The sequence below is a fragment of the Streptomyces sp. NPDC004435 genome (assembly GCF_042873895.1).
Classification (GTDB): domain Bacteria; phylum Actinomycetota; class Actinomycetes; order Streptomycetales; family Streptomycetaceae; genus Streptomyces.
In genome coordinates this window covers 109,080-166,750 of the sequence record NZ_JBIAMB010000009.1, presented here as the reverse complement: position 1 = coordinate 166,750, position 57,671 = coordinate 109,080, and the positions used below count along the sequence as shown (strand labels likewise).

Genomic DNA, 57,671 nt, shown 5'->3' with positions numbered 1-57,671 from the left:
CGTCACCGCCTTCGACCGCGCCCGCCGCCGGGTGACGCTCCGTGCCGCCTCGTCCGACGGGTCGGCGCACCACGCGGCGCCCTGACCGTCGGGGGCGACGCCCGTCGGTGGGTCACGGCGTCTTCGCCGCTCCGCTGGACGCGCGGACGCGGAGTTCGGGGCGGAGCAGGAGTTCGGCCAGGGGGGCGGTCGGGTCGGCGAGGCGGCGGCGCAGGAGTTCGACCGCCCAGGCTCCGACGGCCCGCTTGGGGGGTGCCACGGCGGTCAGGGGTACGTCGCTGAGCTCGGCGACCTCGTCGTCGTACGTCACGACGGCGAGGTCCTCGGGGACGCGCAGCCCGCGGGTCTGGAGGAGGCCGACGAGGGTGACGGCGTCGAGGTCGTTGTGGACCAGGGCGGCGCCCACCTCGCGCCGCTCGACCGCCTGGACCAGTTCGTCGAACCAGCCCGTGGCCGTCGGCCCCTCGGCGGTCTCGACGCGGTACTCGGGGCCCGTCGGCAGCCCCAGGTCACGGCAGGCGGCCGCGTAACCCTCCTGGATCAGCACGGTGTTGGGGCTCTCCGCGCGGGCGATGAGGGCGATCCGGCCGTGTCCGAGTCCGGCAAGGTGACGGACGGCGAGCCCGGCGCCGTGGGCGTGGTCGGACGCCACCTGCTCCAGCCGCCCGGCGTGTCCGGGGGTCCGCCGGTCGACGAGGACGGCGGGGGTGTCGAGGCCGGACAGCCAGCGCTCGACCTCCTCCGCGGGTTCGATCCCGGCCCTCGGCATCAGGAGCAGCCCCTCGGCGCCTGCCGCGACGAGCCGCCGCGTCTGTTCCCGGATCTCGTCCAGGGTGTCGCCGGAGACGGCCAGCACGACGCGGACGCCCTGGGCACGGGCGGCCTCCTGCACGCCCCGGACGATCTCGGGGTAGTAGTAGTCGCCCGGCGGGACGACGAGACCGAAGGAGGGCCCCTGACGGGCCGTCGACCCGGTCGCGCCGGGCCCCGGCGCGGCGGCCTGACCGGCGGCGGCCGGGGACATCGCCCCGCCGTGCACGCGGACGACGAGCCCGCGGCCCGCCAGGTCGCGGACGTCCTGCCGGACGGTGACGGCGGAGACGCCCATCTCCGCCGCGGCCTCCTTCACCGTGATCGATCCCTGGCGCTCCACCATGCGCAGGATCGCCTCGCGCCGTTCCTCGGTCAGCACGCCGCCGTCCCCTCTCCCCGTGAGTGAAGCCAGATGCTTTCACTCGACGAAGTGAAAGGTAGCAACGGCAGGGCGGAGGCGACAGCGATCACCGCGGCGGAGGTGCTCCGGTGCCGCCGCGGGTGAGGTGGTGGAGGCGGAGCGCCAGGTGGATCTCCAGGGCGCTCGCCGGTGTGTTCCAGTCGGGGCCGAGGAGCTGGGCGACCCGGTCGAGGCGCTGCACGACGGTGTTGACGTGGACGTGGAGGGCGTCCTTGGCGCGGGAGAGGCTGGAGCCCTGGTCGTAGTAGGCGTGCAGGGTGCGGACGAGTTCGGTGCCGCGTTCGGTGTCGTACGCGAGGACGGGGCCGAGGACCCGTTCGACGTACGGGCCGATGTCGGCCCGGTCGCCGAGGAGGACGCCGATGAAGCCGAGGTCGGCGATGTCGGCGCCCTCGCCGGTACGGCCGAGGGCGTGGAGCGCGGTGAGGCAGCGCAGGGCCTCCGCGTGGCGGGCGGCGTGCTGGTCGGGGCCGGTGCCGGGGCCGGCAGCGCCCACGGTGACGGGGGCGCCGACGACCCGGGTGAGGTCGGTGGCGAGGCCGTGGGCGAGGGGGCCGGGCCGGTCGCAGGGGGCGAGCAGGACGGTGTGGCCGTGGCGGGTGCCGGCCAGGCCGCCGAGTCTGCGGGCGGTGCGGGCGTTCTCGGCGGCGAGCCGGGAGCGCAGGGCGGGTTCGCAGTCGAGGACCGCGACGGCGTGCGGCCGGGAGAGGTCGAGGCCGAGCCTGCGGGCCCGGAGGGTGAGGCTGCCGCCGTCCCAGTGCGCGGAGGAGGCGGGGCCCGCGAGCAGGTCGTCGAGGAGTTCGCCGCGTACCCGGTCCTCGGTCTCGGCGACCGAGCGGCGGACGAGCAGGAGCATCGCCGTGACGAGCGCCGACCGTTCGAAGAGGCGGCGGTCGGCCTCCGGCAGGTCACCGCGGCCGGTGAGCACGATGCTGCCCAGCGGTTCCGCGCCGGCGAGGACGGCGCAGGTCCAGACGCCGTCGGCGCGGACCGCGCGGCCCTCGGTGCGGGAGGCGGCCAGGCTGGCCGTGGAGGGGGTGACGGGCCCGGTGCCGACCCGGGCGAGTTCGCTGCCGTCGGTGTCGTGCACGGCCACTCCCCCGCCGAGCAGGGCCGCGATCTCGGCGGCGACCTCGTCGGTGCCGGCGCCGCGCAGTACCAGCTTCGAGAGCCGGTCGTGGGCGTCGGACGCCTGGTGCAGGGCCTCGCTGTGGGCGCGGGCGGTGGCGCTGGCGGCTTCGAGCCGGGTCAGCGCGGAACCGGTGGCCTCCAGGCGGCGGGCGCTGTCGATGGCGACGGCGGCGTGGTCGGCGAGCGAGGCGAGGAGGGCGATCGCGTCGGGGGTGAACTCGCGCGGGGTGCGGTCCGCCGCGAAGAGGACGCCGATGACTTCCTCTCCGAGGCGCAGGGGGACGCCGAGGATGCCGCGGAGTCCTTCCTCGGCCACGCCGTCGTCGATGGTTCCGGTGTGCCGGTAGCGGTGGTCGCCGTGGTAGTCGGTGCTGGCGTACGGGCGGGCGGTCTGCGCGACGAGGCCGCCCAGGCCCTCGCCCATGCCGAGCCGCAGCTGCTGGAAGGCGGCGGAGACGGAGCCCTCGGTGACCCGCATGAACGTGTCCCGCGCGACGGGGTCGTTGAGGGTGAGGTAGGCGACGTCGGAGCCGAGGAGCGTCCTGGCCCGCCGGACGATGGCGCGGAGCACGGCGTCGAGGTCCCGCAGCCGCGCGAGGTCGCCGGCCGTGTCGAACAGCGCCACGAGTTCGGCCTCGCGCCGGCGGTACTGGTCGAGGACGCGCCGCACCGACAGGGCGACCTGGGTGGTCTCCTCGATCCACGCGAGCTCCGCGGGGCCGGCGCCGTCGGCCCGGGAGCGGGCGGGCTGGGCGGCGACCTCCTCGGCGGGAGCGTCGGCGGCGAGCAGGTCCAGGATGCGGCGGGCCGCCTCGGCGGACGCGGACGTCCGGGTGTCGGTGCGGCGGCCGGTGGTCATGGGACCTCCTCGCGGTGGTGCGCGGTGTGCGGGTGGGGGCGGACGGCCCGGTCCGTCGTCCTCCTCGGGGACGCCGGGCCGGGCCTGTGGTGTCGAGGGGTCAGGCGCGGTCGCCCGCGGTGACGACGGGCTGTGTCTCGGCCGGCTGCTCGTCCCGGCTCCGGGCCAGGTCACGGCCGCGGGTCTCGCGGGTGACGGCGACGGTGACGGTGGTGACCACGGCGGCCAAACAGAGGTAGACGGCGATGGGGGTGGAGGAGTCGTACTCCTTCAGCAGCTCGACCGCGATGATCGGGGCGAGGGCTCCGGCGACGATCGAGGCCAGCTGGGAGCCCATCGAGGCGCCGGAGTAGCGGACCTTGGTGTCGAACATCTCTGAGATGAAGGCGGCCTGGGGGCCGTACATCGCACCGTGCAGCAGCAGGCCGGCGGTGACGGCCAGGGTGATCACGGCGAACGACTTCGAGTCGACCAGGCCGAAGAAGGCGAACGCCCACACCGCCATGCCGACGGAGCCGATCAGCGTGACCGGGCGGCGGCCGATCCGGTCGGAGAGCGCGCCCCACAGCGGGATGGTGACGAAGTGGATCGCGGAGCCGATGAGAACGGCGTTCAGCGCGGCGCTCTTGGGGAGTTCCAGGTGGAGGGTGACGTACACGAGGAGGAAGGAGGTGAGGATGTAGTACGAGATGTTCTCGCCGAAGCGGGTGCCGATGGCCGACAGGACCTCGCGCCAGCTGCGCCGGAAGACCTCGACGACCGGGGCCTCCTCCTTGACGCCGGCGGCGGCCGCGGCCTCGGCCTTCGCCTGGGCCTCCAGGAAGACCGGGGACTCGGAGACGGAGACGCGGATCCACAGGCCGATGACGACGAGCAGGCCGGACAGCAGGAACGGGATGCGCCAGCCCCACGCCTGGAAGTCGGACTCGGACTGGACGGCGGCCAGCAGGGCCAGGACGCCGGTGGCGAGCAGATTGCCGCCGGGGGCGCCGGCCTGCGGCCAGGACGCCCAGAAGCCGCGGTGCTTGTCGCCGCCGTGCTCGGAGACGATGAGGACGGCGCCGCCCCACTCGCCGCCCAGCGCGAAGCCCTGGACGAGGCGCAGCACGGTCAGCAGGATCGGCGCGCCGATGCCGATCGTCTCGTACGTGGGCAGCAGGCCCATCGCGAAGGTGGCGCCGCCCATCATCAGGAGGCTGATGACGAGCAGCTTCTTGCGTCCGATCTTGTCCCCGTAGTGCCCGAAGACGATGCCGCCGAGCGGGCGGGCGGCGAACCCGATGGCGTACGTGACGAAGGCGATCAGGGTGCCCACGAGCGGGTCGGCGCTGGGGAAGAACAGCGTGTTGAAGACGAGCGCGGCGGCCGATCCGTACAGGAAGAAGTCGTACCACTCGATGGTGGTGCCGATCAGGCTGGCGGCGACGATGCGCTTGATGGATCCGGGGGACGTGGCAGTGGGTCTTGCGGCGGCCATGTGCACCACTTCCGAGCAGGCGATGGGGACGATTCCGTGTCGCCACACCGTAGAAACCCGCTGGTCACGCGTGTATGTGGTTGCACACCATAGTTCACCGCCCCAGCATGCGGGCGGCCACCATGCCTGCGCCGCCGGGGCTCCCCTCCGGCGCCGGCGCGCCGCTCCGAGGCCGGTGCCGAGTATGCGTACCGCGCTCTGTACTTCGCGGCTGCCGGCTGAGGCGTCGGACGCGAGACGGATCGCCTTCGTCGCTCGTCCGCTTGTTATGTTTCCGTCCATGGGGAACGACAAGGTGGGGGGCGCTCTACAGCGCCTCGGGGTCGGGGACGACGCGGCGCTTGTGTACCAGGCCCTTCTGCGGCTGGCCCCCGCGTCGCTCGCGGCGGTCGCCGAGGCGGTAGGGCTGGCGGACGGCCGGGTGGCGTCGGCCTACGAGGAGCTGACCGACGCGGGACTCGTGGGCCCTTCCTACGGGGAGCCGGAGGCCGTGGCTCCCGTCCCGCCCGTGGCGGGGCTCAAAATCCTCGGACGGCAGCGCGCGGCGGAGCTCGACGCCTCGCACGTCGCGATCGTGGGCGCCTTCGAGTCGTTCCGCCGCCAGCGGCTGGGCACGGACGCGACCGGTGTGGTGGAGGCGGTCACGGGTCCGGACATCGGGCCCCGGGTCCGCCAGGCCTGGGCCAGCGCGCGGAAGCAGATCCGCCAGTTCGACACTCCCCCGTACTTCCCGCACCCGGACGGGAGGGGCGAGTCGCTGACCACCCTGCGGCGCGGCGTCGCCCAACGGGTGATCTACTGCCGGGCGTCGCTGGAGCACCCGGGAAACCTCGCCGCGAACATCGAGCCCTGCATCGCGGCGGGCGAGACGGCGAGGGTCCTGCCGACCCTCCCGGTCAAACTCCTCATCATCGACGACGCTTATGCGCTGGTCTCGCTCTCGCTGCACGATTCCGAGGTGTACGGAACGATGCTGATCGTGCAGCCGAGCGCGCTCTTCTCCGCTCTCGTGGCCCTGTTCGAGCAGACGTGGGAGCAGGCGCTGCCCTTCCAGGGTTCCGATCCGCGCCCCCATCGGCTGCTGCCTGCCGACCGGCGGCTCCTCGGGCTGCTCTCGGCGGGGGTGGCCGAGGAGGACATCGCGCATCAGCTCGGGATCAGTCGGCGCACCCTGTCCCGCCGGCTGGAGGCCCTGATGGCCCGGCTCGGGGCGACGACGCGGTTCCAGCTCGGTGCGCACGCCGAGCGACGGGGGTGGTTGTAGGCGGGCCGACGGACCCCGAGGGGCCGGAGCGCCGCGGCGGGCACCGGCCCCTCGGGGTGGCGGTCGAACGCATGCCGCCGGGCGCCCGTCAGGCGCAGGTGATCTTCAGATCGGCCCAGTCCGCGTGGTCGTTCGCAGCGCCGTCGCCGCCGTCGGTGACCACCAGTCGGACGGTCTCGGCATCGCTGACGTCCGCGGTGAGCGGCTGGGCGGGGTCGGCGTTGGTCAGCTTCGGGGTGGCGGCCTCCAGGCGGTGATCGGCCCAGATCTCGAAGGTGACCGTGCCGCGCGTGCCCGCCTCGTCGTCGAGGCCGACGCTCGCGGTGACCCGGGAACACTGCCCTGCGGTGTAGTACTCGACCGTGCTGGGCGAGTTGACGCCGAGTCCCTTGGCGAAGACCGTGCCGTTGATGGTGATCGGACCGCCGTCACCGGCACCGGACTCGCCGTTGCTGCGGTCCCTCTCCACCGGACCCCAGCCGTTCGTGGCGGTGAGAGGCGTAAGGTCACCGAGGTGGGATTCGCCGGCCGGTGGGCGGACCGCGCCGACGAGCAGGGAGACCGGGGCGACGCGGGTGAAGGACAGGCCGTCGCGGGAGCGGTACTTGGTGGTGAGGGTCAGCTCGTGCCGGCCCGTCGCCTCGGCCGGTACGGTGACGTCCCACTCCGTCCGCAGTGTGGCGCCGGCCTTCAGCCGGTTCGTGGACGCCGCCGTCACCGGCTCGACGCTCCAGCCGTTCGCGCCGGTGAGCGTCACGCTCACCGTGCCGGTCGCGGCGCCGCCGTGGTTCGTGGCCGCCGAGACGATCCGCTGGGTGGTGCCGGGCTTGGCCACCGGGTCTCCGGAGGTGGTGATGTCGAGCAGGGGCGGGAGCTGTGCCCACGACCGGTCGGCGGACACCTTGAGGAGCACGGTGCCGTGGGCGGGGACCGTCGCCGCGATCGCCCCGGACGTGCCCTTCTCCTGTCCGGTCCACAGGTCGCGTGCCCTGTAGCCGCTCGCGGGCGGCAGGCCCACCCCGCCGGCCGTGGTCGCGATGTGCTGGGAGCGGTTGGTCTCGTTGAACAGGGCGATCGCGCGACCGCCGTCGGCGAGGGGCTTGGAGATCACCCAGCGGCCTGCCGCGGAGGCGACGACCTCGCCCTGCCTGCCCGCCGGGTCCTGATCGACGGCGATCACCTCGCGGTTGGTCAGGATCTCGGCCGACACCGCGTCCAGCTTGCGCAGGTCGGAGCCGACGACCAGCGGGGCCGCCATGACGGACCACAGCGAGAACTGGCTCCGGTACTGGGTCTCGCTCATGCCGTAGCCGCCGACGCGCAGGACGCCCGGGTCGTTCCAGTGGCCCGGCCCGGCGTGCGGGGCGAGGAAAAGGTTCTTCTTGAGGGCGGTCAGGACGCTGCCCCAGCTGTCGGTGCCTTCGGCGGTGGTCCGCCGGACCTGGGCGGTGTCTCCGTCCCACTCCCAGGAGCGGTTCGCGCCCTGGTCCGCGACGGTGAGCACCACGGGACGTCCGGTGGCCCGGAGCGCTGCGCTCATCGTGGCGTACCGCTGCTCGGCGTCGGTGCCTCCTCCGCAGTCCGCGTACGTGAGGTGGTCGACGCCCCAGTCCGCGAACTGCCGTGCGTCGCCGGGCTCGTGGCCGAGGGAGCCGGGGAAGCCGGCGGGGTCGCAGGTACGGGTTCCCGCTCCGGCGAGAAGGCCGAACTTCAGCCCCTTGGCGTGGACGTGGTCGGCCAGGGCCTTGATGCCGTTCGGGAAGCGGACCGGGTCGGGGACCAGCCTGCCCTGGGCGTCCCGCTCGGGCTTCGCCCAGCAGTCGTCGAGGTTGACATAGGTGTAGCCGGCGTCCTTCAGGCCCTTGGTGACGAGGAGGTCGGCGATCCGCTTGACGTAGGCCTCGTCGAACTCTGTGCGGCAGCGCGTGGAGTCACGGTTCAGGAAGCCCATGGGAGGCGCGGGGGCGAGTGCGGCGGGGGTGTCGGCGGTCTTCGCCGCGGGGGCCGCCGACGCGGCGGTCGGGACTGTGAGGGGTGCGGCGGCGATCAGCGCCGCGGCCACCGCGCCGAGCGCTCTGCGGCCTGGGGCGCGGGGCGCGGACAGGGGAAGGTGACGCATCGTTGCTCTCTCCTTGGCTCATGCCGGTGCGGGTCGTGCCAGGGGGGCGGGGCCGGGCTCGGGACCCGGTCACCCGCGTCCGCCGGGGAGGCACGGACGCGGGGCGCGTTCCGGGGTCAGCGGTAGTCGATGGTGTTGTAGTAGAGGGCGTCGAGGGCCGCGGGGCCGACGTCGTACCCGCCCGCGGCACGCTGGTTCCAGAACTCGCGCAGGCTGGAGGAGCGGTGGTCGAGGAAAGTGGTCCACAGCGGACCACGCGGGTCCTCCGCGAACTTGTCGCCGGACTCGTGGGTGCTGGCGTCGGAGAGGTCGTGGAGCGCGGCGGCCACCCGGCCCTCGACCGTGTCACCGTTCTCCCAGACCCTGCCCGGTTCGACGGTGCCCCAGGTGGCGTTCTCGTAGTCGAGGACGCGGCCGTCGCCCCAGCGGAAGATCGGGTCGCGGAGAACCGTTCCCGCGTAGTAGGTGGCCCATCCCTCGGTCCAAGCGCAGCCGCCCGAGCTCACCTTGTGCAGGGTGTGGGGGGAGCAGTTCGGGGTGGAGGGCCACCAGTCGTCGTAGATGTCGTCCATGAGCGAGTGGCCGAACTCGTGGAGGGTGACGACGGGCGTGTCGGGCGTGCTGCCGCCGATGTAGGAGGCGTTCTCCTCGAGGTTGGCGTAGCAGCAGGTGGTGGAGTCGGGCTCCCAGTTGATCGCGCCCTGGCGGCAGGTGGAGTCCCGGTCGTCCCAGCAGTCACCGGGCGTGAAGTTCCAGGCCGTGTTCACGGTGTCGAAGGCCTGGACGGCGCGCATCAGCTCGGGCGCGGCCGGCTGCGCGGCGCCGAGGTCGACGGTCTGCTTGTTCCTGACGTTCTGCCGGATCTCGGTGTCGAATCGGTAGGCCGCCTTGGTGCGGTTCGCCTGGATCTTCCACTGGGTGTTCTCGGTGGCGAGTCGTACGAAGACGTCCTGGGTACGGTCGCCGGGATCCTTGTTGTCGAAGCAGAGCCGGTAGCGGCCCTGCTCGTCGGTGACTCCGGTGGCGAGCAGCTCGTCCTCGCCGTTGGGGTCGACGTCGTAGACGCTGACACCCGCGTTGGCCGAGACCCGGGTGTAGCCGGTGTTCTCGACGTAGTTCCAGCTGCCCTTGACGCAGGCCTGGTTCCTGGTGGGTTCGGCCGGGGCCGGCTGGGCGGCGACGGGCTTGTGCTTCCAGGCCAGGCTGGAGCGGGTCGCCGGGGAGTCGGTCGCGGCCACGGCGTTGACGGTCCGGACCGTGATGCCCTCGGTGGTGCGGGCGCCGTCCACGGTCAGGAACCGGCTGCCCGACGCGGTGTCGGCGGCTCCGTCCGCCGTCGCCGTGGCCCGGATCTCCGCCGGCCCCTCGGCGACGGCGCGCACCCGGCCGGTGAGGGTCAGCGGGGTGTCGGCGCCGATGGTGCGGCGCCCGTGGGCGCGGTGGACCTCGCCCCCGTCCACGGGGACCGAGGAGGTCGTCGTGGACACCGTGAACCCTTCCGGCGCGCGGACCCAGGCGAGATGGGCGGGAAGGAGCAGGTCGAGGTCGAGGCCGTCCTGGGCCGCGGTGGTGCGGACCTCGACGGTGACGTCGGTCTCGCCCCCGACCTCCGGAAGGTCGGCGAGCGCGACGTCGACCGCGAGGCAGCTGTCGTCGGCGTGCTCGTCGGCGGGCGCCGAAGGGGATATGGGGGCGCAGTCCCGAGCGTCGGGGCCGGAGGGCGTGGCTGTGCCGGGTGCGGCGAATCCCGGTGTGGCCGGGCCGAGCAACAGACCGGCCACGGCGGTGCTCAGCGCGAGGCGGCGGAAGCGCATGCGCCTGCCTTTCTTCACTGGTGAGGGGGCGGGGCGACGGGTCAGCCGTCGCGGAGGTTCCGTGGGTGCGGTCCGCCGGGCGGGTGGGTGTGGTCCCGCCCGGCGGGCAGCTCGGGGGTGGAGCGGTCGCGGGTGGTGCCCGCGGACGTCCCGACCTCCCGTGCGCGTCCTCGTGCCGGCCGCATCACCTCGCCGCACGCGGGATCACCAGGGGACGGCCTCACTCGGGACCGTCGTCGGTCGTGCGGATGCAGCAAACAGTGGTGAACAGATTGGGACGGGAACGAACACGCGGCCTGGATGTTTCCGCCCTGTCATTCCGTCGTCAAGAACACCCGCGCACATCCGCGCCTATCCTCGCCACTGGCCGCTACTGGACACCCGGCTTCGCCTCTCTGCGGTAGCACTGAGCCGCGAACTGCCCGCTTCCGCCTCGCGAGGAGATCCGTGAGTCACCAGCCCCCTGCCACCCCGACCGTGCTCCATCTACGCTCATCCGGGTGTTCGTTCCTGTTGGAATCGACTCCGGGGCGTCTGCCGATCGTCCGGCACTGGGGCGCGGATCTGGGCTCCCTGGAGCCGCGCGCCGCGCACGCCGCCTGCCGGGCCGGCTCCGCCGGCGGCCGTCTCCCCGGCGAGCTGGACGTCGGACCCGCGGCCCTGGTGCCCGAGACGTGGACCGGGTGGATGGGGCGCCCTGGTCTGGTGGGTTCACGCGGGGGGCGTGACTGGTCCCCCGCCTTCACCACGGTCTCCGTCCGTCTCGACGGGGCCGAGGTGGACGGCTACGCGGGGACCGGGCCCGCGACCGCCGAGTTCACCGCCGTCGACGCCGAGGCCCGTCTCCGGCTCGTCCTCACCGTCGAGATGCTGGAGTCCGGACTGGTCCGGGTCCGCGGCCGCGTCGAGAACGAGGGCTCCGCCTTCGATCTCTCGGAGCTCTCGCTCTACCTGCCGGTGCCGAGCCGCGCGACGGAGCTGCTCGACTTCTCCGGCCGCTGGGGCATGGAACGGCAGGTCCAGCGCCAGGCCTTCGGCGTCGGCTCCCACGTACGGGAGAACCGGCGCGGACGTACGGGTCTGGACTCCGCCTACGTCCTGCACGCCACCGAGCCCGGCAGCGGCTTCACCCACGGCGGGACGTGGGCGGTCCACGTGGGGTGGAGCGGCAATCACCGCCACGTCGCCGAGCGGGACAGCAGCGGGGTCGCCCTGCTCGGCGGCGGGGAACTCCTGCTGCCGGGCGAGCTCCGTCTGGAGGCCGGCGACTCGTACACGGGGCCGTGGATCTACGCCGCGTACGGCGAGGGCCTGGACCGCGTGTCGCATCGCTTCCACGACCATCTCCGTGCCCGTTCCGGGCACGTCCCCTCCCCCCGCCCGGTCACCCTGAACACTTGGGAGGCCGTCTACTTCGAGCACGACCACGAGCGGCTCCTGGAACTGGTGCGCCTGGCCGGCGAGATCGGCGTCGAGCGCTTCGTCCTGGACGACGGCTGGTTCGGCGCCCGGCGTGACTCCCGTGCCGGACTCGGCGACTGGACGGTCTCCAAGGACGTGTGGCCCGACGGCCTGCACCCGCTCGTGGACGCCGTCCACACCCATGGCATGGAGTTCGGTCTCTGGGTGGAGCCGGAGATGGTCAACCTCGACTCCGAGCTGGCACGCGCCCATCCCGAGTGGATCATGGCAGCCCGCTCCGAACTCCCCGTGGAGCAACGCTCCCAGCACGTGCTGAACCTGTCCGTCCCCGAGTGCTACGACGCCGTGCTCGGCCAGCTCCTCGCGCTCCTGGACGAGTACGACATCGGCTACCTCAAGTGGGACCACAACCGGGACCACGTGGAGGCGGGCCTGCGCCCTCGGGGCGGCGTCCCGTCCGAGCACGCGCAGACGGCGGCCGTCTACCGGCTGCTCGCCGAGGTGAGGGCCGCCCGTCCCGGGCTGGAGATCGAGAGCTGCGCCGCCGGTGGCGGCCGGATCGACCTCGGCATCCTGGAGTTCACCGACCGGGTGTGGGTGTCGGACGTCAGCGACCCCCTGGAGCGCCAGCGGCTGATGCGGTGGACCGGTCAGCTGCTCCCACCGGAGCTGATGGGGTCCCACGTCGCCTCCCCCCGTTCGCACACGACGAGCCGCCACCACGACCTCTCGTTCCGCGCCGCGAGCGCCTTCTTCGGCCACTTCGGCGTCGAATGGGACCTCACCGCGACCACCGCCGAGGAACGCACCAGACTCGCCGCGTGGATCGCCCTCCACCGGGCCCATCGCCGGCTCCTGCACACCGGACGGGTGTGGCGCGGCCCCGATCCGGCCGACGGCATCTGGAGCCACGGCGTCGTCGCCCAGGACCGCTCGGAGGCGATCTACTCCTTCACCTCCCTGACGTGGTGCGCCACCGGCGCGCCTCCGCACGCCCGGCTGACGGGACTCGACCCGGAAGCCCGCTACCGGGTCCGTCCGCTGACCGCCGGCGGGCCGCCGGCCGGATTCGTCGCCCCGGCGTGGTGGGGCGAGGAGGGCTTCGAAGCGCCCGGCTCCGTGCTCACCCGTATCGGACTCCAGGTACCGACGCTCCACCCGGAGCAGTCCGTCCTCGTCCATGTCGAGCGCCTCGTCTGAACGACGCTCCGGGTTCTGCCCGCCGACCGGCGCCCGAACCGCCTTCCCGTGCCGCCGCGGCCTCACCGCCGGGGCGGCACACGTCCGTCCGGGGCTCTTCCTCGGACGGACGGCGACCGACGGTACGTCGCGGGGCCGGCCACCGCTCTCGGTGGCAGGCCCCGCGACGTACGACGGTCAGCCCGTGCCCGCTCTGAAGTGGCAGCGGGCCGTCCCCGGCCTCGTCCCGATCTCCAGCAGACCGGGCTCGGTGCCGCACACCTCCTTGGCCATCCAGCACCGGGGACGGAAGCGGCAGCCCTCCGGCGGGTCGATCGGCGACGGCGGGTCGCCGGGCAGCAGGATGCGCTCCTGCTTCCGCCCCTCCGCCCGCAGCTCCGGGGCCGCGGAGAGCAGGGCCTTCGTGTACGGGTGGGCCGGTGCCTCGTAGACGTCGGAGACGTCACCGTCCTCCACGACCCGTCCCAGGTACATGGTGACGACCCGGTCGGACATGTGCCGCACGATCTGGAGGTCGTGGGCGATGAACACGTACGAGAGTCCCAGCTCGTCCTGGAGGTCGAGCAGGAGGTTGACCACCTGGGCCCGTACCGAGACGTCCAGGGCGGACACCGGTTCGTCGCAGACCAGCAGCTTCGGGTTGAGGGCGATCCCGCGCGCGATGCCGATGCGCTGGCGCTGCCCTCCGGAGAACTCGTGCGGGTAGCGGTCGATGTGGTTCGGGTTGAGGCCGACCAGTTCCAGGAGCTCCTGGACGCGGGCGCGTCGGCGCCCGCGCGGCACGAGGTCGTCGTGGATGACGAAGGGCTCCCCGACGAGCTGTTCCACCGTCCTGCGGGGGTCGAGGGAGCTGTACGGGTCCTGGAAGACGAGCTGGACGTTGCGCCGCCACTCGCGGCGCTCGTCGCCGCGGAGCGCGGCGACGTCCTGTCCCTGGAAGAGGACCTGGCCCTCGGTGGGCCGCTCCAGGCCGACGATCACCCGGGCCAGGGTCGACTTGCCGCAGCCGGACTCGCCCACCACGCCGAGGGACTCTCCCTCCCTCACCGTCAGGTCGACGCCGTCCACGGCGTGCACGGTGCCCCGCCCGCCCCGGGTGAAGCGCCGGCCCGTGCGGTAGTGGCGGGTGACGCCGCGCAGTTCGAGGAGGGCGGTGGTCGATGCGGGGGCGCCGCCCGTGAGGGTGTCGGTCACGGTCATCGGGGGACGCCTTCCGTGAGGAAATGACAGGCCGAGAGCCGGCTGCCGCCCGGGTCGGGGAGCCGGAGCAGTTCGGGCCTCCGCTCGTCGCAGACGTCCCGCGCCCGGGAGCAGCGGGGGCGGAAGGAGCAGCCCTGCGGCAGGGCCAGCAGGTCCGGCGGCTGGCCGGGGATCGCGGGCAGCCTGCGTCCCTTGAGGTCTCCGGTGGCGACGGAGTCGGCGAGTCCCCGGCTGTAGGGGTGGGCCGGCCGTTCGAGGACGTCCCTGGTCCTGCCGGTCTCCACCAGGGCCCCGGCGTACATGACGGCGATCCGGTCGGTGACCTCGGCGGCCACGGCCAGGTCGTGGGTGATCAGGACCAGGCCCATGTCGCGCTCGGTCTGCTGGCGCTTGAGCAGGTCGAGCACCTGGGCCTGGACGGTGACGTCCAGGGCGGTGGTCGGCTCGTCGGCGATCAGCACGTCCGGATCGAGCGCCAGCGCGAGCGCGATCATGATGCGCTGCCGCATGCCTCCGGAGAACTGGTGCGGGTGGTCGGAGGCGCGGCGCTCCGCGTCGGGGATGTTGACGAGCCGCATCATCTCGACGGCCCGGTCCCAGGACTCGCGGCGGGACAGGCCCCGGTGGACCCGGTAGAGCTCGCCGATCTGGCGCCCCACGGGGTGGACGGGATTGAGCGCGGTCAGGGCGTCCTGGAACACCATGGCGATCTTGCTGCCCATGAGGACGCGGCGTTCCTTCGCCGGCATGTTCAGCAGGTCCTCGCCGCCTAGGAGCACCCGTCCCGAGGTGACTCGGGCCGGCGGCGACTCCAGGATGCCCATGACGGCTCCGACGGTGACGGACTTCCCGGAGCCGGATTCGCCGAGGATGCCGAGGGCCTCGCCCCGTGCGAGGCGGAAGGAGACGTCGCGGACGGCGGTCACCGTCCCGCGGGAGGTGCGGAACTCCACTGTGAGGTTCTCGACCTCCAGGACCGGTGGGGTGGATCGGTCGGTCATGTTCACCTCGTCTTCGGGTCGAGGGCGTCCCTGACCGCCTCGCCGAAGAGGACGAAGGCGAGCACGGTGACGCTGAGGAAGATGCTCGGGAAGACGAGCAGATGGGGGTGGGTGCTGATCTCCAGCTTGGCCGCGGCGAGTTGGAGCCCCCAGGAGACGGAGGGAGGGGTGAGTCCCGCGCCGATGAAGGTCAGGGACGCCTCGGCGGCGATGACGCCGCCGAGGCCGATGGTCTTGAGCACGATGAGCGGGGTGAGGGAGTTGGGGATGACGTGACTGCGGACGACGAAGAGGTTCGAGCCTCCGAGGACCCGCGCCGCCTGCACGTACTCCCGGGACCGCACACCCATGACCGCGGAGCGCATGTACCGCACGCCGCTCGGCCAGTAGAAGAGGGTCAGGGCCAGGCAGACCGTGGCGACCGACCGCCCGTCGAAGAGCTGGAGCACCACGATGGCGCCCAGGATGAAGGGGAGGCCGAACATCACGTCGCAGAGGCGGGAGACGACGGCGTCCACCCAGCCGCCGAGGTAGCCGACCAGGGCTCCGATCACCATGGAGATCAGGAAGGTGGCGCCGGTGACGACCAGACCGATGGTGACCGAGGCGCGGGCGCCGTGGACGACCTGCGCGTAGTAGTCGCAGCCGAGGGCGTCGGTGCCGAACCAGTGGACGGCGCTGGGCAGGGCCAGCGCGTCGCGGAGCTCGCAGAGGGCGGGGTTGTGCGCGTCGACGCGGGTGAAGAGAGAGGGGAAGGCCGCGAGCAGCAGCACGAGCAGGACCAACGCGCCGCAGACGAGCAGCCGGGGCCGGCGCCCCAGGGCGCGCAGCCGGTGGCGACCGGGTCGGGCCGGGGCCGGGGCGGCGGCTTCGGGCAGAGCACGCGGCTCGAGGAGTTCAGTCATTGCGCATCCTCGGGTCGATCAGGCCGTAGCTGAGGTCGACCAGCAGGTTGAAGAGCAGGTAGACGAGGACGAGGACGGTCGCGACGCCGACGACGACGGTGCCTTCCTGGAGGGCGAGGGAGTTGACCATCAGCCCGCCGATGCCGGGGAGGTTGAAGATGTACTCGATGACGACGGCGCCGCCCATCATCGAGGCGAGGCTGAGGCCGAGGTAGGTGACGACGGGGATGATCGCGTTGCGCAGGGCGTGGCCCCAGATGACCCGGCCCGGGGAGAGTCCCTTCGCCCGCGCGGTGCGCAGGTACTCGGACCGCAGGACCTCGACCAGGCTGGTCCTGGTGAGCCGGGACAGGCCGGCCGAGCTCTCCAGCCCCATGACGAGGGCCGGGAGCAGGAAGGCCATGGGCCAGCCCGCCTCGATGCCGACGACCGGCACGAGGCGCAGCTGGAAGCCGAAGAGCCACTGGGCGCCCATCGCCACGACGAAGCCGGGGACGGCCAGGAAGACGACGGTGAAGCCGAGGGCGAAGTGGTCGGCCGCGCGGCCGTGCCGGAGCCCGGACCAGAAGCCCAGCCCCACACCGATGACGATCTTCATGAGCCATGCGGTGAGGGCGAGTTGGAGGGTGACGGGCCAGCGTGCGGCCAGCAGGTCGGCGACGGGGCGGTCGTGGAAGTCGACGCCGAAGTTCCCTCGCGCGAGATCGGTGACGTAGTACCAGTACTGCGTGATGAGGGGGTCGTTGAGATGGTAGCGCTCCCGGATGGCGTTGACGAGACTCGGCGGCAGGGGCCGGTCGGGGCTGAGGCTCGCGATCGGGTCGCCCGGGAGGGCGAAGACGAGCGCGAAGATGAGGAAGGTGGTCCCCAGCAGGATGGGGATCATCTGGAGCAGTCGTCGCACGGCGTAGCCGAGCATGGTTCCTCCCAGAGGGCGCGCCGGTGGGGCGGGGTGGGCACGGGTCCGCTCCCCGCCCCGGCGGCGATCGGTCAGCCGCGGAGCCGGGCCCGGTAGATCTCGACGTCGCCGCCGGGTGCCACCGCTTCGGCGTGGGGCCCCTGGAGGGCGTGGTTCCTGGGCAGGTACAGGGGGGCGATGGGCAGGTCCTTGAGAACCAGGTCCTCGACCTGCTGGTACAGCTTCGTCCGCTGCGCGGGGTCGAGGGCGGCGAGCGCCTGCGCTTCCAGGGCGTCGACGCGGGGGTTGCCGTAGGCGTTGGCGTTGTTGCCGTCGCCACCGGTGACGTACTGCCCGAGGAACTGGTCCTCGGAGGCGTAGGAGAGGCCCCAGCCTCCGAAGTAGATGCCGGTGAAGCGCCCGTTCTCGCGCTGCTCGGCGATCTTGGCGCGCAGCAGCGGGTCGAGCTCGACCTTGATGTCGAGGTTCTTGGTGAGCTGGCCGGCGACGGCCTGCATGAGCTGGTCGTTCGCGCCCTTCGCCGTGGTGTAGGAGATCTTCACGGTGCCGTCGAAGCCGTTCGCCCTGGCCTCCTCCAGCTTGCTCTTGGCCGCGGCCGGGTCGAAGGCGCAGGCGGTACAGGCTCCCTTGCGGTAGCCGTCGAAGAAGGGGGTGATCAGCGAGTCGGAGGGCTCGGCCTGGCCCTTGAGAACGGAGGCGGTGATCGCCTCGCGGTCGATGGCCAGGGAGATCGCGGCGCGCAGGGCGGGGTCCCGGTACTTCTTCAGGTAGGCCGGGAAGGCGAGGAAGCTCTGGCTGCGCTGTTCGGGTATGGGCTTGGCGGCCTGGTCTCCGATGTCCCGCTTGGCGCGCTCGACGAGCGGGCCGTCGGCGGTGCGGATGAGGTCGAGATTGCCGGCCACCAGGTCGGAGTAGGCGGCGTCGACCTCGGTGTAGATCTTGAACGTGAGCTTCTCGGCGTCACCCGTGAAGCCCTTGCCGCCGGGGAAGTCCTTCCACTTGTTCAGGACGACCTGCTGGTTGGGCTCCCAGCTCTCGAAGGTGTACGGGCCGTTGCCGACGGGCTCCTTGGCGTAGGTCTCGGGGTCGTCGAAGTAGGACTTCGGCAGCGGGCACATCGGGTTGGTGGTGAGCCGCTGGAGGAGGTCGACGTTGGCGGTGTCGAGGGTGATCTCGATGGTCTTGGCGTCGACGGCCTTGAGACCGGACAGGGTCTTCTTCTTCGGGGTGCTGCCGTCGGCGGGGTTGAGGTCGGCGTAGCCCTGGACGATGTTGAACATGCCGTTGCCGTCGTAGCCGCTGGGCGCGTAGGCCGTGGTGTTCCACGCGTCCACGTAGGACGAGGCCGTGACCTTCGTTCCGTCGTGGAACGTCCAGTCCTTGAGCTTGACGGTCCAGCGCCGGTTGTCCTTGGTGGTGACGGACTCGGCGACGAGGGGTTCGAGCTTGCCGGTCTCGCTGTTCTGTTCCATCAGGTTGGCGCAGAGGGCCATGCCGATCTGGGTGGAGGTGTCGACCTGCGGCATGATGCTGGTCGGGTCCTCCTGGTACACCCGGAGGTTCTTGCCGGCGGCCGCCGCGGGGGGCGGGGTGCTGCATGCCGCGAGGCCCGTGAGGGCGGCGAGGGCGAGGATGCCCGCCCCGGCGCGATGGAACACTGTCACTGCGATCTCCTTGGTTCTGTGGTTCTGCCGTGCCGGGGACCCGCGGTGCCGGTCCGGGGGGCCGGAGCCCCTTCGTGGGTGAGGAGCGCCGCGACGGAGCGGTGGTGCTGGGGGCCGGTGACCGCTCCCGCGAGCAGGGGGTCGCCGGTGTCCCTCATCCAGGCGTAGAGGGCGCCGGTCAGGGTCGCCCTCGCCTCCGCGTAGGCGGGATCGTCGGCGACGTCCGCGAGTTCCAGGGGGTCGGAGGCGAGGTCGTAGAGCTCGACCTCGGGGTGGCTCTCGGTGTTGGGGTGCGGGTGGCCTTCGACCGCGCTGCACCGGCGGTGCCAGGACTGGGTGGGGTCCATGAAGCCGGGCGCGGAGGAGAAGTTGACGATGAGTTTGAAGCGGTCGGTCCGCACGGCGCGGCGCGGGTCGTAGTAGTCGTGGTAGGTCATCTCGGTGAAGACGGCGCCGGCGGGGGTGAACGGCTCACGGTCGAGCAGGGGTAGGAAGCTGGTGCCGTGCACCGGAGGCCCCTCGGAAGTGATGCCGAGGAGGTCGGTGAGCGTGGGGACGACGTCGATGTTGCTGAGCAGGGCGCGTTCGCGCCGGCCTCCGGTCCAGCCTCGGGCGGGGTAGCGGAGGAGGAGGGCGACCTCGGTGCCGGGGTCGTAGAGCGAGCACTTCGCGCGGGGCAGCGCGAGACCGTGGTCGGTCGTGAAGATCACCAGGGTGTCGTGCGCCAGGTCGAGCCGGTCCAGCTCCCCGAGGACGCGTCCGACGGCCGCGTCCATGTGCCGGATGGATCCCTGGAGCTCGGCGATCTCCTCTCGGGCGGAGGGATCGTCCCGCAGGTAGGGCGGAACGGCGACGCCGAGGACGTCGTCGGGCTCGATGTGGTCCCCGAGGAACCCGGTGATGCCGGGGGCGTCGCGGGCGCCGGGGAGCCGGTGGGGTTCGTAGAAACCCACCTGGAGGTAGAAGGGTTCGGGGCCGGCCGCGAGCCGGCGCAGTGTGTCGACGGTCCGGTCGGCGACGGGTCCGGCCATCCCGCCGGTGACCGCGTGGTCGAACCCGAGCCGCCGGGCGATCTGTCGATCGTCCTGCCAACGCGCCTCGTGCTGCACACCGATGAGTTCGGTGCGGTACCCCGCCTCCCGCAGCATCCCCGCGAGGTGGCGCTCCGCCGGGTTCAGGTCCCAGGCGAAGCCCCGGTGGGTCAGGCCCATCACGCCGTTGACGTGCGGCCAGCGTCCCGTGAACAGGCTCGACCGGGAGGGGCTGCACTGGGGCGCGGTGGCGAACACGCCCTCCAGGACGATGCCTTGCGCGGCGAGTCCGTCGAGGTGGGGCGAGCGCACGGTGCCCGCGCCGAGGCAGTGGAGATGACGCCCGAGGTCGTGGCAGTGCAGGAGGAGGATGTGCGGGCGGGGCGTGGACGGCGCTGTCACGGATGTCCTCTCTCTCGTGGCGGAAGACCCGAGCCGGATGGGCCCCGCGGACGCGGGGCGACATCCGGGTGGCGGGGCTGCTTTCGGCCGTGTCAGGGGCGGTCGGCGGCCGTGGGGCTGTCGTCGGAGCAGGTGAGGGTCGCGTCGGCCCAGTCGGCGTGGTCGGAGTTCTTGCCGTCGCCGGCGTCTCCGACGACGAGGCAGACGAACTGCGCGCCGGTCACGTCCGCGGTGAGGTCGCGGGCGGGCTCGGTGCCTCGTACGGTCCCGGTGGCGGCGGTCCGCCTGCCGTCTGCGCGGACCTCGAAGGTGACGGAGCCGCCGTCGCCGGTCTCGTCGTCGACGCCGACCGTGCTGGTGAAGGCCGAACAGCGCCCGCCGGTGTAGACCGTGACCTCGCCGTCCGCGTGCATGCCGAGGCCCTTGGCGAACGACCGGCCGCCGATCTTCAGCGGGCGGCCGTCGCCGGCGCCGGCGTCACCGACGCTGGTGTCCCGCTCGACCGGCCCCCAGCCGTTGGCCGCGCGCGTCCACGTGAGGTCGCTGAGGTGTGCGGTGCCGTGCGGCGCGTCCGGCACGACCTGCACCACGAGGGCGCTCGTGACCCGGTGGCTCGTGCCGTCGGGGGCGGTGTAGTCGGCGTGGGTGCGCACGCGGTACCGGCCCGGCTCGATGCCCGCGGGGGGCGTGACGTCCCAGTCGGTCGTCAGGGTCCCCTGGGAGGAGACCTTCGTCCGTGCCCTGGTGCTCAGGGGCGTGACCCTCCAGCCGGCGGGCGGGTTCACCTGGACCTCGACGTCCCGTACGGCGGGGCGGCCCGTGTTGGTGAAGGTCGTGGTCGTACTGGTGGTTCCGCCGGCGGGCACGGCGATCGGACCGCCCGGGTAGGCGGGTGCCGCCACGATGCCGAGGTCGGTCGCCGCGGTGCGCGCGTCGGTCCTGGTCCCCTGGAGCATGTCGAGGATGCCGGCGGCCGACCAGCTGAAGTTCCCCGTGTTGTTGCCCGCACCGGTGGCGGAGTCGTACTTCTCCCAGATCGGCTCGTCGCCGTTCAGGAGTCCGTCGGCGTTGGCGAAGAGCTTGGTGCGCAGACGGTCGGCGTCGTTGGAGAGCCCGTAGCGCTTCAGTCCGTCGACGGCGAAGGCGACCTGGTCGGGCCAGGCACTGCCCCGGGTGTAGGAGTCCGGGTCGTAGGAGGGGGCCTCGGCCGAGACGGGCGGCAGGGGCACGTGGGTGAAGAACTGCGTCGGGTCGAGCAGCGTCTCGCGGACGGATTCGGCCTGGTGCTGCGAGGCCGTGCCGGAGAAGAGGGGCACGAGACCCTCGATGCCCTTGCCGGGGCCGAGCAGGGGCTTGCCGGTGCCGAGGCGGGTGTCGTAGAAGTAGCCGGTGGCCGGGTCCCACATGGTCGTACGGATCGCGTGGTCGAGGCCGGCCGCCTGGGCGCGGAATGACTCCGCCTCCGCGGTCCTGCCGAGGACCTCGGCGATCTGGGCGAGCGAGCGGTCGTTGCGTGCCATGAAGGAGTTGAGGTCGACGGACTCCTGGTTCAGCGACCAGCCGACGTGGTCGCCGTTCTCGTCGACGTTCTTCAGCGCCTCCAGGCCGTCGCCGAAGTCGAAGCGCGGCAGGTCGTCCATGCCGCTCTCCCACGCGGCGGCGAGCCGGGCCTCCCCCACCGTCTTGTTGTGGGAGGCGGTGCCGCCGTACTCCAGGACGCCGTTGCGGTCGTGGTCGCGGTTGCGCAGCCACCAGGCGTGCTCGGCGATCAGCTTCGGGTACATCTCCTCCAGGAACGCCTTGTCCTGGTCCTTCTCGTAGATCTCCCACACCGCCCAACCGGCCAGCGGCGGCTTGGTGTTGCGCAGGTTGGAGTGGCCGGTCCCGGTGGCGGGATCGCGGTATCCGACGACGTCGGGGAGCATGCCCGCTTCGTTGCCGCTGCTGATCTGCTTCTCGAACTGGGCCCGCACCACGGACTTCGCCAGGTCCGGTGAGAACGTCGAGGCGCCGACGGCCTCCTTGAAGGAGTCCCAGGGCCAGTAGCCGCCGGCGTAGTACCGGTGGCTCATGGACGGCACGATGCCGCCGTTCTCGAATTGCCCGCCGGGACCGCGCCAGTTGCCGACCAGCGTCTCGATCCCCTTGACCGCGAGGCGGTGGTACTCGGGGGCCACTCCCGCCGTGGCCCGCTTGACGTAGTCCTTCCAGCGTCCGTCGGCGCTCTTGGCCGCGTCCTGCGGCTTGTCCAGCGCTGCCTGCTCGGCCGCCCGTCCGGCGGCGCGCTCTTCGTCGTCGAAGGTGAACGACTCCGTCCAGACCAGGCGCGAGGGCTTGCCGGACACGGCGAGGGCGTCGCGGCGGGTGGTGGTGTAGCTGTCGGCGCTGACCGTGGTGGCCACGGCGTCCGCGTGGGTGACGGCGTACCGCTCGGTGCCGTCGGCGTAGAAGTTGGCGCCCTTGGTCCGCTTGAAGCGGACCTCCACGCCGGTGCGGCTCGCGGCCAGGCTCATCGCCGACTTCTGCGGCTCGGCCGGGGGCCGCATCAGCTCGCCCGTCCACGACACCGTCAGCCGGCGTGGCGTGTCGGACCTGAGGTCCGCGACGACGAACGAGGTGTGCTGCGCGGTGAAGCGGAGGGTGAGGTCGAGGGTCACGCCGTCGACGACGTACCGCTGGGTCAGGCGACCGGGGTACGAGTGCGTCTCCGGCGCCGGCAGAGCCAGCGCTTCGCCCGTCTCGGCGTCCTTGAGTTGGATCCGCGTGAGGGCCTTGCTCATCCACCAGGGGTACTCCTGCGCCATGAACCAGGGCCCCGTGAATCCGCCGTACGCATCGGTGTCGCCGGCGGCCGGGAGCCCGTGACCGTGGTACGAGCCCTGGTCCACCATGGGGCTGAGTCTGCTGGCGTAGCCGGGATCCGCGGCGTTGGGGGTGCCGGTCCGGTCGATGACGTCGGCGAAGGTGCCGACGGCCGCTGTCTTCGCGGCGACGGGCTGCGCGCCTGCCGGCGGCATGGTGACCGCCGCGGCGGCGAGCACCACGGCTGCGGCGCAGAGGGTGACGGGGAGACGACGCATGTGTTTCCAACTCCACAACTAGGAAGGGCCGTTGGCGCTGAAAGAATCCCGTCCGAGACTCCAGATGTCTAGACCTCTCACACATCTGACCATTTCCCAACACGCCTGAAGAGTGGACGACTGAGGGAAACGCGCCCGCGAGGCCGCCGGCTTGTCGCGGATCACCGAGGCTGTTCACCAGGCGGCGCCTCAGTGAGGAGGCGAGGCGAGAGTGACCACGCCACCGAGGAGGACATGGCGACGCACAGACGTTCGGACCGGACCTCGAACAGAGAGAAGCAGACTCGGACAGGTCGCCGTATGTTTGACGCCGCTTCCACCGAGGGTCAAGGAATCGCCCCGAAAAAGCCGCCCATCCGCGCCACTGGCCGCACCACGCCACTCCCGGAGGCGACGCCACGCTAGAAAGTCCCGTTGGACCCGGCGATCCGCGCCGCTCTCGGAAGATCGCACGGGCCCCGACCGGCAAGGTCCGGGCCGATCCCGGCCCTCACCCACTGCACCCACGCCTCCACCGGCGCCGCCATCCCCGTAGCGCGCGGCGCCGCGCCCCTCGACCGCTCCGCCCGACTCTTGGGCCATACAGAAATATCGCATACGATAGACGAATGAACGTGACGCGATGGTCAGGGCGGCTCCCCGTGGTGAAGAGCAAGGCGGACCTCGTCCACGAGAGTCTGCGTGCGGCCATCGCCGGCGGAGAGCTGCCACCCGGGGCCCGGATCAACATGGACGAGCTGGCCCGCAACTACGGCGTGAGCAAGATCCCGGTCCGCGAGGCGGTCAAGCGTCTGGAGTCCGAGGGGCTCGTCGTCTCCCGGGTCCACTCGGGGGTCACGGTTTCCGAGGTGGACAAGGACGAGATGCGGGGCGTGTTCCTGGCACGCGAGGCGATCGAGGGCCTGGTCTGCCGACTCGCCTCCGAAGGTGCCGACGCGACCCTCATCGCGGAGCTGGAGTCCGTCCAGAAGGCCATGCGTACCGCGCTCGCCGCGGGGGAGCTGGACGCGCTGCCCGAGCTGAACACCCGCTTCCACCACACACTCGCCTCGGCGAGCGGCTACCGGATCCTGGCCGAGCTCACCGAACACCTCCTGCTGACGATCCGCCGCTTCCGCATCACCGCCCCGATCGACGCCGAGAACTGGCTGGCGGTCGTGGAGGAGCACGATGCCATCGTGGACGCACTGCGCCTGGGCGACGGCTCGGCCGCCGCGCTCGCCGCCCAGGCGCATGCGGCGGCGCAGTCCCGGCACGAGACCGCCGTCACGGGCTGACCCTCGACACAGGCCCGCCCCGACCGCGGTGGCGCTCGGGGCGGGTCTGCCGTCCGGGGTGGGCCTGCCGTCCGGGGTGGGCCTGCCGTCCGGTGCCGGTCGGATGACCCAGGGCCGTCAGAGGCGGGGCAGTCCCATCCCCGCGCGGTGGGCGTCCCGGAGCAGGCTGGCCGGGCTGACCACGGACGCGCCCGCGTCCAGGACGAGTTCGGAACCGTTCAGCAGGGCGGCCTCGGCGGAGGCCGCGAAGGCCACGGTGCCGGCGATGTGCTCCGGAGTGCCGAGCAGGCGGAGCGGGTTGCTCTGCCGGAGCCGGTCCAGGTCCGCTTCGCCGTCCAGCCTCGACTCGGTGGCCGGTGTGCGTACCCAGCCGGGCGACACCGTGACGAACGAGATCCCGTGCTGCCCGTAGTCGACGGCCAGCTGCCGGGTGAGCGCGGCGATGGCCCCCTTGGCGGCGGCGTACGCGGGCAGGCCCGGCGCGGCGGTGCGGTGCAGGACCGAGCCCACCATGACGACGGCTCCGGAACCCGCGCCGATCATGCCCGGCAGCACCTCCCGGACGCAGAGGAAGACCGAGCCGAGGTTCGCCCGCAGTACGCCCTCCCATTCCTGCTCCGTCGTCCGGTGCAGGGGCTTCCCTTCGGTGACCCCCGCGCAGGTGACCAGGACGTCCAACGCGCTCTCGCCTCCGCCGGTCGCGGCCCGGACGGCGTGCGCCACCTGGTCCGCGTCGGTCACGTCGGCCCGGGCGTAGGTCACCCCCGGCAGGCCGGGGTCCGCGAGGTCGACACCGACGACGCGGTACCCGTCGGCGACGAAGCGGGCCGCGACGGCCCGGCCGATCCCTCCGGCGGCTCCGGTGATCAATGCGGATCGAGCCATCTGTCTGCACCTCGCAGGTCGGGCCGCCAGGGGGTGGCGTCGGCCACCGGCGGGAGGGTTGAAGATACACAGATACCGTATACGATCTACTAAAGTTCCTCAATGACGGCTCGGAGGTACCCGTGCAACCCCACGAACTCATCACCGCCCTCGCCTCGCGACGGCTCGTCGCCATCGTGCGGGGCTCCGACCCCCAGGCCGCGCTCGACACGGTCCTCGCCCTCGTGCGCAACGGAATCGACCTGGTCGAGGTGTCCCTCAGCGGTGCCCACGCGCTGGATGTCATCGCGAAGGCCCGCGCGGCGCTCGGCCCCGAGGCGCTGCTCGGTGCGGGAACCGTGCTCACCGCCGACGACGCCCGGAACGCGGCCGAGGCGGGTGCGACGTACGCCGTCACGCCCGCCGTCACGGAAGCCGTGTCAGCCTCACGCTCCCTCGGCCTTCCCGTCCTGGCAGGCGCGCTCACCCCCACGGAGGTGGTCGGCGCCCTCCGCGAGGGAGCAACCGCCGTCAAGCTCTTCCCCGCCGGTCCGGGAGGGGCGGCGCTGCTGCGCGCCCTGCGCGCCCCCTTCCCTCTTGTTCCGTTCGTGCCGGTGGGCGGCATCGACGCCGCGGCCGCCCGCGAGTACCTGGCCGCCGGGGCCCTCGCGGTCGGCGTGGGCGGTCCGCTCGTCGGCCGGGCAGCCGACGGCGACCCGACCGGACTCGCCGACCGCGCCACCGCGTTCCGCGCACTCGCCGAGGAGGCGTCATGACCGACGTACTGACGTTCGGGGAAGCGATGGTCGCCCTCCGCGCCGACCGGCCCATCAGGACCGGCGGGGAGCTGCGGATGTCCGTGGCCGGTGCCGAGGCGAACGTGGCGATCGGGCTCGCCCGGCTCGGCCACCGGGCGCGCTGGGTCGGATGCACGGGGGCCGACGAGTTCGGCGCTCTCGTCCTGCGCACCCTGCGCGCCGAGGGCGTCGACGTGAGCCGGACCGTGGAGTCCGAGGGCTCCACCGGCCTCGTCGTGTTCGAGCCCCGGATCGCCGACCTCACGCGCGTCTCGTACTACCGCACCGGCTCGGCGGGGGCCCGCCTCGGCCGCTGCCACCTCGCGCCCGCCCTCGCGGAGGGCGCGAAGATCGTCCACACCACCGGCATCACCGCCGCCCTGGGCGCCGAACCGCTCGGGGCCGTGCACCGGGCCGTCGAGACGGCGGACGAGGACACGACGGTATCCCTCGACGTGAACTACCGCTCGAAGCTCTGGTCTCGCGGCGCGGCAGCCGCCGCGCTCCGCCCGCTGATGCGGCACGTCGACATCCTCGTGGCCTCGGACGACGAGCTCGCCCTCGCCGCGCCCGCCGGAGCCGGCTCGGAGGCGGAACAGGTCGAGGCACTGCTGGAGTGCGGCGTCCGCGAGGTGGTGGTCAAGCGGGGCGCGGAGGGTGCCGAGGTGTTCGACGCGTCGGGGTCGACCGCGCGTCCGGCGGTGGCCGTGACGGTCAAGGACACGGTGGGGGCCGGCGACGCCTTCGTCGCCGGGTACCTGTCGGGCCTCCTCGACGGGCTTGCCACAGGCGGGCGGCTCGACCGTGCGGTGACCACCGGGGCATTCGCCGTCGCCTCCACCGGCGACTGGGAGGGGCTCCCGCTGCGCCATGAGCTCGATCTGCTCGGCGCGGTCCCGGGAAGCACGATCCGATGACCACCGGGGCCGCCCCTGTGTGGCGTGCGTGCACGCCGGCGCGGTACCGGCTCGCCGAGGGAGCGCGGTGGCTGGACGGAAGCCTGCTCTTCGTGGACCTGCTCCGGGGCGACCTGCACCGGATCCGCGGTGTCGGCGGAGGCGGTCCGGAGCCTCTGCTCCGGCTGAACATGCCCCTGGGCGCGGTCGCGCCCACGGCGGGCGGGCCGCCCGGGCGGTGGATCGTCGCCGCGGGCCCCGGCATCGCGCTGACCGGCGCCCGGGGTGCGCTCGACTGGCTGGCGCGCCCCGGTGAGAGGCCGGACCGGGCCATGCGGATGAACGACGGCGGTTGCGACCCGGCGGGCCGCTTCTGGGCGGGCAGCATGGAGGTCCAGGCCGCGACGGGCGCGGGCTCGCTCTACCGCACCGACCCCGACGGCACGGTCCACGAGGTCCTCGACGGCCTCACCGTGCCCAACGGGCCGGTCTTCACCGCCGACGGGAGGCTGATGTACCTCGCCGACAGCGCCCGGGGCACCATCTCCCGGTACGCCGTGGACCCTGCCACGGGCGGGCTCGGCACGTCGGAGCCGTTCGCCTTCTTCCCTCCCGGGGAAGGACGTCCCGACGGCATGGCCGTCGACGACGAGCAGAACCTCTGGGTGGCGCTCTGGGGCGCGGGCCGCATCCTGTGTTTCGGGGCGGACGGGACCCGGCTGCGTACCATTCCGCTCCCGACGCCGCACACCAGCAGTGTCGCGTTCGGCGGTGGCCTCATGTACGTGACGACCGCGCTGCACCGGCTGGAGAGGCCGGGTCCCCTCGACGGCGCCGTCCTCGCGGCCACCACGGACGTGACCGCGCCGCCGGCCGTTGCGTACGGGCCGATATCCGGGGCGTGAGGCCCCGGACCGTCACCGGCAACGGCAACGTAACTTTCTCGCCACACCCCTAGACGTTATTTCGTATACGGAATACCTTCATTGCATCGGGCCCCGCCCCCACGGTCCGGTTCTCCTCACAGGTGGTGTACGTCCCATGAGTACTTCCCCCGTCGCAGAAAGCCCGGCGATGAGCCAGCACCCGAAGTCCCCGAACCAGCGGCGCACGATGGTCGCCAGCACCGTCGGCACCGTCATGGAGTGGTACGACTTCAACCTCTACGGTCTGGCCTCCGCCCTGGTCTTCGGCCCTCTCTTCTTCGGGTCCGACTCCACCGGCGCGACCCTGGCCTCCTTCGCCTCCTTCGCGGTGGGCTTCGCCGCCCGCCCGATCGGCGGAGTCGTCTTCGGCCACATCGGCGACCGGATAGGACGCAAGTACGTCCTCCTCGTCACCATGTTCGTGATGGGCCTGGCCACCGCGATGGTGGGCATGCTCCCCACCCACGCCACGATCGGCGTCTGGGCCCCGGTCCTGCTCATCGTGCTCCGCATCGCCCAGGGCATCGCGGTCGGCGGCGAGTTCGCCGGCGCGACCCTGCTCACCGTGGAGAACGCGCCACCGGGCCGACGCGGCCTGTACGGCGCGATCCCGGCGATGGGCACCGGAGCCGGGTTCGTCCTCGCGAGCGCGGTCTTCGGACTCGTCTCGCTGCTGCCCGACGACGCGTTCCTCGACTGGGGCTGGCGCGTACCGTTCCTCCTCAGCTTCGCCCTGGTCGTCTTCGGCGTCTGGGCCCGCCGCGGCATCGAGGAGACCCCGGTCTTCGCCGAGATCGAGGAGCAGGGCGAGAAGGTCCGCTTCCCCCTGCTGCACACGCTGCGCACCCAGCCCGGCGCCGTCGTCCGGACGATGGGCATCACGATCTCCGGCTTCGTCTGGGGCTATCTGATCCAGGCCTTCACCCTGGCCTACGCCACGAGCGAGCTGGACATCCCCAAGTCGACGCTGCTGTGGGCCATCGCCCTCGCCGCGACCCTGGAGATCGGCGCGATCCCGCTGTGGGGACACGTCTCGGACCGGATCGGCCGACGCAGGATGGTCGGCATCGGGCTCGTCGCGACGGCCGCCTTCGCCTTCCCCTTCTTCGCGCTCCTGGAGACCCGCAGCACCCCTCTCATCTTCCTCGCCTACGTGATCGCCATGCCGATCTGCAAGGACATGGTCTTCGGCCCGCAAGCCGCCCTGGTCGCCGAGCAGTTCGACGCCAAGGTCCGCTTCAGCGGGGTGAGCACCGGCCGGGAGATCGGCGGCGCGCTCTTCGGAGGCACCGCCCCCTTCATCGGCACCGCCCTCTTCGCCGCCACCGGCTCCATCGCCCCGGTCGCCCTCTACGTCCTCGCCGGCTGCGCCCTGACCTTCGTCGCGGTCTTCACCGGGCGCGAGACCGCCCACGACTGACCGGCACACACCGCCGTCGGGCGGACCGCCCGTCCGACGGCACGAACCACTGGAGAACCACCCCATGCCCTCGCACCCCGTGCGCATCGCCAAGATCGAGGCCCTGGCCCTCTCCGCCAGCTTCGACGACCTCTACGACTCCCCCGAGGACGTGCCGGACTGGCTGCGCTACCCCGCCTCCAGCCACCTCGTCCTGCCTCGCCGCGGCCAGTACGCCACCCTCGTCAAGGTCCACGCCGAGGACGGCACGGTCGGGATCGGCGAGTGCTACGGACTCCCCTCCCCCCAGGTCACGGCGACCGTCGTCACCACCGTCCTCGCCCCCCTGCTCATCGGACAGGACGCTCTGGCCACCACCGCCGTGTGGGAGCGGCTGTACCAGGGCCAGGCGGCCGGCGGCCACAACCGCGGCTTCTACCTCGAAGCCCTGGCCGGCATCGACCTCGCCCTGTGGGACCTGCGCGGCAAGCTCGCCGGCCTCCCCGTCCACCGGCTGCTCGGCGGCCCGATCCGCGAACGCGTCGACTGCTACGCCAGCCCGGTGGCCCTCCACGCCGACCCCGCGGACTCCGCCCGGCAGGCCCTCGGCTTCGTCGACGACGGCTTCCGAGCCCTCAAGGTCAAGATAGGCCGTGGCGAGCACACCGACCGCGCCCACCTCACCGCCGTACGCGAGGCCGTCGGCGAGGACATCGAGGTCCTCACCGACGTCAACTGCGCGTACGACCTGGACGAGGCCACCCGCGTCGGCGGCGTCCTGCGCGACCTGGGCATCTCCTGGTACGAGGAACCCCTCCAGGTGGACGACCTCGCCAACCTCGGCGAACTGCGCCGCCGCACCGGCCTCACCATCGTCAACGGCGAGACCCACTTCACCCGCTTCGACCTGCGCGAATCCCTCCTGAACCGGGCCATCGACGTCTTCATGCCGAACGTCGCCCGCTGCGGCGGCATCACCGAGGCCACCCGACTCGCCGCCCTCGCCTCGGCCTTCCACGTCGACATCGCCCCGCACGGCGTCGGCTCCGGCGTGAGCCTGTGCGCCGCGCTCCAGCTCTGCGCGGCCACCCCCAACCTGCGGACGTACGAGTACAACCGCCTGCCCAACCCGATCCGGGAACGGATCCTCACCAACCCGCCGGAGTTCAAGGACGGCGCACTGACCGTCCCCCAGAACCCCGGCCTGGGCGCCGACGTCGACTGGGACACCGTCGACCGGTACGTCGTCGCCCGTTTCTGACCCCCCACGGGGCAGTGGTGGCCGGCCACGGGACGACCGGCCACCGACGCAAGGCACCACACCTCTGATTCCTGCCTGTCATCAAAGGAGATGCCGCATGTCCGCACCCCACCCGAGCCGCAGGTCGATCCTGCGCGGAGCCGCCGTCGCGGGGGCCGCCGCGGCGCTGTCGCCCGTGATCAACTTCGCCCCGGCGCACGCCGCCACCTCCGGCACCTACGCGATCCGGTTCGACAAGACCCGGCAGCAGACCATCCTCGGCCTGGGCTTCGAGATCCAGTCGGATTCCATCGGTTCGAACAACAACGGCCTGCCCACCGAGGTCAACGGCGTTCCGTACGACCTCACGGACGCCGAGCGCACCCGCTTCATCAACGAGATGCTCAAGGCCGGCCGGTCCGACCGCGGCTTCCGCTACTGCCGCCTCGCCATGGGCCTCTACTACCGGGGCCTCGACCCCACCCGGAAGCTCATGCGCGGCCGCTACCCCGGCCAGACGGCCATGCTGGCCGACATGTGCGACCGGGCCGGAGTCGAGGGCCTGTCCGTCGAGTACTGGTCCCCGGCCCCGGGCTGGAAGAGCAACGACTCCTTCATCGGCGGAAAGCTCAAGTCCTTCGAGCCCGCGTTCCTCGCCGAGTTCGGTGACGCCCTCGTCGCCGACCTGGACTACCTCACCGCCGGCGGCCTGCGCATCTCCCAGTGGGGACTGCAGAACGAGCCGCGTTACAGCACCCCGTACTCGTCCTGCGTCTACAACGCCACGGAATACCGAGAGACGTTCAAGGCCGCCGCCTCCCGCATCCGGGCCAAGTACCCCGACGTCATGATCACCGCCGACAGCCAGGACGGCTGGGGCGGGGCGATCGGGGCCGCGATCCTCGCCGACCCCGCCGCGCTCGACCTGGTCGACGCCTGGACCTACCACCGCATCGGCTACGACAGCAACTACCAGATCCACAACGACTTCAACCGCCTGGGGCAGGGCAAGCCCGCCTTCAACAACGAGTTCGAGTACCTGAGCGGCGCCATGACGGACTGGCGGACCGTCAACACGGCCCAGTCGATCATGAACTGGATGACCTTCCAGAACTCGCCCACCTGGTACTGGCTGCATGCCCTGAAGCCCACCACCAACGCCGAGTCGGAGAACTACGGCCTCGGCTTCTGGCGCCCGCCGTCCGACACCGACTTCTCCCGGTTCCCCGACCTGAAGCCGAACCACTGGACCTGGAACCCGCGCAACTGGAACGCCGTCGCCGGCTTCGTGAAGTACATGCCGTGGGACTCGGTGCGCTACACGGTGGACGAGTCCACCGTGCTGGAGGACCAGCGGATCATGGCCTGGAAGACCCCGGCGGGCAAGCCCGTCTTCGCCATCACCAACCGGTCGGCGACGGAGTCGTTCACGTACACCGTGGACACGCAGACGTCCGGCTCCTTCGAGGGCCACCGCTACGGCCCGAGCACCAACGACCAGCGAATCGGCTTCAAGAGCGGCCCCCAGCTCACCATCACCGTGCCCCCGCTCTCCATCGAGTTCTGGGTCAGGACCCCGTAACGAGCCGCGTCCCCGGCGGTTCGGCCGGGGACGCCCCCTCCTCTCTCCTTCCCCTCCCCTCGCGTCCAGCGCACCTCTGCACCAAGGAGAAAGCACCATGGCACGACCCCGACGCCGTCGGCTCCTCGCCGTGTCCCTCGCGTCCACCTGTGCGATCACCGCGGCCGCCTGCTCCCAGGGCGGCGACTCCACCGCCGGCTCCCCCGGTGACGGCAAGGCGACCATCAAGTTCTGGTCCATGCCCTTCTGGATCGGACAGGACGACAAGCTCAAGGAACTCGTCGACGACTTCAACACCTCCCAGAAGGACGTGAAGGTCGAGCTCACTCAGCTCGAATGGAAGGACGGCCGCGACAAGGTCAAGCAGGCGATAGCCGCCGGCGAGGGCCCCGACGTCTGGCTGATGAACAACGGCCTGGAGCTGGAGTACCTCAAGGCAGGCGCCATCGCTCCGCTGGACAAGCTCGGCTACACCGAGGCCGAGACCGGCGCGTTCCTCGACCTCGCCAAGGTCGACGAGTACGAGGGCAAGCTCTACGGCGCTCCCCTCTACTTCGACGCGGGGGTCATGCTCTACCGCACCGACGTCCTGGAGAAGTACGGGTACGACAAGCCGCCCGCGACCTGGGACGAGCTGAAGACCACCGCCTCCGCGATCACACAGGAGTCGAAGGCCGACGGCAGCGGCATCAGCGGCTGGCAGTTCAAGGGCATGGACGACCACGTCAACGCCATCAACTCCACCTGGGAGAGCTTCCTCTGCCAGGCCGGCGGCAGCCTCACCTCGCCCGACTACAAGAAGTCGACGCAGAACACCGAGGCCGGCAAGACGGCCATGAACTACATGCGCTCCTTCTACCAGGACAAGACGTCGCCGGTCGGCACCAGCGCGCTGAACGGCTTCGTCGACGGCAAGGTCGCGATGTTCCCGTTCTTCCAGTCCGTCATCGCCAACGTCGAGGCGGGCGGGGCGAAGACCAAGGGCAAGTGGGCCGTCGCCCCGATGCCGAAGGGTCCCGCGAGCGGCTGTTCCATGGTCGGAGGCCACAGCCTCGTCGCCAACTCCCGCGGCGAGGACCTGAAGGCCGCCGGCACGTTCATGAAGTGGCTCGCCTCGCCCGAGCAGAGCGTCCGCTACATGGACTTCCACGCGATCTTCCCCTACGACCCTGCCAAGGTCGCCCCGGCCGTCAAGACCCTCCACGACCGCAAGGTCAAGAGCAACCCCAACTGGACTCCCATCCTGGAGCAGTTGGGGCGCAACACCCCCGACCTCCTCCTCCAGGACCGTCACGGTTGGGCCACTCGCTGGGAGGCGCAGAAGGCGTCGGTCGTCGCGGGCGTCAACGGCCAGCTGCCGGTCGACGAGGCCCTGAAGTCGATCGACGACGAGGTCGGCAAGGCCCTGGACGCGGGCCGGTAGGACATGTCCAGCGCTACCGAGCTTCGCACGGAGCTCCCCAAGGGCCGCGTGGACGGCGGTCTCCGTCGTCCACGCGGCACCGGGCGCCGGCGGCGCCGGCCCACCGGGGCCCTCGCCGGCTGGCTCTCCGTCGCCCCCGCCCTCCTGGTCATCCTCGGATTCACCTTCTACCCCATGCTCCAGTCGATGCTGCTCAGCACCGACCGCTGGAACATGCTGGGACCGCCCGAGTTCGTCGGGCTGGAGAACTACTCCACCATCCTCGGCGCGGGCACCTTCAGGGAAAGCCTCCTGAACACCGCGGTGTTCACGGTCATCACCCTGATCGGCACCTACGTCCTGGCCCTCGCGACCGCGATGGCCGCCAACCGTGAGCTGGCCTCCGCCCGGATCGTCCGCACCATCACCGTCCTTCCCGCGGTCATCCCCATGGTCGTCGCCGGCCTCATCTGGAAGTGGCTCTACGAGCCCGACCACGGGCTCGTCAACAACCTGATCGGCCTGGTCGGCGCCGACGGCGCGCGCTGGCTCTTCGACAACGACCTGGCGCTGCCCGCCGTCGCCCTGGTGAGCATCTGGAAGGACTTCGGCATCTACGCCCTGATCCTCCTCGGCGGCCTCCAGCGCATCCCCGCCGAACTGTACGAGGCGGCCACCATCGACCGGGCCGGCCCCTGGCGCCAGTTCCGCTCCATCACCCTGCCGATGCTGCGCCCGGCCGGAGCCGCTGTGTTCCTCCTCCTGGTGTTCAACTCCTTCAAGGTCTTCGACCAGGTGTGGGTCATGACGGAGGGCGGCCCCGGCACAGCGACGACCACGGTGGTCACCTTCATCTACACCAAGCTGCTCACCGACGTCGGCGTGGCCTCCGCGGCGTCCGTGGTGCTGTTCCTGATCCTGCTGCTGATCACCGTCATCCGCATGCGCCTGACCTCCCGGGAGGAGTCATGAAGCGGCCCACCAGTGCGCTTCCGCGGGCCCTGTGGCTGGTGCTCATCAGCGTGTTCGCCGGCCTTCCCGTCCTGTGGATGGTGCTCACCTCGCTCCAGCCCATGGAGGAGCTGCTCGGCACCAGCGCCCGCCTGATCCCGGCCTCCGTCTCACTGGACGCCTACGCCGAGGTCCTGAGCCGGTTCCCCTTCTGGCAGTGGTTCCTCAACTCCGTGATCGTCTCGGGCGCGGTCGTGCTCGGCAACCTGGTGTTCGACACCCTCGCCGCGTACGGGCTGAGCAGGATCAAGTTCCGCGGCCGGCAGGCCGTCCTCACGCTGATCCTCGCCACGCTGATGATCCCGACCCAGGTCATCCTGGTCCCGCTCTACCTCGTGATGCGGGACCTCGGCTGGATCGACAGCTACTGGGCGCTCATCATCCCGTTCCTCGCCAGCCCCACGGGCATCTTCCTGCTCCGCCAGCACCTCGTCACCCTGCCGATCCAGCTCGACGAGGCGGCGGCGATCGACGGCGCCGGCAGGCTCCGCACCCTGTGGAGCGTGCTGCTGCCGAGTTCGTGGGCGGCCCTGGGAACCGTCGCGGTCCTCAAGTTCATGTGGACGTGGGGCGAGTTCGCCTGGCCCTCGCTGGTCACCAACGACGAGCTGCTGCGGACCCTCCCGGTCGGACTGGCGCGCTTCCAGAACCAGTTCGCCCCGCGGTGGGACCTTCTCATGGCGGGGTCCGTGATGGCGGCCATCCCCATCGTGCTGTGCTTCGTGTTCCTTCAGCGCTTCTTCGTCCGCGGCCTCACCGGCGGAGCGGTCAAGGAGTGATCTGCCGGGACTTCCGTCCCTCCCCGTGTGTGCCGCGTCCCCGCAGGGCGCGGCACACACGCGTATCGCACCACCCTCGACGATGCCTTCCGCCCCTCTTCTGGAGGACACATGAGCAGCTCAGGGCTACGGCAGATCAGCATTCCCCCGGCCGTCGACATCCCGAGGACGGGAGGGCTGGCGGACACCCTGTCCGACCGGTGCCGGGACCGGCCGGACGGCGACGCGGTGTGGATCCGGGCCGGCGACACGCGGCGGGCCATCGGCGTCCGTGCCTTCCGTGAGGACGTCATGGCGGTCGCCAAGGGGCTCCTCGCGGCGGGTGTCGGGTTCGGCGACCGGGTGGGGGTGATGTGCCGCCCCCGGTACGAGTGGACGCTGCTGGACTTCGCGCTGTGGTCGCTGGGCGCGCTGCCGGTGCCGGTGCCGCACGACGCGCCCGTCGCCCGGGCCGAGCGGATTCTGCGTGACGCGGGGGCGCGGGCGTGTGTGGTGGAGGACGTGGACCAGGCGATGACCGTAGGTCCCCTCCTGAGCCGGCTTCCGGGCCTTCGTGACCTGTGGCAGCTGGACAGCGGGGCCATGGACGCGCTGCGGACCGCGGGGGCGTGGCTCCACGACGAGGAGGTGGAGCAACACCGTCGTGCCGTGCTGGCCGACACCCCCGCGACGGTGGTGCACACGGCGGGGACGACGGGTGCGCCGAAGGCGTGCCTCCTCACCCACGGCAACCTCCGGGCGGCGGCGGGAAACCTGCTGCACGCGTGCGAAGGGATGTTCCAGCAGGACGCGGTCCTCCTGCTGCACACCCCTTTCGACCATCCGACCACGCGCGTCGCGCAGCTCGCCGCCGTGATGAGCGGGGCTCCTCTGGCGTACCAGGGGCCCTGCTCGTCGGTCGAGCTGGGGCGTGCTCTGCGCACCCTGCGGCCGTCCCTGCTCCTGGCGGAGCCGCCGGCCGTCGAGGGCCTGGTCGCCGGCCTCCGGGAGGCCGCGGAGACGGAAGGGCGGGTGGGGTCGTTCAGCGTGGCCGTCGACGTGGCGGTGCGGTACGCCGAGGCGCGCGAGCGCCGGTCCCTCGGGACAGGTGGCGGCCCAGGCCCGAAACTGGCCGTGCAGCACGAGCTCTTCGACCGGAACCTGTACGCGGCGTTCCGGGAGTCGCTCGGCGGGCGCCTGCGGAACGTCGTGCTCTGCGGCTCGGGGCTGCGGCGGCGCATGGGGCTGCTCTGCGCGGGGGCGGGCCTCGACGTCCACGAGACCTACGGCCTCGCCGAGACCACGGGAACGGTCACTCTGGGACCGCCCGGCAGGACCAGGCACGGCACCGCGGGCCGCCCCCTCCCCGGCACGTCCCTCTGTCTGGACGAGGACGAGCAGATCTGGGTGCGCGGTCCACAGACCCTGCACGGCTACGTCGGCGACAGGGCGGCCGTACGCGCCTCGCACGGGTGGTTGCCCACGGGGGACATCGGACGCATCGACGACGAGGGGTACCTCACGGTGGCCGGCCGGCTCGCGGACACGTTCGTGACGGCCGCGGGGGTACGGATCGTCCCGACGCCTCTGGAGGACGCCGTCCGCGCCCATCCCCTGGTCGGCCACTGCGTCGTCGTCGGCGAGGGTCGCCCGTTCCCGGCCGCACTCGTCACGCTCGACCTGGAGGCCGTGGCGCACTGGCTGCACGTCTCCGGCCGGCCGGAGACGTCCCTGCGGCGGATCCACGAGGACAGGGCGCTGCAGTCGGAGGTCAACCGGGCCGTCGTGGCCGCCAACAAGTCGGCCCCTCCGGGGTCCGCGATCCGCGCCTTCCGTCTCCTGACCCGCCGGCCCACCGTCGAGCACGGTCTGCTGACCAGCTCCATGCGCCCCATCCGGGCACGGATCGAGGAACGCCTCGGAACCGACATCGAAGCGCTGTACTCAGAAGGACGCTAGACCTCGTCTCGTTCCGCCAGGGCGGCGCCGTTCCTCGGCGCCGCCCTGTTCGCGCTCAGGCGTACGGGCGCTCGTCGTGCGCGGTCTCGCGTCCGGCGTAGACCGCGATCGCCGTGACCGCGCAGGCCGCGATCACGTAGAGGGCCACCGGCGCGACGGACCCGCCGGCCGCGTACAGCGAGGCGCCGATGAAGGGCGCCGTGCCCCCGAAGAGCGCACCGCCGAACTCCCTGCCCACGCTGACGCCGGTGTAGCGGACGCGGGCGTCGAAGAGTTCGGCGACGAGCGCCGCCTGCGGCCCGAAGACCATGTCCTTGCAGACCGGGATGGCCAGCACCATGGCCAGGACGATCAGGGGTGTGCTCCGGGTCTCCAGCAGGACGAAGAAGGGGAAGGCGTAGAGGACGGTGCAGGCGAGGCCGATGCCGACCGTGGTTCTGCGCCCGATCCTGTCGCTGAGCCAGCCCCAGAAGGGGATCGCCACGATCTCCAGGGCCGAGGCGGCGGTGATCGCCCAGAGCATCGTGGACTTGTCGATGCCCAGGGTGGAGGTGGCGTAGAAGAGGCCGAAGGCCTGGATCATGTAGCCCCAGACGAAGCCGGAGACGGTGATCCCCATGACGCGGACGACGGCGCCCGGCTGCCGCCGGATCGTGGCGCGGAGCGGGGACCTCTCCCTGCCGCCGTGCTCCTCCAGCTCGGCGAAGACCGGCGTCTCCTTGATCCCGCGCCGGACGGCCAACCCGAAGACCACCAGGACGGCACTCAGCAGGAAGGGAACACGCCACCCCCAGGTCTCGAAGTCCTCCTGCGGCAGCATCGTCACGAGCCCGAACACGGCGGCCGCCAGGACGAATCCGGCGCCGGTCCCCATGGCCGGGATCGCGCCGAGGAAGCCCCGCCGGCCGGGCGGAGCGCTCTCGACGGTCAGCAGGGTCGCGCCGGCGAACTCACCGCCCACGGCGACCCCCTGGAGGACCCGCAGGACCACGAGCGCGACCGGGGCCCAGATGCCCGCCGTCGCGTGGGTGGGCAGGAGGCCGATCAGGGTCGTGGCCACGCCCATGCCGAGCATCGTGAGCAGCAGCACGTACTTGCGTCCCACCCGGTCCCCGAGGTGCCCGAAGATCATGCCGCCGATGGGCCGTGCGGCGAAGCCGACGGCGAAGGTGGCGAAGGACGCGAGGGTCGCCCCGGCTCCGGTGGAGCCGAAGAAGAGCGGACCGAACACCAGGGCGGAGGCGAGGCCGTACAGGTTGAAGTCGTACCACTCCATGACGGTGCCGACGGTGCTCGCGGCCATGGTGCGCCGGTCGGTCGTGCCAGGGGGTTCCGAGTGGACGTCTTCGGTCACAACCACGGTCGTCATGGGGGGGTTCACCTTACGGAGGCGGCGGATCACAGACGCGGCGAGCGTATTCGATATACGAAATGCACGCCAGAGTCAGGAGCCTTGAGAAGGCGGCCGGGCCGCGGTGCGCCGGGGCCGGACACCCGGCGACCACGACGACGCACCCGCCCGGTGACGTTCTCGGCCGCGCGTCCGAGCGCGAGACCGTAACGAAGTCCTGGCGGGCACCGCCGGTCGATCCGTCTCTACCTGGTGCCTCCGCCTCAGCCGCGATGCGCCGCCAGGCGGCGCATCGCGGCGCGGAGTCGGTCCACCGCCGCGGAGCCCGTCGATGCGTGCGGCGCAAGTCGCACGTGGTCGGGTCGCACCGTCGCCACGATCCCCTCCGCCTCCAGTGCCGCTCCGACCTCGCGGCTGCCGCGGCCGGGCACGCGGAAGGGCAGGATGCCACCCCTCCGGCCGGTCGCCGACACGATCTCGGCACCGGACGACAGCAGGGCCTCTTCCAGCCGGGCCACCCGTGAGGAGATGAGCCCGGCCACGAACGCCGTGCCGACGCCCTCCAGCAGCTCCAGAGCGGTGGCGAGGGCACCGGAAGCGACGGGGTTCGGTGCGGTCACCGACCACGCGGACGCGCCCGCCGAAGCGGGCTGCACCCCGCTGTCGAGCCGCGCGGGATCGTGTGCGCCGGCCCATCCCGACAGCAGGGGATCCATCCGCTCGAACGCCCGGTCGGAGAGGACGGCGAACCCGGGACCGAGTCCGCTTCTCAGCCATTTCTGTCCCCCGCACACCAGGATGTCGGCGACCTCCCACGGTTCGTCGACCGCTCCGAGCGCCTGCATGGCGTCCACGACGAGAAGGCGCTCCCCCACCACCTCGCGCAGGGCGGCGAGGGCGGCCCGATGACCGGTGCGGTAGTCCACCGCGCTCACGGCGACGGCCGAGACGCGCCGGGTCAGATGCTCCAGGACGGCGTCGGCGGTGACGTGGCCGGCACGCGGGCGCATCCAGCGCACGACGAGGCGCCCCGCCTGTTCCGCACGGACCCAGGGGTACGTGTTGGCCGGGAACTCACCCTCGGGGACCAGCACTTCACCGGCCGGAAGGCCGAACGCGGCCTGGAAGAGACCGAAGCTGGTGCTGGGCTGGAGAACGACTCGGTGGACGTCGCTCCCGACCAGACGGGCGATCGCGGTGCGCGCCCGGAGTTCCTGCGCCCCTAGCTCCCGACGGGCGGTGAGCGTGCCGACCGAGGTCAGGCCGATCAGTCGGGCGGTCTCGGCCACGACAGCGCGTGAGGGCGGCCCGACGCGCGCGAAGTCGAGATACCCGGGGGCCTCGTCGAACTGGCTCACGTAGCTATCGGTGGGCATGGAGTGGCACCCCTCGTGTCGTGCCGGCGATACGCGCCCGCCCGGACACCGGGCGAGCTGGATGCTTCTTCAGAATCACGTCGCCGCGAGCTCGGCCCAGACGACATGGCGGTCCTCGCGCCGCTCGACACCCCAGCGTCGCGAGAGCTCCGCGACGATCAGCAGGCCACGCCCGTGGCAGTCGAGCGACGGATAGCCGTCGAGGTCCCTCACATTCACCCCCGGAGTGAAGCCCGCGCCGGAGTCGGCCACCTCGAGGCGCGCCCGAAGCCCGCCCCCCGGAGCCTCCACGACCGCGAGGGCGGCCCGGATCGGAGCGAGCCCGTGCCTGACGGCGTTCGTGGCGAGCTCGCTCGCGACCACGGCGAGCTCGTCGCCCAGCAGCGCCGACTGCCGCTCGTCGAGTCGCGCGGCAACCCAGGCGCGGAGCATTCCAGGAGCACTGTCGCTCGGGGGTAGTTCGCAGCCGACAGCCGATTCCCGACGGCGAGCGGAGCGCGAAAGGGGCAAAGGGAGAGGCATGGCGGGCTCCCGGTCCTCAGGTCGATCGGAGACACCGCACCGGGGGGATGCGCGGGCACATCGACGAGAAAAGAATATCGTATACGAAGAATGTGTCAATGCCGCCCTGCGCCCACTCCGGCAGATATCGAATACGATGAACGGATGACGACGAAGGCGTGGGCGGGGCGGCTGCCTGAAGTGAAGAGCAAGGCGGATCTCGTCTACGAGAGCCTGCGTTCGGCGATCGCGGAAGGCGAGCTGCGCCCCGGCGCCAAGGTCAACATGGACGAGCTGTCCCGCGACTTCGGCGTGAGCAAGATCCCGATCCGGGAAGCGGTCAAGCGGCTCGAGTCCGAGGGACTGGTCGTGTCGAAGGTCCACTCCGGGGTCACGGTGTCCGAGGTGGACCTCACCGAGATGCGCGGTGTCTTCCTGGCGCGCGAGGCGATCGAGGGCCTCGTGGCGGGGCTCGCCGCCGCGAACGCCGACGCGGCCCTCATCTCCGAGCTGGAGAAGACGCAGAAGGCCATGCGCAAGGCGCTGGACAGCGGCGCGATGGACCGGCTGCCGTCGCTGAACAGCGCCTTCCACCACGCGCTGGCGACCGCCTCCGGCTACCGCGTCCTCGCCGACCTCACCGAGCAGCTCCTGATGACGGTCCGCCGCTACCGCCTCACCTCCCCGGTCGACGCGACGAACTGGCGCTCCGTCATCGAGGAGCACGACGCCATCGTCGAGGCCCTGCGCGACGGGGACTCCACGGCCGCCACCGAGGCGGCCCGCGCCCACACGGCGGCGCAGGCCCGTCACGAGGTGCCCGAGGACTGAGCGCCGACTCCCATGGAGAGTCGTCCGGCGCGGCCGGCCGAAGGCCTCCGCGCCGGACGGAGATCCGGCACGTGCCGCTGCCCACGAGTCTCGCGCACCCGTCCGCCGCGGCGGACGGGTTCAGTCGGGCCGGCCGGCGTCGCCGAGCACCGCTCCGACATCGGCCCGTGTCGTGTTCAGCTTTCTCAGCACGTTGGCGACATGATGCTCGACCGTCCTCGGAGAGAGCACCAGCACGTCGGCTATCTCCTGATTGGCCGCGCCCCGGGCGAGCAGCGCCGCCACCTCCGTCTCCCTCGGGGAGAGCCGGTCCCCGTAGCCTCGCCTGCCGGGCACCGACTTCCGGGTCAGTCCCGTCTCCCGGCCCAGACGCCGCAACCGGGCGAGGTCTCCCGCAGCGGCGAGGTCCTTGTAGACACGGGTGGCCGCGTCGAGCGAGTTCGTCGCCGCGTCGGCCTCCCCCAGCCGGGCCAGGACCCGTGCCCGCAGTTCCGCGGCGTGCGCCGCGGAGTACGGCCGGCCGATGTCCCGCCAGTGCCGGTGCGCCTCCTCGAAATGCGCCGCCGCCCGCTCCGGCGCCACTCCTTCGGCCAACCGTCCGCGGGCGACGCACAGTTCGGCGACCCCCGCCGGAGACGTGCGGCCTTCGACGCCCGTCTCCGCCTCCCGGACCAGTTCCTCGGCCGCCGCGGACTGCCCGCAGGCCAGCGCCGCCGCGACGGCGGCCGGGACCAGACCGGTCGCCCGGGGCCATGCCTCCGCCCGCCGCAGGGCCGCGAGGGCGGCGGTCGCGGCCTCCCATGCCTCGTCCGGCCGGCCCTGGGCGAGGCGCGTCGTGACCGTCCCGGCCGCGGCACGCGAGGCGAGGCTCAGCGTCACCTGTCGCGCGACGCGCGCCGCCTGATCGAAGTGGGCGGCTGCGCGGCCGTACCTGCCGTGTGCGAGATCGAGCGTTCCCAGGACGGCGGCGGCCTCCCCTCGGGCGGCCGGGGCATCCGGATGCGCCAGGACAAGCGCTTCGAACCGGCCCTTGAGGCCGTTCCAGCGTCCCGCCGCCAGGTCGAGTCGGAGACGACTGATCCCGGCGTAGAACTCGATGGCCGGGAATCCGGTCTCCCGCGCCAGTTCCACGCCCTCTTCGATGAACCGACCGGCCAGGACGTCCTCGCCGAGGTCGATTCCGTTCATGCCCGCGTTGTACAGAGCGCGCGCGGTCTGCCGCAGGACCGCGACCTTGCGGCCGGCCCGGGGCAGGTGCGCGATGTCCGACCACACGGACGGGTCACCCGCCCCGGCCCGCAGCGACAGCCGCGTCGCGCGGACGTCCGCCGCGATGGCCGAATCGGGCAGGGCCCGTACCGCGTACTCGGCACGTTCCATCCACCGCTCAGCCTCCGCCGGCCCTGCGGCCTCGTCCATGGCCAGCCCGAGCATGGCCGGAACCGCTTCGGCCGACGCGCCGCCGATCTCCTCGACGGCCCGTGCCAGCTCGTCGAACCCCGCACGGTCGGACGACTGGTTCAGCAGGAGCAGGCCCAGTCCGGCGCGGATCTCCCCACGTGCGCGGGTGGGCAGCCTGCGATCCGCCAGCATGCCCCGGAGCGTCCTGGCGTCGGCGGCGAAGTCCGTCCCCTGCCCCGCGAGGGGCGCCAGGCTCAGCGCGGCCCACGACCGCGTCTCCACGTCCGTGTCGGGTCGCTCCAGCATCTGTCGCATCAGGGCCGCCGCGGTTCCGACATCGCCCATGGCCTGCGCCTGCTCGACGGCGTGCCTGGCACGCCGCAACCACTCCTCTCCGTCTCCGAGCGCCGAGACGTGGTGGGCGATCTGCACCAGCGGGGGCACCGGCAACCGGTCCAGTACCCGCACCGCGTTCCTGTGCAGCCGTCGCCGAACGGGTCCCTGCAAGCGCTCGTAGGCCACCTGCTGGGCCAGGACGTGCCGGAAGGCGTACCACCCGTTCCCGACCTCGGCCAGCACCGACGCCGACAGGGCCTCCACCAGTCCGGCGCGCCCCTGCTCGGTGCCGAGTCCCGCCACCTCGGACAGAAGGTCCTCCGGGACGGCCACGGCCAGCACCGCCGCGGCCGCCACGGCGGCGGCGGCCGATTCCGAGAGTGCGCCCAACCGCCCGCTCACCGCTTCGCGCAGCCCTCGTGGGACCGCGGCCTCCCGCAGCAGCGCGACGTCGTCCCGTCCGCCCCCGGACCGATGCTCACGCAGGGTGATCAGGTCCTCCTCCGCGACCAGCGGCAGCCCACCGCTGCGCCGGAACAGCGCCGAGACGAGCTGTGGGGTCGCGCTCTCGCCGAGGGCCGAGGAGGCGAGTTCCCGGACGGCCGCTTCGTCCAGCGGTTCCAGGCGCAGGACGCGTGCGCCGGACCCGGGCGGCGGACGGTACGCGCCGGCGGGGGCCGCGGTCTCCGGCGTGTGTTCCGCGCGGTACGTCACCAGGAGGCACAGCTGGTCGATGGGCTCCCTCGCGAGAAGGACCAGCAGGTCCCGGGTCGCGTCGTCGATCCAGTGGGCGTCCTCGACGATCAGGACCACGGATCCGAGGACGGCCAGGAGTGCCCGCATCTCCCTCAGGAGGGCGGCGCGTTCCTGAGGGGAACCGTGCACCGGCGACGAAGCCGGCCCCGCGTCCACATGATCGCCGAGGAGGCGCTCCAGCACCGGCGTCTCCGGAGGGAGCGAACCGCCGGGGAGCCATTGCCTCGCCGGGCGGAGAGCGTCGATGACGGGGCCGTACGGCAGCGGCTCCCGCAGCGGATGGCAGAACCCGGTCAGTACGCGCCCGGCGCCACGCTCCAGCTCCTCGGACACCTCGCGGATCAGCCGCGACTTCCCGACACCCGCCTCGCCTTCGATGAACAGGCTGGCCGGGGGGTGGAGCGCGGCGGAGACGACCACATCCCGCTCCCGGGCGCGGCCGACGAACGGCATCGCCCCGGGGGACCCGCGCGACGTCCCGGAATGATCGCTCAAACGCACCACCTGCCCCGTCCCTTCCCACATTAGGACGGTGCCCACGGGGCGCCAGCCGGACAGGGCTCCGCCCGCCGGCCTCTCTGTCGAGGCATATCCGTGGTTGCCCCGCTTCTCCCGCCGATACCCAACTATTCCGGACCCTCATTGTTTGGGCGGCGTGCGGCACCGATGGTGGAACGCAGGGGGATGACCGTTCGGCTCTGGAGACAGAATGTGCACCATCGGCCTACTCGAAGCGGCCAAGGTCGACGCTCGGACGTCCTACCGGTCCGCTCCCGTACCCACGTGGAAGGCCGTCAGCTGCGTGATGGAGGCGGCGGACGTCTCCGTTCCGGAACTCCGGCGCTTCGCCCGCACGACAGTGGCTCGGTGGGGTGTGCTCCAGGACGACGGTGACCTCGCCCTCGTGGTGACGGAACTGGTCACCAACGCCGTCCGCCACAGCAACGGCTCCGCGGTCCACCTGCTGCTCTCCGCCACCTGTTCGACACTGACGGTGGAGGTCCGTGACAACGGCCGGTGGCGGGACCGGGTCCACCCGGAGGAGACGGGCGGGCCCGCCTGTGGCGGCAGGGGGCTCCAGCTGGTGGAGGCGAGCGCCACGCTCGTCGTGGTGCAGCCGGGCCTGAACGGAACCCGGGTGATCGTGAAACTGCGAGCCAACGTCGTCCGCGCGGACGTCTCCGGGGCCGTCGGCGCAAGGGCCGGTGACGAGGTCGAGGGCTTGTGCACAGCGCGGGCCTCGTGAAGGTCAGGCTCACGGACCGCTTGCCGGCCGGTCAGGGCCGTGCTCCAGGGATCCCAGGAGCACGGCCCTGATCCCCTCCCCGTGACTGCCGCCGCCGGCGGGGCGCACTACCGCGGCGCGGGCCCCGTGGAGGCGCGGATGATCAGCTCGGGGGCGAAAAGCAGTTCGCCCACCGGCACACTCCGGTTCCCGACGAGCGCCAGCACGCTGCGGCCGACCTCCAGGGCGAGCCGATCCGCCGGCTGCCGGACCGTGGTCAGCGGAGGATCGACGAACTCGGTGATCATCGAACCGTCGTACCCGACGACGGAGACGTCCTCCGGTACGGAGCGCCCCTGGCGGCGGAGTCCTCGAATCGCGCCGAGGGCCATGAAATCGCTCGCCGCGACGATGGCGGTCGCTCCCCGATCCAGCAGCGTCCGCGCGGCGGCCTGCCCCCCTTCGACGCTGAAGGACTGGCGGACCACCATACGGTCGGCGTCGGCGACGCCCTTCTTGCCCATGGCGTCGAGGAATCCCCGGACACGCCGGTCGGCGGGGTGGTTGCCGACCGGCCCCGACGCCATGCCGATCGCGCGATGCCCCAGGTGGTACAGATGCTCGACCGCCAGCTCGGCCGCCAGCAGGTCGTCGGTCGAGTAGACGGGCACCTCCACCCCGTCGGCGAAGACGCCGTTCACCCCGATGTACGGGATACGGCGAGCCCGCAGCAGTTCGTAGGTCTCCACGTCCGCGCCCTCGACCGTGTTGGACGAGGAGAGGAAGACGACGGCGGCGATGCCCTTGTCCACGATCGCGCTGATGTACTCGGGCTCCTGGACGCCGCCGGGGAAGGCCGGGCACAGAATCGTCTTGAGCCCGTGGGGAGCGAGTGCGGACTCGATCCGCTCGGCGACGTCGGCGAAGAAGGGGTTCGACACGTGCTCGGTCACCACCGCGACCAGCTGCCCCTGAACGCTCCGCTCGTATCCGAGCTCGTTCATGGCCTGCTCGACCGCGTCCCGGGTCTTCTTGGCCACACCCGGCCGCCGGTTGATCACCCGGCTGACCGTCGCCTCGCTCACACCCGCGCGCTCCGCGATCTCGACGATGCCGACCTTCATTCGCTCCCTCTCGCCCCGTACTTCACACCATGTTCTCCAGATGCCCGCCGGCTCCACGGCGTCACTCGGGCCACCGCCTGAGCCTCGGGCGGAATCGGTCGATCATACGGCTGTCCTGGTCACGCACCCCCACCCGTCGCAAGGGCCTGCCCCGGGGTGACCGGACGCGCCTCGGCCGGTCTCCGCGGGCGTGCGGTGACCGGCCGAGGCGCGGTGGGGTGCGGCGGTTGCCGGTTCGGCCGAGGGAGGACACGCTCACCGCTGACGGACACGTCCGGGTGAGCCACCGGAACGTGCTGCGCCCACGGCGTCGACGCCGGCCGCCCGCCAGGCGGCGATCGCGGCGCCGATGGCGCCGGCACGGTCGCCGAGCGCGGCCCGGAGCAGGTCCGGACCGCGCTGAAAGGTGAGCCGTTCCGCCAGCGCGACGCGGACCCGGTCCAGGAGGAGCGGTCCGGCCTCCGCCAGGCCGCCTCCGAGGACGACCTTCTCTGGGGCGAGCAGGGTCGCGGCGGAGGCGAGGCCCTGAGCGAGTGCCCCGACCGCCCTGTCCCAGACCTCCTCCGCCACGGGATCACCGTCGCGGGCCCGGTCCGCGACCTCGACGGCCCCGGTCACGGGCCTCGGCGCGAGGGCGTTGTAACCGGCGACGACGGCGCTCGCGGAGGCGACCGTCTCCAGACAGCCCCTGCCTCCGCACGCGCAGTCCGCGCCCTGGGGGTCGACGACCAGATGGCCGAGTTCGCCCGCGTATCCCCCGCTCGTGACGGCGACGCCGTCGCAGACCAGTGCGGCGGCCACGCCGGTCCCGATGGCCACGAACAGGGAGTTGCGCGTGCCGCGTGCCGCGCCGAGGGCCGACTCGGCCGCTCCGCCCGCCCTGACGTCGTGTCCGAGGGCGACGGCCAGTCCCGTACGCCGGGCGAGGACGTCGGCGAGGGCGAGGTCCCGCCAGCCGAGGTTCGCCGCCCGAAGGACCCTGCCCCGGGCGTCGTCGACGATGCCCGGCACGACCACGCCCGCGTGGCGGACGCGCAGGCCCTGGTCCTGGGCCCCGTCCCGCAGAGTGCGCAGCACGTCGGCGATGGTGTCGACGACGGCGTCCGGTCCCTGCGCGCGGGGAGTGGGGACCCTCAGCGACGCGACCGGCGTCAGGGTCCGGTCGACGACCGCGCCCTTCATTCCGGTTCCGCCGACGTCGAGGGCGAGGACGCAGTCCTGCCGTGTCTCCGTCTCGTCGGGCACGGGGCGGGGGTTGGGGCTCACGTACGTCGTTCCTGTCGGCGCTCGGCGGTCGGGGAGGGCGGGGGTGCGGCTCAGGCCACGGGTGCGGGCTGTCCCGAGTCCGCGGAGGCGTAGCCGGCCAGGACGATGCGCAGGGTGCGCAGACCGGACTCGCCGTCGGCCAGGTCGATGCCCTCGTCGTCGACGCCGTGGAGGAAGGCGGTGAGCAGCCGCTCGTCGAGGTCGGTTCCCCACGGGTGGACCGTCGCCCTGCGGTTGCGCTCGTCGTAGCCGCTGACGTTCTGGGAGAAGGCGGCGAACTCGACGGTGGCCTTCTCGCCGACGATCTGGACCTCGACGTTGCCCCACTGGGGGTGGTGCGCGGGCTGGCTCCAGCTGCAGTCGATGGTGACGTGGGTGTCGCTGTCGTAGGCGATCGTCACCAGCCCGGCGGTCTCCGCGGCGTGGTCGGGGCGGAGCAGGGTGTTGGACTGGGCGTAGACCTCGGTGGCGCGGGCGCCGCCGAGGAGGTCGTCGAGGAGGTCGGCGATGTGCACGGTGTGGTCCATGAGCGCGCCGCCGCCCGCGAGGGCCGGGTCGGCGAACCAGGTGCGGGCGGCGTCCTCCAGGCGGCCGTAGTTGGCGCCGCGCACCGAGAGGATCCTGCCCAGGTGGCCGGCGCGGACGGTGGCACGGGCCGCGGCGTACGCGGGGCTGAACCGTACGGGATGGGCGACGGCCAGGCGCGTGCCGGCGCTCTGGCACGCCTTGATCATCGCCTCGGCGTCCTCCAGCGTGGTGGCGAGGGGCTTCTCGCAGAGCACGTCCACACCGTGCTGTGCGGCGAGTTCGACGAGGTGGCGGTGGCGCGCGTTCTCGGCGGCGACGATGACGGCGTCGGGCCCCCAGGCGAAGACCTCCTCGTAGGTGTCGGCGTAGTCGACGCCGAGCTCGCGGGCGAGGTCACGGCCTCGCGGCCACGCCGACGAAGTGGCCTCGGGCGCGTCGGGATCGGAGGTCAGGAGCTCGACGTCCTCCATGTCGCGCAGGAGAGCCGCGTAGGAGAGGGCGTGGGTGTGGGCGAACGACAGCAGTCCGACCTTCATCGGGTGGCCTCCTGGGCGGTGAGTTCGACGGCGCGGCCGGTCCGCGCGGATTCCCGGGCGGCGGCGGCGATGCGTACGGCCATGACTCCGTCGTGGGCGTCGACGCGGGGCGGCCGGCCCGTGGTGACGGTGGTGGCGAAGTCGCGCAGCTCCGCGGCGTAGGGGTTCTCGAAGAGCGCCACCTGCGGGATGCGCTCGTCTTCGGGTCCCCGCTGGTGGGCGAGCACGCGGAAGGCGGTCGTCTCGTGCGAGTCGTGGTGCAGGACGCCGTCGGATCCGGCCACGCGGAAGGTGGTGCGGAAGGCCGTGCCGGGCTGCCCCCACGTGCCGTGGAAGTAGCTGATGGCACCGGAGGCGTGGGTGAGGACGGCGGTGCCGGTCGCGATCCGGGCGCCGTCGCTCTCGCTCTCGCGGACCTGGGCGTAGACGCGTACGGGGTCGCCGACGAGGGACCGGGCGTAGTCGAAGTCGTGGATCATCTGGTCGGTGAGGATGCCGCCGGACTGGGTCTGGTCGCTGAACCAGGGCGACCAGTCGGGATAGGCGGTCATCCGGGTGAAGTGCAGGATGGCGGGTCGGCCCACGGCGCCGTCCGTGACGGCGCGGTGCAGCGCCTCGTACTCGGGGAAGTAGCGGACGACGTGCGCGGGGAAGAGGTGGACCCCGGCGCGGGCGGCGGCGTCGGCGGCCTCCTGGGCGTCTTCGGGGCTCATGGTGAGGGGCTTCTCGCACACCACGTGCCGGCCGGCCGCGACGGCGGCGAGGATGATCTCCTTGTGGCTGGCGGTGGGCGTGCAGATGTCGATCAGTGCGCAGTGGTCGAGCAGGTGCGCGAGGGAGGGTGAGGCCTCGACCCCCTGGCCGGCGTGGGCGGCGGCGAGGTGGGTGTGGCGGCCGTCGTCGGAGTGGACGCTGACGCGGGCTCCCAGCGTGAGCCACGCTTCGAGGTGCGTCTGCGCCATGACGCCGGCGCCGAGGAGGCCCACATGAAGATCCAGCATGATTCCCTGTCCTCCGTGTGGCGGGGTGGTGCGCCCGGCGCCGTGTACGCGGCTCGGGCGGTGGTGTGTGGGGTGGTGCGGGGGTGCGGAGGGGTCAGCCCTTGACCGCGCCCGAGACCATGCCGGCGATGAAGTTGCGCTGGAAGAAGAGGTAGACCAGCACGACGGGCCCGATCACGATCAGGGTGGCGGCGGCCAGCATGGGTACGTCGGTGGAGTGGGCTCCGACGAAGAAGGCCAGGCCGGCGGGGGCGGTGCGCTCCCCGGGCGTCTGGATCAGGATGAGCGTGAGGAGGAACTGGTTCCACGCCCACAGGAAGTAGAGGAGACCGAGGGTGGTGAGGCCGGGCCTGATGCAGGGCACGAGGACGCGCCACAGCATGGTCCAGTTGCCCGCCCCGTCCAGGGCGGCCGCTTCGCGGAGTTCCGTGGGCAGGGCGGCGAACTGCTGGCGCATCCAGAAGGCGCCGAAGGGCATGTAGAGGCCGACCAGCGCGAAGATCAGCGCGTAGGGGGTGTCCGTGAGGCCGAGGGACTGCATGTTGTAGTACAGCGGGACGACGGCCGCCTCGTAGGGCAGGGTGAGGCCGACGAGGAGGAGGGCGAACAGCGGGCCCTTTCCCTTGAAGTCCATCGTGGCGAAGGCGTAGCCGGCCAGGGTGGCGCACACGAGGGCCAGCGGGACGACGCCCACGACGATGAACACGCTGTTGGTCAGCAGGGCGCCGAATCCGGCCGCGGACCAGGCTGCGCCGAAGGCCGCGAACGTCGGGTCCTTCGGCAGGGCCAGTCCGCTCACCGCGGTGCCCGGCGGGTTGAGGGCGGTCAGCACGAGCGCCGCGAACGGGATGAGGACGCCGGCGCAGAAGAGGGCGATCAGGGCCCGTCCGGTCAGTCTGTCGGTGCGGCTCATGCGCGCTCCCGGGTCAGGCGGCCGATGGCGAGGACCACCAGCGAGATGAGCAGGCTGAGGACGACGGCGAGCGCGCAGGCGGTGCCCACCTGGCCGCTGGTGAAGGCGAGCCGGTAGATGAGGACGCCTGGCACGGTGGTGCTGTCGCCGGGGCCGCCGCCCGTCGTGACGAACACGATGTCGAAGCTGGCGAGGGCGGCGATGACGGTCACGGTGACCGCGACGCCGATCTCGGCCCGCAGTCCGGGCAGGGTGACCGCGAAGAACTCGCGGACCGGTCCGGCGCCGTCGAGGCGTGCCGCCTCGTACAGGCTGGGGTCGATCTTCTGGATGCCGGACTGGAACAGCACCAGGCACAGGCCCAGCATCACCCAGCTGCCGACCAGGCCGACGGCGAAGTAGGCCCAGGTGAAGTCGCCGAGCCAGGCGCGGGTCCAGGAGCCGAGCCCGATGGCACTCAGCGTCTCGTTCACGAGGCCGTCCGGTGCGTACAGGGCGCGCCAGATCACGCCGACGGCGACCAGCGGGATGATCTGCGGCAGGAAGAGGACGGTACGGGCCAGGGCGAAGTTGCCTCCGCGGCGCCCTCGGCCGATCACGGCGGCCAGCACCAGGCCGGCGCAGATCGGCAGGACGGAGTAGAAGCCGATGTAGCCGGTGGCGTGCAGCAGCGATCCGAGGAGCTGCGGATCGGTGAGCACCGTCCGGTAGTTCTCCAGGCCGGCCCAGATGCCGGGGCTGATGCCGTCCCAGTGGTAGAACGACAGCTCCACGGCCTGTCCCCAGGGGACGATGACGAAGGCCGCGTACATCACGAACGCCGGTGCGAGGAAGAGGTAGGCGCTTGCCCGCCGCTTCCCCCGGCCGGCGGGGACGCGCCGGCCGAGGGAGCGGGGGCCCGCCCCGGCCCGTCCGCCCCGGGAGGCGGAGGTGCCGGGAGCGGAGTCCCGCGCCGTCTTGTGGACGACTGTCACTTCTGCCCCTTGGCCCACTCGGCCTGGACGGCCTTGAGGTAGTCGGCGGGCTTGACCTTGTCGGCGATGAGCTGCTGTCCCTGCGAGGTGAGGACGTCGTTCATCGTCGCGGTGGCGTTGTTGAAGTACGGGGTGAGGCCGTTGCTCTTGCCGACCTTCCCCCACGCCTCGACGAACTCGGCGCGGACGCTGCCCTCGGCCGCCTTGATCGAGGCGTCCTGCGAGACCGGCATGAAGCCGTTGTCGAGCTGGATCTGGCCGGCCTCGGGGCTGGTCAGGAAGTCGAGGAACGCGGCGGCCAGGTCCGGGTTCTTCGCCTTGGTGGAGATCGCGTAGGCCAGCGAGGTGCCGACGCCGGCCGCCGGGGACTCGGGGGTGAGACCCGGCAGGGTGAAGAAGCCGCTGCCCTTGGGCATCGCCTTGTCCACGACGCCGGCGTCCCAGTTGCCGGTGAAGAGGAACAGGCCCTTGCCCTTGGTGTACGCGGCGGTGGCTCCGGCGTTGTCGACGCCGTTCGCGCCCTCGGGGAGGTAGCCCTTCGCGGTCCAGTCGGCGAGCTTCTCCGCGGCCTTGGTGCCGGCCTCGTTCTCGACGGTCGATCCGGGCTTGCCGAAGGCCCAGGCGGTGCTGTCGGCGGGCGTCTGGAACTGGTTGACCAGCGCCTGGAAGATGAAGGAGGAGTGGCCGTCGAGGTTCGAGACCTGGACGGGGAGTTCGCCGGCGGCCTTGGCCTTGGCAAGCTGCTGCTCGAAGTCGGCGAGCGTCTTCGGCGGTCCGTCGATGCCGAGCTTGGTCGCGATCTGCTTGTTGTAGTAGACGCCGACCAGGGAGAAGCCCGCGGGAGCGGCCCAGAGCTTCCCGGTGCCGAGCTGGTTGCCCTTGCCGTTGCTGCGCCACTGGTCGAGCTGGCTGGCGGAGACGGTCTTGTCCCAGCCGTACGCCTTGACGTAGGGGTCCAGGGCGCGGATCTGGCCGGCCTTGGCGGTGTTGCCGAGCAGGTTCAGCAGGGCGAGGTCGGGGGCGTTGTCGGAGTTGAGGGCCAGGGCGAGGCTGGTGTTGTAGCTGTCGTACGCGGTGAAGCGGTAGTCGATGGTGACGTTCGGGTGCTTCTTCACGAACGCGTCGGTGAGCGCCTTGGTGGTCGGCGACTCGTCCGAGGTGAGGATGCTGAGCGTGACCTTGTCGGTCGGGATGGCGGTCGAGACCGCGCCGTCGGTCGGCTTCGAGGCGGGGGCGGTGCCGGGAGTGCCACAGGCTCCGAGGGCGCCGACGGCCACCGCCGTCGTACAGGCGGCGGCCAGGGACCGGTTGAGGACTCCCCGGCGGGGGGTGGCGGCGGGCGAGGAAGGCATGGGCCGACTCCAGTGGTGCGGTGCTGAACGACTTATGGAGGGTTCCTCCATAAGGGGGTTGAATGGATCGTAAAGAGCGGGCGAGCAGCCGGTCAATGGGTTTCGTCGAGTAGTTACGTAACAGCTCGGCATTTCTCTGTTCCGGCAGCTAGCATGGCTGTTGCGGGGCGCCATCGGGCTCCCGCGGGAAGGAGAACCACCGTGAAGCGGTCGGCCTTGAACGGAGGCGACCCCGCCCTGCTGCGCCGGCTCAACAGCGACGCCGTCCTGCGGGCCATCCGGGGGCGCGAGGCGATGACCCTCTCCGGCATCGCGAAGGCCGCCTCCCTCTCCCGGCAGACCGTCGACCTCGTCCTGGAGGAGCTCCAGCAGCAGGGCTGGGTCGAGGAGCTGGCCCCCGAGCGCGGCATGGGTCGTCCCGCCCGGCGCTACCGCTTCCGCGCCGAGGCCGGACACGTCCTGGGCGTGGACGTCGGCGGCACGTCGACCCTGCTGGTCCTCGCCGACCTCGACGGGCGCTCGGTCGGCAGCCGTCAGGTTCCCGCGGTCCCGGGCGAGGACCGGCTGGAGGGCATCCGCCGGGCGGCCGCCGCGTTCGTCTCGGACCACCCCGACGCCCGGGTCCGGGCGCTCTGTCTGGGCGTCCCCGGCATCGTCGACGCCCAGGGGCGGGTGCGGCACTGTGATCTGCTGCCCGAGTGGAACGGACTCGATCTCTCGGCCGAGGCCGGCGCGTGGTTCGGCTGCCCCGCCGTCGCCGACAACGACGCCAACCTCGCCGCGGTCGCCGAGCACTGGCTCGGCGCCGCTCAGGACACCGGTGACTTCGTCCATCTGCTCATCGGCCACCGCACGGGTGCCGCGCTGATGCTCGACGGGCGCCTGCGCCGGGGCCGTGCGGGTGCGGCGGGCGAGATCGCGGGCCTGCCCGTGCTGGGCTGGGACGGCACCGACCGGGACGCCCTGGGCAGCGGCTCCGACATCGCCCAGGTGTTCACGGACGCGGCGAACGGCGACACCGACGCCCTCGGGCGGGTCGACCGGTTCGCCCGCACGTACGCCCTGGGCACGGCGGCCATGGTGCTGACCGTCAACCCCGACCTCGTCGTCGTCGGCGGCGGCCTCTCCCTGGCCGGCGAGACGCTGACCGAGCCGCTGCGACGACACCTGGAGGGACTGTGCATCGATCCTCCGCATGTGCGTGTCTCCCAACTGGGTTCGGAAGCGGTCGCCATGGGGGCCCTGCGCGTGGCGCTCGACCGGTGCGACCGCGATCTCTTCGAATTCCCCGGCGCGCTCGACGCCGTTCCCGACGCGGCGGGCGCGGCCGGCGCGGGAAGCGTTCCCGCGCCGTCGCCCCGCGCGGGCGCGGTCTAGACGCCGGTGCCGCGGGGGGGGGGGGGGGGCCCCCGCCCCGCCCCCCGGGGGGGGGGGGGCGCCCGGGCGGGGGGGGGGGGCCCCCCCCCCCGCGCGGGGGGGGGGGGGGGCGGGCGGCGGGGCCGCGGGGGGGGGGGGGCGCGCGGGGGGGGCGGGGCGGGGGGGGGGGGCCCCCGGGGGGGGCCCGGGGGGGGGGGCCCCCCCGGGGGGGGGGGTCCCCCCCCCGGGCGGGCGGCCGTTTCAGGAGACGGTGACGGTGGCCGTCTGCCCGGGGGCGACCGTGACGTTCGCGTAGGTGTACGTCTTGCCGTTGACGACCTTCGTCTTCACCGTCTGCGCCACACCGTCCACCTTGATCGTGGAGCGGTTGCCGGCGAAACGGGCCTCCCAGTTGTAGGAGTCGGAACCCGCGGTGTTGGTGAGCTTCGACGAGGTGGCCCCGTCGTGGCGGACGGTGAAGGTGTTCCCGCCGACCTTGACGTCCTTGACCTGGAGCCACCCCATGCCCGAAGGCAGACGGGACAGCGTGCTCAGGGACTTGGCGGGCGCGTCGGGCTGGACGCCCATCAGGCCCTCGACCGTCTGGCTGACGAGCGTGAACGAGACCTCGGGGTAGTCGCCGTTCGGGCCCTGCTTGGACATGACGTGCTGGACGTTGCGCTGGTCGTAGACGTAGTTCATCCACTTCCACGCCGTGTCGTTGCGGTCGTACGTGAAGAAGACGTCGGGCAGGTAGGTGTACGCCTCGATGTTGCGCGACCTGCCGCTGCCCTCGGCCTCCGTGGCGACGTAGTCCAGGTAGGCCTCGGAGCGGGCGCCGGGCGCGGTGATCTGCTTCTGGAGCATGATCCAGCTCATCTCCTTGCCCCACCCGGTGACCGGTGCGCCCTCCTTGGTGTAGGCACGGATCATCGCGGCGCCGTTGCCGCTGCCCGCCCAGGTGTCGTTGAAGTACTTCTGGAGGTCGTCGGCCTTCTGCTTGTACGTGTTCGACAGGGCGGTGTCGCCCTTGCTGGCGGCGAGCGCGGACATCGCGCGGAAGGCCTGGTACTGGGCGGCGACGCCGTCGCCGGCCTCGATCACATGGAGGTCGCCGTCCTCCTTGTAGCTCGCGGCGCCGTCGAAGATGTGGGTGCCCTTACCCTCGGCGACGCCGTTCGGCTTGGCACTGTCGTGGAGCTCGATGAACTCCTTGGTGGCGTGCTTGTAGTAGTCCCAGAGCACGGGATCGTTGATGTAGGCGCTGTCCCCGCTCCATCGGTACGCGGAATTCGCCTTCTCCACCACTTCGAAGGCCGCCGGCACCTCGCGGACGAAGAAGTTCGGATCGCGGTAGTCGGTGGCGAGGTAGTTCTGGTTGTCGAAGTTGAAGGCCCACACCGGGTAGTACTTGTGCTGCGCCGTGGCGGAAGCCGCGTGCGTGCGCAGCATCGCCTTGTTCTCGGCGTTCAGGCCGAGCACCGAGGCTCCACCGACCTGGTGCGCCAGGTCTCGGGTGTAGTAGCCCGATCGGTTGGCGTAGCCCGCCCAGTACGAGGGAGCGTACGGGGCCGTGCCGGTTCCGGCCAGGTGGCCCTCGTCGACGTTGATCGGTCCGATCGCGCCGGGCAGCTGGACGAAGCTGTTGGCCTTGCGCTTGGCCCAGTCGAACATCGCGACGATCTTCGGGTCGGAGGATGTGACGATGGGGTCCACGGGGGCCGACGGGGAGACCGAGAGGTCGTCGACGTTGATCCAGCTGGAGCCGCCTTCGAAACCGACCTCCACCTTGTCGCCGCTCTTCACCGACACGCGGCTGACGGTGTGGCGTGAGTAGGTGGCGCGGCTGGGCAGGTCCACGGAGCCCGCGGTGGAGCCGTTGACCCGCACGAGGAACTTGCCGCCGGTGCCGCCCGTGGCGGCCCAGGTCGAGAAGTCGAACATGCCGTTGCCGGTGGCGGTGATGGTCTGGGTGACCTTCTTCGCCGAGGTCTGGTCGAGGTAGGCGAGCTTCGTGCCACCGTGGGGAAGGTTGGTGGCGATGCCGGTGCCGGAGGTGAAGGTCCACGCGGTGGCGCCCTGCTCGAAGCCGGGGTTGGCGATCTCCACCGCCGGGACGAGGGAGGCGGTCGCCTCGATGTCGTCGACGTTGATGTAGCTCGCACCGGAGCCGCCCTCGACGGCGATCTCCAGCGTGTCACCGCTCTTCACCACCACCCGGGGGATCGTGTAGCGGGTGTAGGCGGAACGGCCGGCCAGAGTGGCGGAACCCACGACCGAGCCGTTGACCCGGGCCACGAACTTGCCGCCGGCGCCCCCGGTCGTCACCCAGGCCGACAGGTCGACCACACCGTCGGCGGTGGCCGTGATCGTCTGACTGACCTTCTTCGTGGCGCCCTCGTCGAGATACGCCAGCTTGGAGCCGCTGCGCGGCGCGTTTGTGGCCACGCCCGCGCCCGAAGTGAACGTCCAGCCGGTGGTGCCCTGCTCGAACCCGGGATTGACCACGGCGATCGCTCCGGAAGGGGCCGCCACCGCCTCCTCCCCCAGAGACACGAAGGGGACCAGGGGAGCGAGGACGGCGAGGGAGGTGAGGAGGGTGAGACGCAGAGCGCGAGGGGGGTGCATGAGGACTCCTGTCCGAATCCGTTTGGTGCGGTGGCCGGACGCTAACAGCAGGGTTTACGGACTTTCAATAGTTCTACAACAAGAGATGCATGATAAAGCTGCAAACTTTCAGCTCCACATTGCAAGTAGGGGCTACTTTAGGCTCGATGGAGAGCTCGCTCGCCCCCACCGTCGGCGCCGAGGCGTCCCGGAACAATGCGGGTCACGATTACTTGGGTACAGGAACCCGTCCCTCACGGCGCCCCGCGACTGTGCGCGCCGTGGTCGAGCGGCGACAGCGAGTCCGGGACAGCCGGACAATCGTGAAGCGGTCCGGAGGGAGGCGAAATATCCCGGTCGCCCAGAACCCGCACGTCGCCGCCGTTCGCCCTGATACCGAAGGCCGCCGCGCTGCTCGACACGGACACCTCGGTCATCGGCTGGTCGGCGGAGGCCGAACGGCTGCTCGGGTACAGCACCGCCGAGGTCCTCGGCCCGGGAGGCGGGATGCACGCGCGCCACCGGGACGATCGGGGGCTCAGGCCGGGTGTCCGCGCGACGCCGCTCAGGACAACGCGGCGGCTCCGGGATTGATACCTCTCCCTCGTCGACCTCGGCAGTACGCCCTGATGGGGCGTGAGCACTCCGCGGCCCAGACCCACGCCAACGCCGCCGACCTGCGCTGCCTCCCCGGAAAGATCACCGCCCTCACCGCCTGCCTCCGCGGCCCGCGGCTCCCTCGGCGAGCTCCAGGCGGCCCTCGCTCACGACGACCCCGCTGACCTCATCACCCCCCTGACCGCCACCCGCTCCCACCTGGCAGCCATCCACCCCGACCTCGCCGCCCGCATCGACAGCCTCACCTGACCCGCCTCAGGTCCGCGACACCCACCAGGCCCCTCCGCTCCCTGGCGTGAACGTGCTGTCCCCGGTGAGGGCGCCTGCCACCGGCATCGAAGAAAGCTGACGGGCCTGGCCAGTGCGCAGCACGGGAAAGGCGGTGTCAGACCCGCGCCCTACCGTCGAATCGAGGGCCCGGACCAGCCGGGCCGCGAACCGCGCGGGAGACCGCCATGGGCACCATCTCCATCCCCTCCACCGACGTCCACCGCCTCCTCGACGACAGCGCCCGCCCCGCCGTCGACACCTACCAACGGGCCTTCGCCGACATCGCCGCCACCCACCGCGGCCGGGCCGCCGCCGAGATCGTCCCGCTGCTCCGCCGCGCCGCCGACGACGCGCTCCTCGGCTTCACCGGCACCGATCTGGCCGAACAGGCAGAGGCGATCAGCCGCGGTACGCGGTACGAGCTGCGGGTCCGCGTCACAGGCCGCTGACCTCGACCACGCGGGCACCGTCGGTGGGCGACTGCTGCGCCGATCAGCGGGTAGAGGCGTAGCGTAG

44 protein-coding genes (1 of these 44 only partly in view) are annotated in these 57,671 nt (G+C 71.9%); 19 read left to right on the top strand and 25 right to left on the bottom strand.

The window, feature by feature from the left end; all coding sequences use genetic code 11:
• A protein-coding gene (locus tag ACFYT9_RS18485; protein ID WP_389165037.1) for a S1 RNA-binding domain-containing protein crosses the window boundary here: on the top strand, positions 1–85 show its final stretch. The gene continues 773 nt to the left of window position 1, outside the view; only the last 85 of its 858 coding nucleotides appear in the window; its start codon lies off the left edge, out of view; it ends in the stop codon at positions 83–85.
• Positions 86–112: 27 nt separating this feature from the next.
• Here ACFYT9_RS18485 and ACFYT9_RS18480 read toward each other — a convergent pair whose 3' ends face one another.
• The 3 genes from ACFYT9_RS18480 to ACFYT9_RS18470 all read right to left on the bottom strand — a co-directional run bounded on the left by ACFYT9_RS18480 (position 113) and on the right by ACFYT9_RS18470 (position 4,701).
• Complete coding sequence (locus ACFYT9_RS18480) at positions 113–1,192, bottom strand: substrate-binding domain-containing protein (RefSeq protein WP_389165035.1); 1,080 nt, start codon at positions 1,190–1,192, stop codon at positions 113–115.
• 88 nt (positions 1,193–1,280) lie between these two features.
• Positions 1,281–3,224 carry a helix-turn-helix domain-containing protein gene (locus ACFYT9_RS18475; protein ID WP_389165032.1) on the bottom strand — a complete coding sequence of 648 codons (1,944 nt, stop codon included), beginning with the start codon at positions 3,222–3,224 and terminating at the stop codon, positions 1,281–1,283.
• Positions 3,225–3,324: 100 nt separating this feature from the next.
• A complete protein-coding gene (locus tag ACFYT9_RS18470) occupies positions 3,325–4,701 on the bottom strand; it encodes an MFS transporter (protein WP_389165030.1) in 1,377 nt (458 codons plus the stop codon).
• A 280-nt stretch (positions 4,702–4,981) separates the two neighbouring features.
• On the opposite strand from ACFYT9_RS18470, the gene ACFYT9_RS18465 reads away from it, so the two are divergent.
• Entirely contained in the window at positions 4,982–5,965 is a 984-nt protein-coding gene (locus tag ACFYT9_RS18465; RefSeq protein ID WP_389165028.1) for a helix-turn-helix domain-containing protein, read from the top strand.
• Between the two features lie 88 nt (positions 5,966–6,053).
• Here the strand turns inward: ACFYT9_RS18465 and ACFYT9_RS18460 are convergent, their stop codons facing one another.
• On the bottom strand, positions 6,054–8,084 hold the full coding sequence (locus ACFYT9_RS18460; protein WP_389165025.1) for an NPCBM/NEW2 domain-containing protein: 2,031 nt from the start codon (positions 8,082–8,084) through the stop codon (positions 6,054–6,056).
• A gap of 116 nt (positions 8,085–8,200) precedes the next feature.
• Positions 8,201–9,898 carry a hypothetical protein gene (locus ACFYT9_RS18455; protein ID WP_389165023.1) on the bottom strand — a complete coding sequence of 566 codons (1,698 nt, stop codon included), beginning with the start codon at positions 9,896–9,898 and terminating at the stop codon, positions 8,201–8,203.
• A 513-nt stretch (positions 9,899–10,411) separates the two neighbouring features.
• On the opposite strand from ACFYT9_RS18455, the gene ACFYT9_RS18450 reads away from it, so the two are divergent.
• On the top strand, positions 10,412–12,520 hold the full coding sequence (locus ACFYT9_RS18450; protein ID WP_389165020.1) for an alpha-galactosidase: 2,109 nt from the start codon (positions 10,412–10,414) through the stop codon (positions 12,518–12,520).
• Positions 12,521–12,697: 177 nt separating this feature from the next.
• On the opposite strand, the gene ACFYT9_RS18445 is transcribed toward ACFYT9_RS18450, so the two are convergent.
• From ACFYT9_RS18445 to ACFYT9_RS18415, 7 genes are all read right to left on the bottom strand, one after another.
• Entirely contained in the window at positions 12,698–13,720 is a 1,023-nt protein-coding gene (locus tag ACFYT9_RS18445) for an ABC transporter ATP-binding protein (RefSeq protein ID WP_389165017.1), read from the bottom strand.
• On the bottom strand, positions 13,717–14,721 hold the full coding sequence (locus ACFYT9_RS18440) for an ABC transporter ATP-binding protein (RefSeq protein WP_389165014.1): 1,005 nt from the start codon (positions 14,719–14,721) through the stop codon (positions 13,717–13,719). Before ACFYT9_RS18440 ends, ACFYT9_RS18445 begins: the two co-directional genes overlap by 4 nt.
• Before the next feature lie 2 nt (positions 14,722–14,723).
• Positions 14,724–15,626 (bottom strand): ABC transporter permease, encoded by a 903-nt coding sequence (locus ACFYT9_RS18435; RefSeq protein ID WP_389165012.1) that lies wholly within the window; start codon positions 15,624–15,626, stop codon positions 14,724–14,726.
• Complete coding sequence (locus ACFYT9_RS18430; RefSeq protein ID WP_389165009.1) at positions 15,619–16,545, bottom strand: ABC transporter permease; 927 nt, start codon at positions 16,543–16,545, stop codon at positions 15,619–15,621. The genes ACFYT9_RS18435 and ACFYT9_RS18430 overlap by 8 nt, the downstream gene beginning before the upstream one ends.
• Positions 16,546–16,616: 71 nt before the next feature.
• Positions 16,617–18,209 carry an ABC transporter substrate-binding protein gene (locus ACFYT9_RS18425; RefSeq protein ID WP_389165008.1) on the bottom strand — a complete coding sequence of 531 codons (1,593 nt, stop codon included), beginning with the start codon at positions 18,207–18,209 and terminating at the stop codon, positions 16,617–16,619.
• The gene (locus ACFYT9_RS18420; RefSeq protein ID WP_389165005.1) at positions 18,206–19,642 is read right to left on the bottom strand and encodes a sulfatase; all 1,437 of its coding nucleotides are present in this window, start codon (positions 19,640–19,642) and stop codon (positions 18,206–18,208) included. Before ACFYT9_RS18420 ends, ACFYT9_RS18425 begins: the two co-directional genes overlap by 4 nt.
• 92 nt (positions 19,643–19,734) lie before the next feature.
• Positions 19,735–22,722, bottom strand: a complete 2,988-nt coding sequence (locus ACFYT9_RS18415; RefSeq protein WP_389165002.1) for an NPCBM/NEW2 domain-containing protein — start codon at positions 22,720–22,722, stop codon at positions 19,735–19,737.
• A 608-nt stretch (positions 22,723–23,330) separates the two neighbouring features.
• Between ACFYT9_RS18415 and ACFYT9_RS18410 the strand changes: the two genes are divergently transcribed.
• Complete coding sequence (locus ACFYT9_RS18410) at positions 23,331–23,999, top strand: GntR family transcriptional regulator (protein ID WP_389165000.1); 669 nt, start codon at positions 23,331–23,333, stop codon at positions 23,997–23,999.
• A 117-nt stretch (positions 24,000–24,116) separates the two neighbouring features.
• On the opposite strand, the gene ACFYT9_RS18405 is transcribed toward ACFYT9_RS18410, so the two are convergent.
• A complete protein-coding gene (locus ACFYT9_RS18405; protein ID WP_389164998.1) occupies positions 24,117–24,884 on the bottom strand; it encodes an SDR family NAD(P)-dependent oxidoreductase in 768 nt (255 codons plus the stop codon).
• Positions 24,885–25,006: 122 nt separating this feature from the next.
• Here ACFYT9_RS18405 and ACFYT9_RS18400 point away from each other — a divergent pair, with 122 nt between their 5' ends.
• From ACFYT9_RS18400 to ACFYT9_RS18355, 10 genes are all read left to right on the top strand, one after another.
• Complete coding sequence (locus ACFYT9_RS18400; protein ID WP_389164995.1) at positions 25,007–25,639, top strand: bifunctional 4-hydroxy-2-oxoglutarate aldolase/2-dehydro-3-deoxy-phosphogluconate aldolase; 633 nt, start codon at positions 25,007–25,009, stop codon at positions 25,637–25,639.
• On the top strand, positions 25,636–26,577 hold the full coding sequence (locus tag ACFYT9_RS18395) for a sugar kinase (RefSeq protein ID WP_389164992.1): 942 nt from the start codon (positions 25,636–25,638) through the stop codon (positions 26,575–26,577). The genes ACFYT9_RS18400 and ACFYT9_RS18395 overlap by 4 nt, the downstream gene beginning before the upstream one ends.
• Positions 26,574–27,461, top strand: coding sequence for an SMP-30/gluconolactonase/LRE family protein (locus tag ACFYT9_RS18390; RefSeq protein ID WP_389164989.1), 888 nt, complete (start codon positions 26,574–26,576; stop codon positions 27,459–27,461). The genes ACFYT9_RS18395 and ACFYT9_RS18390 overlap by 4 nt, the downstream gene beginning before the upstream one ends.
• A gap of 169 nt (positions 27,462–27,630) precedes the next feature.
• Positions 27,631–28,902 carry an MFS transporter gene (locus tag ACFYT9_RS18385; protein WP_389164987.1) on the top strand — a complete coding sequence of 424 codons (1,272 nt, stop codon included), beginning with the start codon at positions 27,631–27,633 and terminating at the stop codon, positions 28,900–28,902.
• Between the two features lie 64 nt (positions 28,903–28,966).
• A complete protein-coding gene (locus ACFYT9_RS18380) occupies positions 28,967–30,142 on the top strand; it encodes a mandelate racemase/muconate lactonizing enzyme family protein (protein WP_389164984.1) in 1,176 nt (391 codons plus the stop codon).
• Positions 30,143–30,239: 97 nt separating this feature from the next.
• Positions 30,240–31,703 (top strand): twin-arginine translocation signal domain-containing protein, encoded by a 1,464-nt coding sequence (locus ACFYT9_RS18375; RefSeq protein WP_389164981.1) that lies wholly within the window; start codon positions 30,240–30,242, stop codon positions 31,701–31,703.
• 97 nt (positions 31,704–31,800) lie between these two features.
• Positions 31,801–33,126 (top strand): ABC transporter substrate-binding protein, encoded by a 1,326-nt coding sequence (locus tag ACFYT9_RS18370; protein ID WP_389164978.1) that lies wholly within the window; start codon positions 31,801–31,803, stop codon positions 33,124–33,126.
• Positions 33,127–33,129: 3 nt separating this feature from the next.
• The gene (locus ACFYT9_RS18365) at positions 33,130–34,077 is read left to right on the top strand and encodes a carbohydrate ABC transporter permease (protein ID WP_389164976.1); all 948 of its coding nucleotides are present in this window, start codon (positions 33,130–33,132) and stop codon (positions 34,075–34,077) included.
• On the top strand, positions 34,074–34,895 hold the full coding sequence (locus tag ACFYT9_RS18360) for a carbohydrate ABC transporter permease (protein WP_389164974.1): 822 nt from the start codon (positions 34,074–34,076) through the stop codon (positions 34,893–34,895). The genes ACFYT9_RS18365 and ACFYT9_RS18360 overlap by 4 nt, the downstream gene beginning before the upstream one ends.
• Positions 34,896–35,006: 111 nt before the next feature.
• A complete protein-coding gene (locus tag ACFYT9_RS18355) occupies positions 35,007–36,833 on the top strand; it encodes an AMP-dependent synthetase/ligase (RefSeq protein ID WP_389164971.1) in 1,827 nt (608 codons plus the stop codon).
• Between the two features lie 55 nt (positions 36,834–36,888).
• On the opposite strand, the gene ACFYT9_RS18350 is transcribed toward ACFYT9_RS18355, so the two are convergent.
• From ACFYT9_RS18350 to ACFYT9_RS18340, 3 genes are all read right to left on the bottom strand, one after another.
• On the bottom strand, positions 36,889–38,202 hold the full coding sequence (locus ACFYT9_RS18350; RefSeq protein WP_389164968.1) for an MFS transporter: 1,314 nt from the start codon (positions 38,200–38,202) through the stop codon (positions 36,889–36,891).
• A gap of 245 nt (positions 38,203–38,447) precedes the next feature.
• Complete coding sequence (locus tag ACFYT9_RS18345; protein ID WP_389164965.1) at positions 38,448–39,560, bottom strand: aminotransferase class V-fold PLP-dependent enzyme; 1,113 nt, start codon at positions 39,558–39,560, stop codon at positions 38,448–38,450.
• A gap of 75 nt (positions 39,561–39,635) precedes the next feature.
• Entirely contained in the window at positions 39,636–39,992 is a 357-nt protein-coding gene (locus ACFYT9_RS18340) for an ATP-binding protein (protein WP_389164962.1), read from the bottom strand.
• Positions 39,993–40,226: 234 nt separating this feature from the next.
• Between ACFYT9_RS18340 and ACFYT9_RS18335 the strand changes: the two genes are divergently transcribed.
• On the top strand, positions 40,227–40,892 hold the full coding sequence (locus ACFYT9_RS18335; RefSeq protein WP_389164959.1) for a GntR family transcriptional regulator: 666 nt from the start codon (positions 40,227–40,229) through the stop codon (positions 40,890–40,892).
• A 120-nt stretch (positions 40,893–41,012) separates the two neighbouring features.
• Here the strand turns inward: ACFYT9_RS18335 and ACFYT9_RS18330 are convergent, their stop codons facing one another.
• Positions 41,013–43,880, bottom strand: coding sequence for an ATP-binding protein (locus ACFYT9_RS18330; RefSeq protein WP_389164956.1), 2,868 nt, complete (start codon positions 43,878–43,880; stop codon positions 41,013–41,015).
• A gap of 214 nt (positions 43,881–44,094) precedes the next feature.
• Here ACFYT9_RS18330 and ACFYT9_RS18325 point away from each other — a divergent pair, with 214 nt between their 5' ends.
• Entirely contained in the window at positions 44,095–44,631 is a 537-nt protein-coding gene (locus tag ACFYT9_RS18325; RefSeq protein WP_389164953.1) for an ATP-binding protein, read from the top strand.
• A 107-nt stretch (positions 44,632–44,738) separates the two neighbouring features.
• On the opposite strand, the gene ACFYT9_RS18320 is transcribed toward ACFYT9_RS18325, so the two are convergent.
• The 7 genes from ACFYT9_RS18320 to ACFYT9_RS18290 all read right to left on the bottom strand — a co-directional run bounded on the left by ACFYT9_RS18320 (position 44,739) and on the right by ACFYT9_RS18290 (position 52,304).
• Positions 44,739–45,734: a LacI family DNA-binding transcriptional regulator gene (locus ACFYT9_RS18320; RefSeq protein ID WP_389164950.1), complete on the bottom strand. Its 996-nt coding sequence runs from the start codon at positions 45,732–45,734 to the stop codon at positions 44,739–44,741.
• A 255-nt stretch (positions 45,735–45,989) separates the two neighbouring features.
• Positions 45,990–47,000, bottom strand: coding sequence for an ROK family protein (locus ACFYT9_RS18315; protein ID WP_389164947.1), 1,011 nt, complete (start codon positions 46,998–47,000; stop codon positions 45,990–45,992).
• Between the two features lie 50 nt (positions 47,001–47,050).
• On the bottom strand, positions 47,051–48,064 hold the full coding sequence (locus tag ACFYT9_RS18310; protein WP_389164945.1) for a Gfo/Idh/MocA family protein: 1,014 nt from the start codon (positions 48,062–48,064) through the stop codon (positions 47,051–47,053).
• A complete protein-coding gene (locus ACFYT9_RS18305; RefSeq protein WP_389164942.1) occupies positions 48,061–49,065 on the bottom strand; it encodes a Gfo/Idh/MocA family protein in 1,005 nt (334 codons plus the stop codon). The genes ACFYT9_RS18310 and ACFYT9_RS18305 overlap by 4 nt, the downstream gene beginning before the upstream one ends.
• A gap of 94 nt (positions 49,066–49,159) precedes the next feature.
• Positions 49,160–49,978 (bottom strand): carbohydrate ABC transporter permease, encoded by an 819-nt coding sequence (locus ACFYT9_RS18300; protein WP_389164940.1) that lies wholly within the window; start codon positions 49,976–49,978, stop codon positions 49,160–49,162.
• Positions 49,975–50,952, bottom strand: coding sequence for a carbohydrate ABC transporter permease (locus ACFYT9_RS18295; RefSeq protein WP_389164937.1), 978 nt, complete (start codon positions 50,950–50,952; stop codon positions 49,975–49,977). Before ACFYT9_RS18295 ends, ACFYT9_RS18300 begins: the two co-directional genes overlap by 4 nt.
• A complete protein-coding gene (locus ACFYT9_RS18290; protein WP_389164934.1) occupies positions 50,949–52,304 on the bottom strand; it encodes an ABC transporter substrate-binding protein in 1,356 nt (451 codons plus the stop codon). The genes ACFYT9_RS18295 and ACFYT9_RS18290 overlap by 4 nt, the downstream gene beginning before the upstream one ends.
• A 201-nt stretch (positions 52,305–52,505) precedes the next feature.
• On the opposite strand from ACFYT9_RS18290, the gene ACFYT9_RS18285 reads away from it, so the two are divergent.
• Positions 52,506–53,681: an ROK family protein gene (locus ACFYT9_RS18285; protein ID WP_389164931.1), complete on the top strand. Its 1,176-nt coding sequence runs from the start codon at positions 52,506–52,508 to the stop codon at positions 53,679–53,681.
• Between the two features lie 240 nt (positions 53,682–53,921).
• On the opposite strand, the gene ACFYT9_RS18280 is transcribed toward ACFYT9_RS18285, so the two are convergent.
• A complete protein-coding gene (locus ACFYT9_RS18280) occupies positions 53,922–56,288 on the bottom strand; it encodes a hypothetical protein (protein WP_389164928.1) in 2,367 nt (788 codons plus the stop codon).
• Between the two features lie 615 nt (positions 56,289–56,903).
• Here ACFYT9_RS18280 and ACFYT9_RS18275 point away from each other — a divergent pair.
• Together ACFYT9_RS18275 and ACFYT9_RS18270 are read left to right on the top strand one after the other, a co-directional pair.
• Entirely contained in the window at positions 56,904–57,134 is a 231-nt protein-coding gene (locus tag ACFYT9_RS18275) for a hypothetical protein (RefSeq protein WP_389164925.1), read from the top strand.
• A gap of 206 nt (positions 57,135–57,340) precedes the next feature.
• Positions 57,341–57,604, top strand: coding sequence for a hypothetical protein (locus ACFYT9_RS18270; RefSeq protein ID WP_389164923.1), 264 nt, complete (start codon positions 57,341–57,343; stop codon positions 57,602–57,604).
• The last annotated feature ends 67 nt before the right edge of the window (positions 57,605–57,671 follow it).

Excerpts from the sequence above, each read along its gene's own strand:
- ACFYT9_RS18475 (WP_389165032.1), bottom strand. The coding sequence starts at position 3,224 with ATGACCACCGGCCGCCGCACCGACACCCGGACGTCCGCGTCCGCCGAG.
- ACFYT9_RS18470 (WP_389165030.1), bottom strand. The coding sequence starts at position 4,701 with ATGGCCGCCGCAAGACCCACTGCCACGTCCCCCGGATCCATCAAGCGC.
- ACFYT9_RS18465 (WP_389165028.1), top strand. The coding sequence starts at position 4,982 with ATGGGGAACGACAAGGTGGGGGGCGCTCTACAGCGCCTCGGGGTCGGG.
- ACFYT9_RS18460 (WP_389165025.1), bottom strand. The coding sequence starts at position 8,084 with ATGCGTCACCTTCCCCTGTCCGCGCCCCGCGCCCCAGGCCGCAGAGCG.
- ACFYT9_RS18455 (WP_389165023.1), bottom strand. The coding sequence starts at position 9,898 with ATGCGCTTCCGCCGCCTCGCGCTGAGCACCGCCGTGGCCGGTCTGTTG.
- ACFYT9_RS18445 (WP_389165017.1), bottom strand. The coding sequence starts at position 13,720 with ATGACCGTGACCGACACCCTCACGGGCGGCGCCCCCGCATCGACCACC.
- ACFYT9_RS18440 (WP_389165014.1), bottom strand. The coding sequence starts at position 14,721 with ATGACCGACCGATCCACCCCACCGGTCCTGGAGGTCGAGAACCTCACA.
- ACFYT9_RS18435 (WP_389165012.1), bottom strand. The coding sequence starts at position 15,626 with ATGACTGAACTCCTCGAGCCGCGTGCTCTGCCCGAAGCCGCCGCCCCG.
- ACFYT9_RS18430 (WP_389165009.1), bottom strand. The coding sequence starts at position 16,545 with ATGCTCGGCTACGCCGTGCGACGACTGCTCCAGATGATCCCCATCCTG.
- ACFYT9_RS18415 (WP_389165002.1), bottom strand. The coding sequence starts at position 22,722 with ATGCGTCGTCTCCCCGTCACCCTCTGCGCCGCAGCCGTGGTGCTCGCC.
- ACFYT9_RS18410 (WP_389165000.1), top strand. The coding sequence starts at position 23,331 with ATGAACGTGACGCGATGGTCAGGGCGGCTCCCCGTGGTGAAGAGCAAG.
- ACFYT9_RS18405 (WP_389164998.1), bottom strand. The coding sequence starts at position 24,884 with ATGGCTCGATCCGCATTGATCACCGGAGCCGCCGGAGGGATCGGCCGG.
- ACFYT9_RS18395 (WP_389164992.1), top strand. The coding sequence starts at position 25,636 with ATGACCGACGTACTGACGTTCGGGGAAGCGATGGTCGCCCTCCGCGCC.
- ACFYT9_RS18390 (WP_389164989.1), top strand. The coding sequence starts at position 26,574 with ATGACCACCGGGGCCGCCCCTGTGTGGCGTGCGTGCACGCCGGCGCGG.
- ACFYT9_RS18385 (WP_389164987.1), top strand. The coding sequence starts at position 27,631 with ATGAGCCAGCACCCGAAGTCCCCGAACCAGCGGCGCACGATGGTCGCC.
- ACFYT9_RS18380 (WP_389164984.1), top strand. The coding sequence starts at position 28,967 with ATGCCCTCGCACCCCGTGCGCATCGCCAAGATCGAGGCCCTGGCCCTC.
- ACFYT9_RS18375 (WP_389164981.1), top strand. The coding sequence starts at position 30,240 with ATGTCCGCACCCCACCCGAGCCGCAGGTCGATCCTGCGCGGAGCCGCC.
- ACFYT9_RS18370 (WP_389164978.1), top strand. The coding sequence starts at position 31,801 with ATGGCACGACCCCGACGCCGTCGGCTCCTCGCCGTGTCCCTCGCGTCC.
- ACFYT9_RS18365 (WP_389164976.1), top strand. The coding sequence starts at position 33,130 with ATGTCCAGCGCTACCGAGCTTCGCACGGAGCTCCCCAAGGGCCGCGTG.
- ACFYT9_RS18360 (WP_389164974.1), top strand. The coding sequence starts at position 34,074 with ATGAAGCGGCCCACCAGTGCGCTTCCGCGGGCCCTGTGGCTGGTGCTC.
- ACFYT9_RS18355 (WP_389164971.1), top strand. The coding sequence starts at position 35,007 with ATGAGCAGCTCAGGGCTACGGCAGATCAGCATTCCCCCGGCCGTCGAC.
- ACFYT9_RS18350 (WP_389164968.1), bottom strand. The coding sequence starts at position 38,202 with ATGACGACCGTGGTTGTGACCGAAGACGTCCACTCGGAACCCCCTGGC.
- ACFYT9_RS18345 (WP_389164965.1), bottom strand. The coding sequence starts at position 39,560 with ATGCCCACCGATAGCTACGTGAGCCAGTTCGACGAGGCCCCCGGGTAT.
- ACFYT9_RS18340 (WP_389164962.1), bottom strand. The coding sequence starts at position 39,992 with ATGCTCCGCGCCTGGGTTGCCGCGCGACTCGACGAGCGGCAGTCGGCG.
- ACFYT9_RS18335 (WP_389164959.1), top strand. The coding sequence starts at position 40,227 with ATGACGACGAAGGCGTGGGCGGGGCGGCTGCCTGAAGTGAAGAGCAAG.
- ACFYT9_RS18325 (WP_389164953.1), top strand. The coding sequence starts at position 44,095 with ATGTGCACCATCGGCCTACTCGAAGCGGCCAAGGTCGACGCTCGGACG.
- ACFYT9_RS18320 (WP_389164950.1), bottom strand. The coding sequence starts at position 45,734 with ATGAAGGTCGGCATCGTCGAGATCGCGGAGCGCGCGGGTGTGAGCGAG.
- ACFYT9_RS18310 (WP_389164945.1), bottom strand. The coding sequence starts at position 48,064 with ATGAAGGTCGGACTGCTGTCGTTCGCCCACACCCACGCCCTCTCCTAC.
- ACFYT9_RS18305 (WP_389164942.1), bottom strand. The coding sequence starts at position 49,065 with ATGCTGGATCTTCATGTGGGCCTCCTCGGCGCCGGCGTCATGGCGCAG.
- ACFYT9_RS18300 (WP_389164940.1), bottom strand. The coding sequence starts at position 49,978 with ATGAGCCGCACCGACAGACTGACCGGACGGGCCCTGATCGCCCTCTTC.
- ACFYT9_RS18290 (WP_389164934.1), bottom strand. The coding sequence starts at position 52,304 with ATGCCTTCCTCGCCCGCCGCCACCCCCCGCCGGGGAGTCCTCAACCGG.
- ACFYT9_RS18280 (WP_389164928.1), bottom strand. The coding sequence starts at position 56,288 with ATGCACCCCCCTCGCGCTCTGCGTCTCACCCTCCTCACCTCCCTCGCC.
- ACFYT9_RS18270 (WP_389164923.1), top strand. The coding sequence starts at position 57,341 with ATGGGCACCATCTCCATCCCCTCCACCGACGTCCACCGCCTCCTCGAC.